This window comes from Sulfitobacter sp. R18_1 (assembly GCF_017743915.1).
Classification (GTDB): Bacteria; Pseudomonadota; Alphaproteobacteria; order Rhodobacterales; family Rhodobacteraceae; genus Sulfitobacter; species Sulfitobacter faviae.
The window spans coordinates 1-57,671 of the sequence record NZ_JAGHRG010000016.1 but is presented as its reverse complement, the minus strand read 5'-3'; the positions used below and the strand labels follow the sequence as shown (position 1 = coordinate 57,671).

Genomic DNA, 57,671 nt, shown 5'->3' with positions numbered 1-57,671 from the left:
CGGCATCAACTGAAATCAGAATGGCGCGTGAGGTTCTTTCCCCACATTGTTCATCTCCAAAGAGCTTTATGCGCCACAGGTGGCCCAATGCCCGTATTGGGCCACCTCCCTCACCTCACGCTTTGATCTGGAGAACTGTCGTGAAATATATTCTCGTTGTTTGCCTTCTTTTGCCAGTTCCCAAAGAAGTTTGGGCTGGAGAAACGACCTTCGTCATTGGAAGTCGTCCTTGGAATTTCGCCAATCGAAGCCGCGAAAACCACCTAACTATGCAGATGCGCGGACCTGATAGCTTTGGCGGAGCCCCCAGCCCTCCTAACCTTACCGCAAGTGGACACCACGGCTATCCAGTCAGCTCAACCTCTTATGCGATCGGGAACTGGGTGCAGGTCGACATGCATTTGGGGGATGGCTCTGAAGGTCTGATTATGATCGAAAATCACCAGAACAATCAGGGTAATCAGCAATCTGTTTCAGACGCTCTGGGTGAAATTATTGACAGCTACCAAACGGATGCCTCCACCAACTCAAAAACGATCGTGGAATAGCGGTTTTGCGAGCATATTTGCTTCAGCAAAGAACCTCTGCAACCCAAATTCGGCTAGCCTATCAGCTAGAAAAGCTCTTGCCACCTTTTGAGATGGTAAGCCTCATTAGGCCTTGTGATGCACTGAGAAGCTCTTTTTTGGCCGCTAGTGGTGTAGAAAGGGTGTACAGACTTATCCAGAGGTGACGTTGCGAGGAAACGGCTCTGACCGAGCAGCCATTCCGATATGGTCTCCTCCATGCTTGATTTCTTGGAGAAGGGAAGTAATTGCCTTGCCCGCATCGAACCCAACAGCCCACCTAAAACCCCTCAAAATTCTTCTAGTAGAAGACAATGAAATCAACCGCAGCATCGCGGGTGAGATGATCAAAGTAGAAGGTCATCAGGTTATCTTCGCTCACGATGGACATGACGGGTTCCGTAAAGCGCAGGAAGACTTCTTTGATCTCATACTTATGGATATCAGTATGCCCGGTATGAACGGGGTCGAGGCTACTAAGAAAATCCGAAAAACAGCGGGTCCTTCACAGAACACACCCATTTTTGGCGTGACCGCACACGCACTTGCTGATGAGATAAAGAGCTTTTATTCATTCGGCATGCAACGCTGCCTAATTAAACCCCTGCGGATCAATGTATTGAGAGAAGCCTTGGCAACTATTGATGGCGACAGGCAACTGAAGCGAGAGGACTTCTATCTGATCAATAGCGATGTGCTGCTTGAATTGTGCGCGGCTATGGAGCGCCGGGCATTCCTAGCTCTCTTGGTGCAAGTTGTCGATGAAATCGAACAAGCACGTGTTCTTATATCTCAGCAGATGGCCGCTCGCTCTTATGTAAAGGTCGCTAGAGATGCGCATAGGATTGCGGGTTCCGCAGCCGTAGTTGGAGCTTCAGTGCTGCAAAAGTCAGCTGCGGCGCTTGAGGCAGCGGCTAAAGTGCGTGATGATGTCGGTATCTCCCAAAAATTCAACGATTTTGTTTCTAAGGCCGAAGAGACCGTCACGGTACTTAAAGAATATAGTCAGGGGCTTTAGCGTTCAATAATCCCTTTCTGCTTGCCTAGGAGCGCTGCGTGGGTTCTGTTTCTTGCGCCTAGTTTCTGCATCAAAGATTTCATGTAGAGTTTAATTGTAACTTCTTGCAACTCTAAGTCACGAGCGATTTCTTTGTTGGACTTTCCTTCGCGCAATCCCGCAAGGACTTGCATTTCTCGGGCGGTCAGTACGACATCAGGATCTGGGGTTACACCCGCAGACTGCGCTTCGCGCATCCATCTTATCGGAGCGAACTGTTCGCCCAAAAGCATAAGATTAATTGCGCCTACAATCGCGCGCACGCCCAACGTCTTAGGAATGAAGCCCGCCGCTCCATAATCCAAGGCTTGCTCTGCAATCTCAACAGAAGCGACACCTGACATCAATGCTATGGGGGTTGAACCAGCACTTTCTAGCGTCTTCTTAAAACCTTGGAGGCCCTGCATCCCTGGCATATCGTAGTCCAAGAGAACTATATCGGGGGAAAGCTCTTCTAGCTTTAACAGCACTTCTGCAACTGTAGAAGCTTGGGTAACAGTAATATCCCCCGTGTTTTCAAGAACATGAGTAAAAGCCTCCCTAACTAAATCATGATCATCAGCAACAAGAACATGCATGCAAAGATAGACCTTTCTCTAGTTCTCAAGGATTCGGGCGCGACCAGATGCTTTTACGCACGCGCTACGATTGTATTAGGGAGCAAACTTTTTGCCCAATTGGTTCTTCCGATACCTATCAATAATACTTACAGCTCCCGGAATTTTCCGCGCGCAGTATTTTGGATAAAAAATATACCTTTTAGTATAGCATCTTAGCCATTGGGATATGCCCTCCCTCATTCCCCATCCAATAACACGTGGAAAGATGAGAAGCTTGAAGCTGCGCGTCAAAGCCGGCCAAGAAGTTAAGTTTATACTACCTGAGCCAAAAAATTTCGTTTTGATCTACGTCAAACCTCAGCCTGTTGTCCCTTGCTAAGCTGAGCATAGACGCACTAAATTTGCCAACAGGAGGCGTATTATGTCAACCAAGACAATTCTGACCTGCCTTACCGATACGCAAACCGCTGAAGCGGTATTGCGCGCCTCAGCTTTGCTGGCCCGCCAACATAATGCCCATGTCATCGGGTTGCATACAATAGAAGCTTTGGTGGTTTATCCTGGCATTGCCATGCATGTCCCAGACAGTGTGTTTGCAGCATATGGTCAGTCCCAAAAAGAACAATCGGCCGAGCTGAAGACCCTGTTCGAGACCCATCTTCACACTGAAGATTTCGTCTCCGAGTGGCGTCTCGTCAAAAGCCAGTCAGAGACTGCCTCAGAGCGGATCGTTGAAAGTGCGCAATGTGCAGACCTTGTGGTGATGCCGGCTGTAGGTTCCGACGCACAGAACAATGCGCATGCCCGTCTTTTAGAAGCGGTTATCCGGGATGCGGGGAGGCCAGTCCTTGTGGTGCCTAAAGACTTCAAGGCTGACACGCTTGGGCAAGACATTTTGATTGGGTGGAACGGTACACGCGAGGCGGTGCGAGCTGCGCATGATGCCCGCGCCTTACTCAGCGAAGGCGATAATGCCCATATTGTGCGGATCAATGAACATCATCATGACGTCAGCCGTGATGTAACCTCAAGCGACCTGGCTGCTGCCTTTGCTCGACATGGAATTAAGACCACCTTGGTCGAGCGCTTTTGGGGGCGCCCCGGTGTGGCGGCTGCATTGAACAAAGAAGCGTTTGAAAGAGGCGCAGATATGATTGCTGTCGGCGCCTTTGGGCATTCACGAACATACGATCTCGTCATCGGAGCGGCCACCCGCGAGTTGCTGCGGAGCGCTGACTTCCCAGTGTTGTTTTCTCGCTAAGCACCCACCAAGACGAGGTGCCCGCCAAGAACCTAGAGGCTGAAAGCAGCCACTGCTTTCCTCCCAGAATTGGAGAACCCTATGTACACAAAAATCATGATCCCCATTGATTTGCGTCATGTTGACCAAATGGGGAAGGCTCTTCAGGTCACCGCTGATGTCGGAAGACTTTATGGCGCGGAAGCCCATATTCTAGGGGTAGGGCAAACGGCGCCCAGCCAAGTTGCACGTACGCCCGAAAGTTTTACCGATAAACTGACGGCTTTCGCATCTAAAAGCTCCGAGATTTATGGCATAGCTTTCGAGGCACATAGTGAGATCAGCCACGATCCTTCGGTTGATCTCAATAATGTCTTAACGCGCGCCGCGAAATCTATTGGAGCCGACCTTGTCGTTATGGCAAGCCACACGCCTGGATTTGCCGAACATATATTCTCGTCGAACGCAGGCTACTTTGCTTCGCATGCCGATATATCAGTGCTGGTCGTGCGCTAGTTTCACATATCTTGAGGGGGGGCAGCCCAAAGCAGTATATTCACGTCTGCCTGCAAACAAACCAGAGGCAGACCCTCAGCCACTTTCGGCGTTATCTGCCAAATCATAATCCTTCCAACCAAAGAAGCCGGAGAGCGTGCCCAAGACAAGAGAAGCTGACCCCCAGAAAGCCATATCGGGAAAGTCATTTGAGATAGAAAAGGCCAAGAAGGCAGCAACCACAAAAACACCCCCCCCGAGGCGGGGGAGCTTGAAGGTAAGGGCTCCGGCGCCAAACACTAGGACGGCAAAAGTAATGCCGAAAGAGCTTGCTTGGGTAAGCTCTCCTCCGGTTTGCTTATTGAAAACCATGAACTGAAGCATCACCAGGATACTTAAGCCAATCCCAATCGCGCCTAATGAAAGCTTCATAAAGTGCCTCTTCGACAATTCTGAACAAACCCGGAACTTAGGGGAAAGACATCAGGTTACATGCATAGTCTTTTGTGGCCGATAGAATGCCTTTTCACGCGGGAATTTACAACCTAGGCCTTAAGGGCTGGTAGGTAGCGCACACCACAAAGCGCGCAGCATGAGGCGCTTCGCTTAGCGATATGCCACATACTCCTTTTGTCCGTACGCAGGCCCCGCCGGGGGCCTTCGCGATCAATCTGCCCTGCAAGGAAAGGATACGGCGACCTATGTGTCGGGATATGTGGAAGACGGGCCACCGTAGCCTACCCCAACCATCGGGAAGATGGCTGGGACAAGAGAGCATAGTTTCTCTTTATTCAGATAATTTAGTGGGAAGAGCCAGCCAGGCAGCTCTTGACCGCATCCCAGTTGCGGTTTGCGGCGCTAGGGCATGATGAGGCTGCTAGCAAGTTTGAGACCTGCAACGATCCAGAGGACGACAACAATAGAGATCGAAATTTTAAGGTTACGAACTTTGGTCGTTTTGAAGCGCGCAGGTCGTTCATCCTTAGTTTTTCCATGTTGCGGTATATACATGTGGTTCAGCTATTGGTGGGCAATTTTACAGAGGATGTTTCTAAGACAGTTGGTCTGTTGGTAATACGGCATATCCCAGCTGGGTCAAAATTTACTTTCTACTGCTTCTTCATCTTTCTGGACGTAGAATTACGTTTCTGTAGCATCTCACACGACAGTGTGAGCCCATGTGAAGTTCTGGTTGCTTCCAGTTAATTACCTAAAAAGTATGAGTTTTATCATATGTGTTATCGTAGAAAGAGTGCTTGAGGTGGCGGCTACGACCTTCTTGGAGTACGCTGTCGAAACTTTGTCAGGCTAAGCCTCGTTCCTTCACCATAAACAACGCCATTGCGATGATGGTGATTGAGAGAAAGCCAAAGGAACGCAAAATGAAACTTATCCTCACAACTGCCGCCGCTGCACTGATTTCCACTGCTGCTGTTGCCGAAAACTCAACCCGTTACAACGACATCTTCCTTGACACTTCGATCAATGCGCAAACGGTGTACGGCGATAGTGAACGCAATTGGAAGCCGGGTGCGTCTACGAAAGTCAATGATATCTTCTTGAACACCAGCGATCGCGCTAAGAATGATGACACTGTCATGTCGACGCGCAGCAGCCTGCGTAGCCCCGGCGAGGGATATGTCTATGGCGGGCATGGGCAAGGTAACGACAGCCGCTAACGCATTCATAGGTGCAATGGCATTTCGACAGTGTCGGCTCTAGGAGCCACGCTAAGACTTAGATTTCCACATCCTGCCAATGACAAGGCGGGGTGTGAAAATGCTTGAGACGAGTCAAGCCGTACTACAAGCCAAAGAACCTGTAGCAGCCGCTCGACTGGCTTCGCAGAACCTCTAGCTAATCAGCAGTGAGCGTTGGCCTCAAATATGAGACCATGCTCCGACACTATGCAGCCTGAGAGACCAATAAGACTACGGATATAAGAACTGCGACAAAAGCAAAATAAAAGCGAAGGTTCTGCATTGCGGCGTCCCGGATTGGATTGATGGGCTGGTAGCCAAAAGACAAAAGGCTGTCACTTTGGCGCGCGTTCTCTGAAGTCGGTCTTAGCTGGAGCGCGGGCTCATAGGGGAGGGGCATACTGATCACAAGAGCTTTCTGCGCCGCGCAGAAACCTTCAACAAATTTTGATCTGTTTATGTCGTGCCCTGAGATTGAGCGACGTAGCGCCGCTACCTCCTAAGCCTTTTACTCCTTACTTCGGGGTATGCGGGGCAAAATTGCAAACTAGCGATGAGGGGAGCGATTACATCCGATCAATTTTCGAAAGTTTTGCATCCAGATTCTACGATAGGTCCGGGTGAGATTAAGCGCCCTCTTCTTGGGTGCAAGATAACTGATTGAACACCAGTGATTTTTTTCATGCACCTATTGCTGTCCTCGGGACCTTGAGATCTGCCATCGACGTAGATATCGATCCAAGGATATCCCTTCCAGCCAATATGGCATGGTCCGTCTTGAGGGGTCGCACCATCTCCACACAGGTCTTCAACGATCGCATACTTACGCAATCGCGGGATGTAAAATCGTGTACCAGGCTGAAAATCTTCTGATACTCCACTTCCGTCTGCCCGCCACCCTACCGCCAAGGTTACGGGATCGTCATAGGTCCCTATCCCCGCTGCCATCTCATGAATAACAGGACGCCCGATGATAGCAGAAGCCGGGGGAGTATTGTCCCAGTAACTGTAGCCGGTCAAAAAAACAGTCATTCGTCTCTCTGCGAAGAGCCCGATGATCGCCAAGAGTATCAGAACCAGAATTGCACATATGAGGCTTATAAACCTTCGGTTGGCCATGGTCTTCCTTGGTCGCGTTAGACAAAAGGTTCCGGGTCAGTCGTTCCAGCCCATTCTCGGGCGGCAGCAAGGGAGATAGCTATTCAAAAGAGTAGTTCTAGCGGACAATTGGTCACCCACCTTCGACGCGATTGCTTTCCTATACTTTTGATCGTTCGACTATAGATGTCGTCTTTGGCATTATCCTGAACTGAACGGTTTTTTGTGGCTATGTAATGGCCCGTATTGGATTAAAGAGCTTTATGACGGCGCATTACAAAAACAAGTTGACCTCTCCTCACGAGACTGCAGATGCGAAAGCAATGCGGGACAAGGCCCGAGTTACATTTGTTCGCTTGATTGCTCTGATGGAAGCGGAATTCTTAGCGCCTCGTAAATTAAAGCATCTACCTGACAGCGCACGCAGTCATCTCACCCTCCCAGAACTTCCCGCCGCATGGTTCTCTAAGCCAGTAGATGGGTGGAACTGGGTTACGCTCAACGCAGAAGCACAGGCCACATTCGACGACTATTACGACCTCTTGTTCTGCTTACACGCAGTGCGACAATTCAAGATCAATATGGCGGCGCTTCAAGGAGCAGAAAACACACGAAATGAAGACGCTAGAGCCTTTTCAGACCCGGTGCAGCAGGAAGTACATAAGTTGCAGTCATCTATAGTGACGCTTGCACTTCAGCAAAGCCATCAACCTTTGGCTGGTACAATTGGCATATTGTCGACCGAGAGCAAAGTTACGCCAAAGTACGCCCAGCAACCATATGCTTATCAAGTTAAGGGGCGCGCCACCGATATCTCTCTTGATTGCTGGGATGCGGCTGATGACCTAGAGAAAGTAAAACAATACCACGCCTCAGGGTATATCCCCCGATTGGTCGTTTTCGATGACACACCTTCTCCTCGCTTAACCGCCTATATAGAAGCTTACCAAAAGTATGGCGGTGAGATTTTTCTTGGCGACCTTGCGTGGGAGCATGTTCACCAGCATGCGAACAAAAACCTTTGGATCTGCATAGATCGCTACTGCCGCAACCCGTTGAGGCTTGTATCTTCGGCGACAGACCTCGATCCCAAACCGCATGGCATAAACGCCATAGGCGAGCGTGGGGTACCTTCTTGGGCGAATAGCGTTCTCGGGCGTTGTTAAACCAAAGGAATTCGGAGACGGAAGCTCGCCCTCCACAGCAAGCTTAAATGTTGCCAACGGTCGCGATAGAGCCCGATGTTATCGGAGTGCCTGCATAAATTCTTCAGCGACATCATCCCATGTCCGAAGGCTTGCTTGCGCGATCCGCTCCTCGAGAGCCTTCCGGTGGGCTGCATCACCAATTAACATCTTGCAGGCCCCAGTAATACTCTCCACGTCCAGAGGGTCACAATACTCTACTAGGTTTCCGCCCACTTCAGGCATCGAAGTAGACCTCGCCACAACTGCAGTTTTTCCCATAGAAAGGCTCTCCCCAATAGGGAGCCCCCACCCCTCGTAAAGGCTAACCATGACGGTGAAGAGGCAGTTACTATAGAGCGCTGCAAGCTCTACATCAGATGGCCGGTTAACAATCTCGATCATGCCATTGAGGCTTTTCGTTTGCCTCATGAAATCAGTGAAATCCGGGCTTTGCCAGTTTTGCTTTCCTGCAAAGACCAACTTTGGTGTCGCAATGTCTTCATCCGCGCACAGATGCTCCCAAGATAGGGCCAATCTCAGCAGGTTCTTGCGATCTTCCAAGGTACCGACAACTAATACATAGGGATGATCAAGTATTTGGTTAACCTGCTCGCTGCAGGCACCCCTTTCGACGGCAACGGGCCGATGGAACTGCTGGGCTAGAGGTACCACTTTCACCGGCCGCAGGGTGCCTTCCTTTTCCAAATAGCTCAGGAGGTCTTTGGAGGTATGGCATGAATTGGCTAGGTAGCTGCTGCAGTAGTTCGTGGAAGTTCTCAGCCAATTGTCGAACTTATGGGAGAAGCCCCCGTTCAGATGCTCTTTAGCGAGAATAGGAATGAGATCGTGCACAAAGATGGTAATATCAATCTGCTTGTCGTTTTTTAGGCGTTCTAGTTCTTTCGCCAGCTTACTTAGACCGAAGACGGCCCCCAAAATAACCACCCGGTCACCAGGCTTTGCCAGATCACGCACCAACTGCCCCTTTGGCTTTGGTGGGAAGGGAGCAACCTCACGCTTGCGCTTGCTCGCATGATAGCTTTTCCATTCGGCAATTGAGCTCCCTTTGCTAACGAAATGACCCTCATCGCCGATCGCCGCCCTAAAGTGTCGAACAATTGAGTAAATCCAATACTTTAGGGGCCGCAAACGATACCGTCCAAGGGTCGGGGCTGTCTGCTCCATGCGGCGCGCCTTAGAGCCAAAGAACATATGGCTAAGCCGGTCAGTATCGAACTCAGGCATATCTGTAATGTAGGAAGCTGGCAGAGCGATGTACCGGTCATCAAGCGTCCAGAACGAGATCATGACATTCGCGGGCCCTGACTGCGCCGAGAACCGCTTAATCAATTCGAGAGACACCCGCTGGATCCCCGAAATAGAAGACTCCGTGCGCACATAACTTAAGATGTCAGAAATGTCGAAGAAGTAAGTCGGGGCCACCACTGTTCGCCTTTGTGATCTAAATACTATTTTTCATGTATAGTTGAAGTCGGGCTCTACTGAGGTATGTGAAGCCTCTAGGGGCGACCTCAGCCATAACTGTTGCGTTGAGCGGTGAACATGGCTGCGTAAAGTCCATCAAGCGCCATCAGCTCACTATGAGACCCTTTTTCTACAACCGCCCCCTCATCTAGCACATAGATCATGTCCGCATGCGTGACGGTAGAGAGCCGGTGCGCAACAATGATGGTTGTCTTATCTACAGCCAAAGTATCGATAGCGCCGCGCACCTTTTCTTCGGTCCGCTGATCGAGAGCTGAAGTGGCTTCATCTAGCAGCAAGATGGGTGCGGAGCGCAGAAAAGCGCGCGCGAGTGCAATACGTTGCTTCTGGCCACCAGAAAGCTGTGAACCTTTCGGTCCTAGAGGAGCGTCTCCGCGGCTTCGCATCAATGTATCGATCCCTACCAGCTCAGCAGCCCGCCAGATTTCAGCCTCGCTTGCTTCGGGACGCACATAACGAATATTTTCATAGATCGAGTTGTTGAAGATTACGATATCCTGAGCAACGACAGAAAACGATTGCCGCAACTTGTCGATACGTAATTGGTCGACGCGATCTTCGCCAATTTTAACCGCCCCTTTGCTAACGTCATAGAGCCGTGCAATCAAGCTTAGTACGGTGGTTTTGCCCGACCCTGTGGCGCCGACGATCGCTGTAATCTTCCCCCCCTCAAACGTCATGTTCACCCCTTCGAAAAGAGGCTGATCTTCTTTGTAGGAGAAGAACACATCTTCCAGAACGATATCCGCATGAGGGTCAAAATCTTCTTTGGCGTTAGGCGCATTCGTGATGGTCGGACGCTCACGATAAAGCGATTGCAGGCTATCTAAGATGATTAAGCTTGCCTGCAGGCTAACAAAGAAGGTGGTCATGCGGCGCGCAGGGTCGAATATCAGCGCCATACCGACCATGAAGGCAATAATTGAGGCCCCATCCATATCAAAGCCAGGATTGAGCGCCATGTAGCCCCCAACCCCGATGATCAGAACATAAATGATGGCAGCCAAGATATCGACCGAAGGGCTCATCAATGCTTGCACTGCCTGTAGACGAATTGTCAGGCGCCTGATTTCTGTTGTGGCCCTGTTGAGACGCATCTGCTCCACGGGCTCTTGATTGGAGATCTTGACCGTGCGCATGCCATTGCTCATCTCTTCGATGCCAGACATGTAATCGCCCATGGCATTCTCTGCGCTGGCCTGCACCTCTTTAACGCCATGAGAGATGTGTCGGACAAGAATGGTCACCGTTGGCATGACAAGAATGACCAAAAGAAACAGCAAAGGGTTCTTCCAAGTCAGATAGCCTGAGACGATAACCACCGTAACGGCATCGCGTGCAGCATTCACTGTGGTTTGCCCGATAAAGCCACTGAGATCCTGGGCCTGATTGACCAAGCGCAGAATGATCTCACCAGATTTGGTGCGCTCAAAGTATGCCAAATCAAGGGTCATCATGTGATCAATCAGATCACGACGCACCTTGTAGACTGCGTCGCTCGCCAGCCAAGTCGACAAACGGGGTACAGCATATGACATGAGCGCTCGTATGGAGAAAATCCCCATAACCATGGCGCAAACACCAACCAGACCTCCAACCGAACCATTGTCGAAGATGACCCGCAAGCCATCCTCGGTTAGTCGGATAAACTGCTGATAAGCCACCCCTTGTATCAGGATCATCCCCATTACGAGGCCAAGCCAAGGTGCCTTCTGCTTGAAGTATCCATGCCAGAACCATGCGATATTTTTCTTATCCTGATCTGTGAACAAAGGGCGTTGGCCATTCTTCCGGAACATTTTGGATAACCTGATCATGGGCATAAAAGTCGCGTTCTCTGACAAGTACGCGCGCTCTCTATAAGAGAGTAGGGGTAAAGTGTATCCCTCAACTGCTACTCCTCCGCCGGAGCGCTGGCCAATGTCACACAATCATTAGGGCTTTTAGGACAGCAACAAAGACACCTTAAACCCCCTCTGCAGCCGGTAACTGTCCTCGTGTTGCGTTAAGCAACCAGCTTCAGAAGGTCGCGGCCCACATCGTCCCAGCTTCTCATGGTCGCCTTGGCAATCTTTGCCTCCAAAAGACCACGGTGCTCTGAATCCGAAATGAGTTTGAGGCAAGCCGCTTTGATGGATGAGAGGTCATGTGGATCAAAATATTCCACCAGATTACCGCCCACTTCTGGCATTGATGACGTTTGCGAGACGACCCCGGTTTTGCCGTAGCTGAGCCCTTCACCGATCGGCAGCCCCCACCCCTCGTAGAAGCTAGGTGTGGCCGTGAACAAGCAGTGACGATAAAGGAAATCCAGCTCTTGATCGGTAGGGCTCTCGCAAACCTCGATCCACCCCCCCAAACGACCCGTAGCTTGCATGAATGCCTCAAAATCAGCGTTGAGCCAGCCTTTACGGCCCGCGAAAACCAATTTGGGAAGCTGAACACCTGGCTCAGCGCGCAGTTGGTCCCATACCTGTGCTAGCGCCCAAAGATTTTTACGTGCCTCCATCGTGCCCACGCAAAGAACGTAGGGCCATTTGAGCAAAGCACGAATGTTTTCATTCAGATCCCAACTGGCAGCCAAGGCGGCATAGGGCGCAGGTATATCCGTCTTCGTATGCACTCGGGGAGCAGATACTCGGGGCAGGGCCTCTTGCGCCAACGGCAGAACAGCGACGTCCCGCTCGGCTTCGTGGCTGGCCAAAAATACATGCAGATCTTTTGCAGTCGCCTGAGAGTTGGCCAGGTACAGATCTGTACTTTGTAAAGTACTCAAAAGCCACTTATAAAACCGCATCGGATCGGTGCCTGAGATGTACTCAGGATTTTGCATCTGGATCAGATCATGTACCATTAAGGCGATTTTGACGCCCTTCTCACGCAGGTCGTCGCGCCAATTTTTCGCAACATTCCAGCTTGGATCAAGCCAGCCGGCATCCAAAAGGATCACCCAGTCACCCGGCTCACATACCTTTGAAGCCGCTTGGGTTTCAAAAATTGGCTTGTGACGCGCATGACACGGGTTTGAAGCCCGCCATTCTTCTATTGTCAGGTTCCGTTTACGGAAGTGATCTTCATTCCCTATTTTGGCATTAAGATCGCGCAAAACCGTATGAATAATGCGTTTGGCAGGCTTTTTCGCGTAGCCTTCCAATGACGGCCGAGGCGCACTCGTCGGAGCGGCATCAAGCACGTGAGCGAGTTTTTGTAGGTCTGCGGCACCCTGCGGGGCCAAGAAGGAATAGGGTAACATGCGATAGTCGCTCGCATCATCCCCGCAATACCCCAGCCAAAGCTTATCCTTAGGATAGTGAGCTGCGAGCGCCTCTATGAGCATCACCATAACCCGTTGGATGCCGCTCAGTTGCGCGTGTTTAGAAATATAGTTACGCAGTTCAGTTACATCGACAATTATCTTTGTCATATGTGAAAATGCCATATCTAGGATAGAATGGTGGTTCTATTGGCAGACTGCCTGCTTCTTAGCAAGCAGCGCCTAAGCCCCTTGTCCGGATGGGGGCACAGTAAAGCCAGAGTTGAGGGCAAGCATGAACAGGGACCTTTTCTACCGTGATTTTGAAGCGGCCTTTCGAGGATCACGGGAAGAGATCATCACGCGCTTAGGCTTTTATGCCCCCTTTGTGCAGCCGTTACGGGGCATTTCCGAGATGCCACTGGCAACCTTCGATATGGGTTGTGGGCGCGGCGAATGGCTGGAAACTTTGGGACGCTGGGGATTTGCAGCACGAGGCGTTGATCTTGATGAAGGAATGTTACTGGAGGCGCGTGACCTTGGTCTCGACGTCACCTGTGCCGACGCGCTCGAAAGCCTATCCGCACTACCCGATAATAGCCAATCCGTTATATCGGCATTTCATCTCGCGGAACACATTCCTCAAGATATGCTACTTACTCTTTTGGAGGGAGCCGTGCGAGCGCTCGCTCCGGGCGGTGTTTTGATCATTGAAACCCCCAACCCAGAAGCCATTGGCGTAGCAACTCTGACGTTTTACAATGACGCAACGCATCAAAGCCCCATCCCGCCTGAGGTTCTGAAGTTCCTCTTCGGCTACCATGGGTTTAATCCAGTCGGACGTTTCAGACTCAATGGGCCGAAAGACCATGGCACCCCAGGGTTGAAGGATGTGCTTTATAGCGCTTCTCCTGATTACGCTGTGATCGGTCAAAAGCCGGGGAACGAGGCCGCAGAACAAGCTCTTGGGCGAGCGTTTTCTTTGGATATTGGAACTTCCAGTGAAGACCTTGCAGGAGCGTTCGATGCCGCACAGCAACAGCAGATCAGGATATTGAATGATCAGTTGCTCCAACTGCGGAACCAAACAAACGCAATGCAAGCCGACATTGCCCTTCTGCACCGCCTCAAAAAGACCAAGTTCATGCAAAGGTCCCGCAAGCTGCGCAGCCTTGCTGATTGGATCAAAAAGCCCAAACGCCTGCGTCCAGTGCGATTGAAGCCCCGACCGGCTTCTGCGCCCCTAATGGCACCTGTTGTCCTTCCTCAAGGCCCACTCAGTTGGCAATTAGAAGGCCCTTTCGATAGCTCTTACTCCTTAGCTTTGGTCAATCGGGAGCTTGCCCGGGCATTGGATAGAGCCGGGCAAAAGGTGACTTTGATCTCGGCCGAAGGGCCGGGCAACTTTGAGCCAGATCCAAAGTTCCTTGAAGCCGAACCCGATCTCGCAAAGATGTTTGGACGCTCCGAGGATGCGAGGATCGTCACTCGCAATATGTACCCTCCTCGCGTTAAAGATCTGCCTAAAGGCTCCGAGAAAACCCCGATTATCGGCGGCCTGCATTGTTACGCGTGGGAAGAAACAGGGCTCCCCGTAGAATACGTCGAGCACTTCAACAAACATTTGCGGTTCATGACTGTAACCTCGCCACATGTGCAGAGGGTGATGATTGATAACGGTGTACGGGTACCAGCATATATCGTTGGGAATGGTGTAGATCACTTGGCGCTTGATATAGATCCTAAGCCTACGCCTATTTTACCTCAGCGGATTAAACGCGCCGAACGGGTGTTCCTTCATGTCTCCTCTTGCTTCCCACGCAAAGGCGCTGATGCTCTCCTTAAAGCTTGGTCAAAAGCCTTCGGGCATCGGGATGATGTGGCCCTGATCATCAAGACCTTTGAGAACCCACATAACGATATTGCATCACAGATTGCAAAGGAGCCGGGCCTATCACAAGTTCATCTGATCTCAGACGACATGTCAGCCTCCGAGCTCTTTGCGCTTATGGCCTTGGCCCATGTTGCTGTGTTGCCGAGCCGCGCAGAGGGCTTTGGTCTGCCCGTTGCAGAGGCCTTGATGTCCGGATGCAGAGTAATCACCACCGGCTGGAGCGGCCAAACAGTCTTTGAAGGATGCCCACTCCTGCGCTTTGTCGATTATGATCTAGTGCAAGCAGATAGTCACTTAGGGGCCGGGAACAGCCTGTGGGCAGAGCCAGATCTCAATGATCTCGTTAATGCACTCAACGAAGCAACCGAGATGGCCTTGCCGACCGCCGCGGAACAAAAGGCAGCGCGCGATTGGTTGCTAAGCCAGTTTACTTGGGATGCTGTTGCACAACGTAGCATTGCAGCTGTTAGACATGCTGCCGCCACCCCCACAACACCTCCCCGCATTGGCTGGATCAGCACGTTCAACACCCGCTGTGGAATTGCGACGTATTCCGAGCATCTGATTGATCACATGCCCAATGACGATATTGTCGTCTTAGCTTCTGATAGTGACGACACCCCCCAGCAAGATGAGAGCTTACCGCGTCCAATAGTGCGATGTTGGCGTGAAGGGCAGGGGGATTTGAGCCGCCTTACGGCACAAATTGACGCAACAAACCTCGATGTTCTGGTCGTACAATTTAACTACGCGTTTTTTGATATGTCTCAGTTAGGCACCTTTCTGACTGAGCAGCACGCGGCCGGTCGCCGAGTGGTGATGATGCTACATGGCACCAATGATGCGCGCGCACCTGCAGATCGCCAATTACGTCAAATCGCTCCAGCGCTTCAAAGCTGTGATCGCCTCGTGGTACATACATTGGCGGATATGTCTCGACTTCGAGACATGGGAATTACAGATAACGTAACCTTGGTTCCCCATGGGATCCTAGCCCCCACAGAAAGCAAAGCTTTGCCACCCCGTAAGGGTCCAATTGTTCTGGGGAGCTATGGGTTCTTTTTGCCTGGAAAGGGTTTGGTTGATCTGATCGATGCCGTCGCTCTGCTGCGCAGACAGGGTCATGATGTCGTATTGCGTATGATCAATGCTGAATACCCTCAGCCAGTCTCACGCGCGGAAATTGAACTCGCACAAGATCGCGTAGCCTATCACCAGATAGAGGACGTCGTTCAAATCAATACAGAATTCACAAGCGATGCAGTGGCCATGGCAGCCTTGCAAGACTGTGACCTTATCGTATTCCCCTATCAATCAAGCGCAGAGTCAGCCTCAGGTGCAGTGCGCTATGGATTGGCAAGCGGTCGTCCAGTAGCGGTCACACCTTTAGAGATCTTCTCAGATGTCGCAGACATCACTCTGACCTTGCCCGGTTGTTCCGTCACCGACATGGCAAAAGGAATAGAAGGTTGGCTCAAGGGCTTACGTTCAGGCTCTCATGGCGCGTCGAACAGCGTGATCGAGGACGTACTAAGACGAAGCGCTGAATGGTGTGCCGCACGATCCTACACCCGCACGGGTGCCCGCCTTTCAGGAATGTTAACTGCATTGCACAACGCACCACCTGCCACTTTCTTTGACATGGACGATTAAGAACACCTAGGGGCTGCATGACAGCAACGCCTAGGATCCATCATTGATGCCATCGCGCTTTGGCTCGCACAAAGCCACGCCCGCGTCTCAAAAATGCGCTCTTCGCCGGTCACGATGCTGGCGCAAACTGGGCTAGCACCATCTCTGATTGAGGCCTGCAAACTCAAGAAGATTGGGCCCAACGGCTATCTGCCAGCTATTGCACAAGGGCATAAATAGACCGCCAACAACGAACTGCTACTTTGGACCCGTGGGATCAGCGCACCGCTTCGTAAGCGTTGCCTAGACCGCACCTTCCCAGTTTTCGCCTGAGCTGCGACTCCGTTTCTGATGGATATTGGGCGAGAGTTTCACGATGGCGACTACGGTAGAGTTTCTCAGGGACCACGGGGTGGAGTTATCTGGTGCTTAGACGTCTAAATATCAGGTACCAACACCTAGAAGGCCATTCTTTAATCATGCCTTAACTAGTTGTGTGTATGGTTATCGAGGTAAGGCAGCCGAATAGGCAGCCAAGTTTCCCGCCGAATAGGCGGCTTAACTCACTATGTCGACCGCCGAACAGGCGGAAGAAGCCTGGCCCCTGACGGGGCCGGGTTTTTTGATTTTAGAGACATGGCGGGACGCATGTAGGCGCTCCTAGGAGGGCACTGTCGGGTCAGCTTGACGGCTGGAAATTCCACGGAAGAAGATCGTCGATGCGATTGGCAGAATGACCTGACGCAATCGCTTCAAGGGTGGCCTTAAGGTATGCGAACGGTTCGACATCATTGACTTTCGCGGTGGCGATGAGAGATGCGATGCGGCCCCAGGCGTGGCCGGCAAAAAGCGCATGCCATATCGCTCAGCGACAGCGTTCACCGTTGCACCGACCTCCAGCGTGTCCGCCACCGCCTGTGCCTTTGCGCATCCGACCAACGGCGGTGGCCGGACGCATAAATCTCAACGCCAAGCGATCTGAGAAACGAATTTGTAGCGCACATTGCGAAACGCACTCCCCATCATAAGATGAGTTCGTTCTCGCAGCGCGGATCACACCCTACAACGTGACACCGGGCCACCGCTTACAGTCGTTTGCCGCACTACCGCGGAGCGCAAAGAGCTTTTGTGATATGTTGCGCCAACTCTTCGACGTGAGGGGGGTACAGCATCGTAATATGGCCGCCCTTCACTTGGATCATATCAAAGCCGGCTTTTGCGACGCTTTTCCACCCAAGTCCATTTGCGAAGACGGCCTTAGCATCAAAAGGATCATCGGCTTTGAAGATGGTGATCCTGCGCGGGTAGGGAGACGGTAAGTAGTTTGAAATAGCGAGTTCGCTCAATGCGACAAACTGGGCAACAGAACGCGCTTCATCGCATGCAGGGGCTACTTCTGGGCCAGATTCTTTTAGCCGGGCCATCTCTTCTGCATGGAGCCTTTCGCCGCGCCGTTCTTGCTTAAGCTTGTCGAGATAGGGTTTGCCCTGTTTGAGAAGGTTTTTGAAATGTACCCATCTATGTCCGAGGCGGCCTTTACGGATGCGCCCATCAGGTCCGCTAGCATCGAGGAATATTAGAGCCTGAACATCGCGGCCTGCCGCAAGAAGTTGCTGAGCTACTTCAAATGTAATGAAGCTGCTGACCGACACCGCAACGAGTGAGACTGGCCCTGCAGGCCGATGGTGTTTGATCTGCTCTACGTAGAATGCAGCTAAGGCTTCAACCGTTGATGGCATCCCTTCTTTGCGTATGCCGATTGTGATGCCGAACAAAGGTTGATTGGGGTTCAGTGCGCCGGCCAGCGGCAGGAAAAAGGAGTTGTTCTCTCCTAAGGCATGTATCGCATAAAGCGGCGTGCGTCCTCCTTTAGGCTGTAAGGGGATGACGCAGGACCGATCCTCGGTTTTGGTGGTGATCAGCTTTGCGATGCCGGCAGGGCTTGGATCTTGATAGAACAGGCTTGGGTCAATGCGCGTGTCAAAGGTCTTCTCCAAAAGGGTGTTAAGGCGCAGAATAGAAAGAGAGTTGCCGCCAAGATTAAAAAATGAACTGTCTGCGGCAACCGGGCTGGTTTCCAGAACGGCTTCAAAAAGTTCCGCTATGCGACGGGTATGCGAACTGTCGGTTTTAAACTGTGGCTCGAGGCTCTGGACCACATCTTGTGGGAATGGAAGAGCCGCAACATCAATCTTGCCTCCGGGGGTGCGCGGCCAAGCCTCTACATAAGAAAGCTCTGGCATCATATAGGGGGGAAGTTTTTGAGAGAGATCGGCCTGGATGTCTTGCAACAAGGGTGGGGCCGTCGCGCGGGCTGCAGAGTACCAAGCCACCAATCTTCCATTCTTGTTATCTGCTACAGCAACATAAGCACGTGCCACGTCGTGCCGCTCTTCTAGCAAGCTTTCGATTTGATTGGGATCGATCCGGAAGCCCCGAACCTTGAGTTGCCGGTCCATCCGCCCAATAAAGTTCAAAAGCCCGTCTTGCCAGTACACCCGATCCCCGGTGCGATAACTGCGGCCAGCCGAAGTGTCTTTGTGGAAGCCTATGCGCTTTGCACCCTCATCAATCACATAGCCCTCGGCGACAGCCGGGCCGGCAATGCAAAGCTCTCCTGGAGCCCCTATAGGAGCAAAAGACCCATCGGCGGCCAGAACCCAAGCGCGGGCGTGGGCAAGCGGGCGGCCGATTGGAACAGAATGCCGCAAAGGGCGATCATCTGTTAGTTCATAAGCCGTACACGTGATAGTGGTTTCCGTGGGGCCATATCCGTTGATCCATCGGACCTTAGGCGCGATATCGCGCCATCTGCGCAAAATCGATAAGGGGACACGCTCACCTCCTACGATGACCATGCGCAGATCAGGTGGCACAAGGCTATTATGAGTTTCTAAAAAAAGGGTAAGCTCCACCCAGAAGCCCGTTGGTAGGTTGAGCAAAGTTATGCGATGTGCCTCGCAGGCTTGCAGGAATGCCGAGACAGATTGTGACATTTTGGGGCTGCGGAGCAGCAAAGTAGCCCCAGACAGAAGGGTCGGGATAATCTCTTCGATCGCCACGTCAAAACTGAGACTTGCAAACTGCAAGACCTGATCTTCGGATGACAGGTCGAACAGTTTGGTAACGGCTGCGGCATGAGCGGCGAGAGATGTCTGTGATACCACGACACCTTTAGGGCGCCCGGTGCTCCCAGAGGTAAATATAATATAGGCGTTCCGGTTTTCGCTCATATGGTTGCGATCCGGAGCGCGCGCTTGGCGCTCTTGCAGCTGGTCGTAGCTCAATGCCAACGTAGCTAGATTGAAAAGTGGGGCATCGGCATCTGTTAGAATGATTTTGGCGCCGCTGTCTTGCGCCATAATGTTCAGAGTTGTTTTCGGATAGGTTGGGTCCATCGGCACAAAGGCCGCACCTGCCTTCCAAATCGCGAGAATGGCCACCACGAAGGCCGGGCTGCGGGAGGCGCAGATGCCAACAACATCGCCCTGCGTGACCCCCCGATCTATAAGACGTTGGGCGAGGGCATTAGCTGCTGCGTCAAGTTCGCCATAGGTTAGTTTGCCGCCCCCAATCCGCTTTAGAGCCGTGCGGCGGGGCCAGCGGGCTGCTTGCCGTTCAAAGGCGGTGATACAACAAGGCTCAGATGGTGCTGTATCTGTTACGCTGGACAGTAATTCGAGACGCTGCCTTTCATCATCATCGAGCATGGAGAGCTGTGCCAGTTGCGTTGTTGGAGCAGAGGCAGCCAACTCGCAAAGCAGGTTCTTTAAGTAGTGTGCCAGGCGAGATGCTTGGGGTACCTGCTTATCGTCATATTCCACCTCGATCCGCAGCGCCTCATCTTGATAGGCTGCAACAGTAAGGGGGAAGTCGTCCTCTTCATACAACTCCACACGGCGGTGTTGCCATTTGGCGCCATATCCTTGCATGCGCACATCAAGAGAGGCTCTCTCGAACATCAGCGAGGATTCGAGCAATGGTTTGTCCAGAGGGACATTCGTAAAACGCCGCAAACCTGCGAGCGGTGTATGTTCAAAAGGACGCAAATCAAGCTGCCCTTTACGGACGCTCCGCAAAAGCGCGCCAATGGATAGCTCTTGGCCCAGTTGAACGCGAAAAGGGACCGTAACAATGAAGCACCCCAAGGCAGACTCGGTCTTCTCAAGTAGGTGCCTGCCACTGAGGGTCATGCCAAAAACAGCATCGGCACGACCTGTGAACCGCGCCAGCACAACGCCCCAAGCTGCTGAAACCACTGTGCTAAGATTCACATCCGTAGCATTTGCCAAAGAAACCAAGGCTTTCGTTTCGCGCATGCTCAGCTGCTGCGTCAGTGTCTCTTTACGACTTGGCTCTTGACGAGGAACAATGAGTCCGGTGTCACCCTCCCACCCCTCAAGGGTTTGGGCAAAATAGGTTTCTCCCGATACGTGGTTCAGAGCCTCTACTGCAGTGCAGTGCTGCAGGAAGATGCTGTCTGCAACCTCGGGCGTAACAGGAGAAGGGCGCCCAGCCTCTATGGCCTCATAGTTGATAAAGGCTTGAGCCAGTAAAGGAGCGAAGCTGCGTCCGTCGAGCAAAGCGTGTGGAAAAGACCAAACCAAGATACTGGAAGTCGGCCCAGTCCGTATTAGAGTGAGCCGAAAGCAAGGGGCTGCGTCGAGCGGGCAACCTTTAGCGCGGTCAGCTTTTAGAAATGCTCGAAACTGTTGGTGTATCTCATTGGGGGAAACATGAGCCCAATCAAGCGTTTCCACGGCCACATCATGAGACATCGCGATACGCTGCGTTGAACGTGCTGCTCCATTTGATTGTATCTCCAAACGGAGAATAGGAGACTGTTCGACAAGCTTCTGGAAAGCAGCTGCAAGGATGCCGGGGCTTAAGCACTCATGATCCAGATGGCAGACAATCTGCTCAAGATATAACCATGGCCGCTTTGAAGATGCAGCCACCATAGCCTCTTGAACCGGCGTCAAAGGCACAGACTGGGTTTGAAAACTCACTCGTAAAATCTCAACGCTTAATATTGGCGAGCATAAGCCGATTTCGCCTAAGAAAAAACAAAATTTCTATGCGATGAATGGATCTCGTCGTGCGGACGAAAGCCGAAACGGCCGTCGAAGGTGTTGATCGACGGCGAGACGGTCAAGGCTGTGACGAAGCAATACGAACTGCTGCCTTGGCAGTTACGCCAAACCCGTGTGACCAGCGTACCGCTTACGTGGAATCGATGGCACTCTTAGCTTGGCTTATGGCTTCTAAAGAGTCAGGCTGCTACTGCTTTTAGCAGTATTTGACGAGGTAACTAGATGACCCACATTGTGCACCCCATTTTGCTGTGCGGCGGTTCTGGCACACGGCTGTGGCCGCTGTCGCGCAAGAGCTACCCCAAACAGTTTGCGAAGCTAATGGGGGCATACAGCTTATTCCAAAGCTCTGCACAACGCATGATCGGAGAGGGGTTCGCCCCGCCCATTCTCCTGACAGGATCAGATTTTCGTTTTGTCGTAACTGAACAGCTTGCAGCGGTGGAGATTTCCCCCGCAGAGATCCTAATTGAACCTGAAGGTAAAAACACTGCTCCAGCAATTTTGGCGGCGGCTCTGAACCTGGCTGAGCGCGCTCCAGAGGCACTCATGCTGGTCGCGCCTTCCGACCATGTCATACCGGATGCGGACGCATTCCGTAGTGCGGTACAAGCCGCTACACCTGCAGCACTAGAAGGTCAGCTGGTGACCTTCGGGATACACCCTGATCGCGCAGAGACAGGCTATGGTTGGCTCGAGATCGAGGGGGCATTGGCAAAAGATCTGAATGCCGCACCACAACCTCTAAAGCGTTTCGTCGAAAAGCCGGACAAACCTTCCGCAGAAGCTATGCTGGCCGATGGTCAGCATTTGTGGAATGCGGGGATTTTCCTCTTTTCTGTGCAAACCATCATTACGGCTTTCGAAACACATGCACCCGAGATGCTGATGCAAGTGCGTACAGCCGTGGAAGAGGCCGAGAAAGACCTCGGTTTTACACGACTGGCCCCAGATGCTTGGGCGCAAGTTGATAACATTTCCATTGACTACGCAGTAATGGAGAAGGCCGGCAATCTCAGCGTTATGCCCTATTCCGGCGTTTGGTCAGATTTGGGGGGATGGGATGCTGTCTGGCGCGAGTCCGGGCCAGATGAAGAGGGCGTAGTGACGTCCAATTCTGCAACGGCAATTGATTGCCATGATACATTGCTGCGGGCCGAGGATCCTCGCCAGCATCTTGTAGGCATTGGCTTGCAGGACATCATCGCAGTTGCCATGCCCGATGCTGTGCTGGTCGCCCACAAAGATCGCGCGCAGGACGTTAAAGAAGCCGTAGCGGCCCTCAAGAAGAAAGGTGCCGCCCAAGCCGAAACTCTGCCTCGCGACTATCGACCATGGGGGTGGTTCGAAAGCTTGGTCTCAGGTTCGCGTTTTCAAGTTAAACGTATTGTCGTGCATCCAGGCGCGGCTCTCTCACTGCAAAGCCATCATCATCGCTCTGAGCATTGGATCGTTGTGGAAGGTACCGCGAGAGTAACGATCGGAGAAGATGTGCAGCTCGTGAGTGAAAACCAGTCAGTCTACATTCCCCTCGGCACGGTCCACCGAATGGAGAACCCCGGTAAAATTCCCATGGTTCTCATTGAAGTGCAGACAGGAAGCTATGTGGGTGAAGACGATATCATCCGCTACGAAGACGTTTATGCCCGCGGCCAGGGAGCTAAGGGCTAGCGGCGCACCCGCTAAGTGACCACGTTATAATCAAAAACAGCCCAAGGCGACCCTATGAAGCTACTGATTTGCATGCCTTTTTTGCTTCTCTCGGCTTGCAGCCCAGCACCGCGCAAAGAGCTTCCAATGCACTATGACCCCACCACTGGTGAGATGCGGCCTTGTGCTCATATTGGCATGCTAGGAGACTGCAAACACTTCATGTGAGGCTGGCTTAGGTGCGTGCGAAAGGGGGCGCCCTTCGAACTCATCTTTGCCTACCGAGACAACAATTTTCCCACAAGCCAAAGCGCGTACAAACTGCCCTTGGATCTGAATATACTTGCTGACAAGGATGGTGCGGATCATCGCAGGCCTCAAACTTTAAAAGGATGAGCTTCAAGTATAGAAGATAGCCCGGCATGCGTAAAGCTTCTACGACTGGATAGCTGCACAACGCCATGCTGCCTGCCTAGATCATTGCAGCAGCAGCAGCAGGGCGCGTACTTACTGCTTAGTGCAGCTAGGGCAGGGACACTCCTCGGCGGCACATTAAGGCCCCGGAAACGGCCACTTGTCGCCCCATTCCTGGTCAACAATCGAAGGCATAGAACAGGGATTGGAGCGACAAATGACACATCATTCAAAAATCGATCTTTTTCACATGATTGGGTACAGTTTGATCGCCGTAGTGGTTGTTGGCGTGGCGCTATATACCTGAGAACCCGTTCTTGGCCGAAAAGCAAAGAGTATGGTAGGGACCAAGGTGGGGCACATCTTTACCGCTTTGAAAGCGCAACTGAAAGTCAGGCTGTCCCGTCTTTGAGAGGGAGTGTTCCGGCAGGGTGGGCAACGAAGTCAAAATACGTGGCCGTAGGGTATTCAGAACGCAAGCCTTCGAGGAACTCGCGTGCCGCAGAGATACTGCTAAAGGGGCGTTCTAAGAGCGGAACATAAACGCCTTCGTGAACATCTCCTTGCGAGATAGAGACTATAAAACTACCCCGCGCAGCTGCAGAGCAATACGCTTCATTCTGCGGGCACAGATCAGCCAGCATGCTGGCTGGGGCAAGATCGACCCGAATATCTTGAGAGTAAAAATCTTTGATCTTCTCAAACATCAGGCGACACGTCATTGTTGGAGATACACAGTGACGTTAGGCAGATAGTGCCCTAGGAGCAAGGGGCGCCAGCGCCCAGCAACGTCGCCCCAAGCGGATCTGATCCAAGGTCTAACTTGACTCCTAAGCCGGAACAAATCACTTCTTACCAAGGCAGTCTGAACCGGCTCACCGCCTATAGGTTTGGATTGTACAGAGAAGGCGCCAACAAGATCTCGTCAAAAAAAATGTTGTTCGCGCCTTCTCGCTTTTCGCTCTAGCGCAACAAAGCGCGCTGCCCTTGGGCGTTAACATAATCTTGAGCTGCTCCGATCGGCGACCCGCCGCAAGATAGCTGTATAGCTTATCGCGTCAAAAAGGAGAGCCGTTACCGGCGTTTCTAGGCTCAGGACTCATAGCCAGTAGATGACAGTGGCGGCGAGAGCGATGGCTGAGAGGAAGACCTTTGGGCATCGGTCGTAGCGAGTGGCAACGCGCCGCCAGTCCTTGAGTCTGCCGAACATGATCTCGATCCGATTGCGGCGTTTGTATCTGCGCTTGTCATACTTCACCGTCGCCTTCCGCTGTTTTCGTCCGGGGATGCAGGCGTGTATCCCCTTGTCTTTTAATGCTTCTCTGAACCAGTCGGCGTCGTAGCCGCGATCGCCGAGCAGCCAATCGACATCCGGAAGACTATCGCAAAGCGCTCGCGCACCTATGTAGTCGCTCACCTGTCCTGCCGTTACGAACAGGTTGAGTGGGCGCCCCCGGCTATCGCAGATTGCATGAAGTTTGGTGTTCATGCCGCCTTTGGTTCGTCCAATAAGACGTCCACGCCCCCCTTTTTGACGCCCAAACTGGACGCTGTGCGATGAGCCTTCAGGTAGGTAGCATCGATAATCACGGTATTCTTCTCGCTGTGCTCGGCAGCCAGTCCCACCATCATCTGTGCGAAAATGCCTTTGTCGCTCCAACGCTTCCAACGGTTATAGAGCGTCTTGTGGGGGCCATACTCCTTAGGCGCATCTCGCCATCGCAAACCATTGCGATTGATGAAAATAATCCCGCTTAAAACCCGCCGATCATCGACACGTGGTTTACCATGGGATTTCGGAAAGTAGGGCTCCAGCCGCGCCATCTGCGCATCGTTCAGCCAGAAAAGATCAGACATATCACCGCTCCGTTTTCGGACGGTGAATCATGCGGCTCCGCGATAATCAATGGGTCCTGAGCCTAATCCTCGCTACCGTATGCAAGGAGAGTGACACTTCTGCTTTGCCGATGGGTGACATTACTGCTTTGCGGTGTGAACTCACGGTGAAGTGCAGTTCTTGATATGTCGTTTTACTCCAACCGGTTCTGTATTTCCATCAGGTTGCTTTCAAAGACCTCAGCGGGCGTCCGGTAGCCAAGGCACTTGCGCGGCGTTGCGTTGAGGCGGTGGCAAATCGACCTCAAATATCGATTTGTCAGCGCCGTCGGTGCGGTTGATCTTGGAAGGTATCGACGCAACCTGTTGTTCGTATTCTCAACAGTGCCTTTCTGATAGGGCGCTTGCGGGTCACAGAACCAGGCATCCGCTCCGATCCCGGCCTTGAGATATTTCCAGGCCGAGAACTCGGTGCCGCGGTCGAAGGTAATCGACTGGCGCGCATCGGCGGGCAGGGGAGCCAACCCGTTGATCAGAGACTCCATGATCGGTTTGGATTGGCGATCTTCATTACGCATCACGACGGCATAGCGGCTGACGCGCTCCACCAGTGACGTCACGTTTACCTTCCCATGCTCCTTGCGGAACATCATCAAGTCGCACTCCCAATGGCCGAATTCTAAGCGTTTTGAGACACGCTCAGGCCTGTGTGACAGGCTTTGACTGTCAAATATGTGGTTTCTGTTGTGCCTGCGGTAACCACGCGGCCGACGGCGGCGACGATGCTCAGGGAGATGGCGGTAGAACTGTTCCTCGCGACCGTCTTTGGAATAGGCAAAGCGATAGATCGTCTCGTGACTCACGCGGATCGGGTGCCGTTCGAGCCGCATCCTGCCGGCTATCTGTTCGGGCGACCAGCCAGCCTTCAGGCGGTTTTCGATAGCGGCTTTCAAATCAGGGTGGATGATCATCTTGCGATGGATCGCACGGCGCTGCTCATATTTGGCCTGAGCGACGAGCGCGTGATACCCATTTAGCTCAAGCAGTTCGTTGTCCGTGTACCGATTACGCTTAATGTCTCGGTAGATCGTGGACGGGTCGCGACCCAGTCGATCCGCGATCTCTGAAATCGGCATTTTGGCCTCAAGCCACTTTGCAAGCTTGCGACGTTCGTCCAGCTTCAGGTGACAGTAGTGGGTTCCCATTCTTCATACTCCATGCAACTCTCTGTATTCGTACATATTTTGCACTTCGTTTGTGAATCCACCCGGCTACATTAGAAACCCCGATAAGGTTAATTATGATAAAAATCAATAACAGCGAGCTCAGGTAACCCATCTTATTTCTAGATAATCAAAACATCACCAAAACCAGTTCGATAAGCGACTAGATAGAAAACACAGAGAACTTTAATCATCTTTTAACGGGTTCATGGTATATCGCCACCAAGCTGCTCAACAGTCCTTACGGGCACCACAGCAGCCTCAATAAGTAATTACCAAAGGAGTTTCATATTATGACCATTAAAATCTCGAGCGCAAAACAAGATAAAGAAGCTGCACCCATCAAAGCTGACATTGAAAAAATCAAACTAAAGATCTCTTTGTTAGAACTACAACCGGCGGAACTACGTATTCGATCCCCAAAGCGCATCATACCTACTCATTGGAGCGCCCCAAGCAAAGAGATCGATGACCTCAAGGTCGCACTAAACGACAAAATAGAACTGCTGAAACAACTCGAGGAAAGTTTCCGCGCGCCGCTGGAGGCATATCTCAAGAAAATCAACGGCAAGGCTAATACATACACGATGGACGCTGAGGATGTCATCTCCTATGCCTTAGAAACAGAAGAAGACCTGAGAGAACGAGGCGCAACCCTAAAAAGCCTTATCGGAGCAACAGCGTCCTACCGCCCTGCAGGCAAGTCGCGGAGCAATGCCTATGCAAGAAAATCAAGCCCGAGTATCACTACCCGCATCAACATACGCCGCGTGGCCGACGGCTGGCGATTGGTTCACGCTAGTCGCGACGAGTGCTACGTAAACGAAACCGCCAGCGAAGACATTACGGTTTCACAAGCCGCAGTTGATAGCATCATCGCGACCGCTACAAGAGGACTGGTCGTGCGCGCGCCATGACGCTGCAAGGACGCCCTGCCGCGGAGAGCTGTCATTGCGCAGCGGCACCAAGTTGCGGCAGGTCCATCTCTGAACAGATCGATAATCGCGCAACCTGGACCGCGCTACACGATGGGCATCCAGGCGATGGGCATCCAGGACGCCCCCTAGTCTTCTCGAATGTGGCAGAACAGGTCGATGAGGCACATTCTTGTTTGAGCTCTTTTAGTCAGCCACCAAGCATACAGAAGACCTCGACCGCATTGTAGGCAGCACCTATTAGTGCGTTTCTTACCCTGGGATTAGCCGCTCGATAATCAAATCCGCCGCTTCTTCTGCGCTCAGAGCCGTCGTATCGATGCGCAACTCCGGGGCTTGGGGCGCCTCATAGGGCGCGTCGATTCCGGTGAAGTTCTTCAACTCACCAGCGCGTGCCTTAGCATATAGCCCTTTCACGTCCCGGCTCTCAGCCACGTTGAGCGGTGTATCGACGAAAACTTCGATAAATTCACCAGGCTGCATCATGTTGCGCACCATGTCCCGTTCCGAACGGTAGGGCGAAATGAAGGCGGTAACGACGATCAACCCTGCATCCGTCATCAATTTTGCCACCTCGCCGACACGGCGGATGTTCTCGACCCGGTCAGTTTCGGTAAAGCCCAGATCCTTGTTCAGCCCATGGCGCACGTTGTCGCCGTCCAGAAGGAAGGTGTGGCGGTTCATTCGTGCGAGCTTTTTCTCGATGACATTGGCGATCGTGGACTTGCCGGACCCGGACAGGCCGGTAAGCCAAAGCACCGCAGGCTTTTGGTGTTTCATCGAAGCGTGATGGTCACGCCCGATATCCGTAGCCTGCCAGTGAATGTTCTGTGCCCGGCGCAGGGCGAAATTAATCATGCCGGCCGCCACAGTGCGATTTGTGATCCGGTCGATCAGGATGAAGCCGCCCAGATCTCGGTTCTCGCTATAGGGGGCAAAGGGGATTTCGCGGTCAGTCGTGAGGTTTGCGACGCCGATGGCGTTCAGCTCCAAGGTCTTGGCCGCGATATGTTCCTGAGTGTTGACGTTAACCTCATATTTAGGCTGCTGAACGGTCGCCGACACCGTTTGCGCCCCGATTTTAAGGGCATAGGCGCGCCCCGGAACCAGTTCGGCATCGTCCATCCAAACGAGCGTGGTTTCGAACTGGTCTGCCACCTCGAGCGGGGACTGTGCTGCCACGATCACCTGCCCCCGTGAACAGTCGATTTCATCCGCCAAGGTTACGGTCACCGACTCCCCCGCAACGGCGAGTTCCCGGTCACCATCCAGATTGACGATCCGCCCGATGGTCGAGGTCTTGCCCGAGGGCAAGACGCGGACCGGATCACCCGGACGCAGCTGTCCGCTGGCGATGAGGCCCGCGAAACCTCGGAAATCGAGATTGGGCCGGTTCACCCATTGTACTGGCATCCGGAAAGGCTCGGATTGCTCGACCGTGCTTTCAAGCGTCACCGCCTCCAAATGCGGCAGGAGCGCCGGGCCTTTGTACCAAGGGGTATTCTCACTCGGGCCCGTGATATTGTCGCCCTTATAGCCCGAAATCGGAATGGCCGTGAAATCGGTGAGCCCGATGCTTTCAGCGAATGTCCGGTAATCCTCGACAATCTGGTCATAGGTGGCTTGATCGTAATCCACGAGGTCCATCTTGTTGACGGCTAGCACGACATGTCGGATGCCCAACAGATGCACTAGATAGCTGTGGCGACGGGTTTGGGTCAGCACGCCTTTGCGCGCATCAATCAAGATCACTGCAAGGTCGGCAGTCGAGGCACCGGTGACCATATTGCGGGTATATTGTTCGTGGCCCGGCGTGTCGGCCACGATGAACTTGCGTTTCTCGGTCGAGAAGAAACGGTAGGCGACGTCGATGGTGATGCCCTGCTCACGCTCCGCCGCCAGACCATCGACCAGCAGGGCGAAATCGATATCCTGCCCTTGGGTGCCCACACGCTTGCTGTCAGCCTCAAGGGTCGCCAGTTGGTCCTCAAAGATCATCTTGCTGTCATAGAGCAGCCGCCCGATCAGGGTGGATTTGCCATCATCGACAGAGCCACAGGTGATAAAGCGCAGCATAGTCTTATGCTGATGCAATTCCAGATAGGCGTCGATGTCTTCGGCAATAAGGGCGTCGGTCTTGTAAGTCGGATTTTGGGCGGTCATGGGGGCAATATCTCTGCTTAAATGGAAGGGCCGGAAAAGAAAGGAAGCGTCAGAAATAACCTTCTTGCTTCTTTTTCTCCATCGAGGCCGCCTGATCATGGTCGATCGCACGCCCCTGCCGTTCGGACGTGGTGGTCAGCAGCATTTCCTGAATGACCTCGGGCAGCGTTTTTGCCCCGCTCTCCACCGCGCCGGTCAGGGGGTAGCAGCCCAGGGTGCGAAAGCGGATCGAGCGCATTTCAGGCGCCTCACCCGGCTCTAACGGGAAACGGTCGTCATCCACCATAAGGATCATCCCATCGCGCGTGACAGTGGGTCGCGGTGCCGAGAAATACAGGGGAACGATCTCAATCCCCTCAAGGTGGATGTACTGCCAGATATCCAATTCGGTCCAGTTCGAGATTGGGAATACTCGGACGCTTTCACCCTTGGCTTTGCGGGCATTGTAAAGCCGCCAGAGTTCCGGGCGCTGGTTCTTAGGATCCCACCGGTGGTTTGCCGAGCGGAAAGAGAAGACGCGTTCCTTAGCGCGGGATTTCTCCTCATCGCGACGCGCACCGCCGAAAGCCACATCAAAACCGTGCTTGTCGAGCGCTTGTTTCAGCCCTTCGGTTTTCCACATGTCAGTATGCAGCGCGCCGTGGTCGAATGGGTTGATCCCCTGCTCTGCCGCTTCGGGGTTCTGGTGCACGAGCAACTCCATCCCAGCCTCTTTCGCCGCACGATCCCGAAGCGCGTACATGTCCTGAAATTTCCACGTCGTATCGACATGCAGCAGAGGAAAGGGCGGCGGGGCCGGGTAGAAGGCTTTCTTTGCCAGATGCAGCATGACGGCGCTGTCCTTGCCGACACTGTAAAGCATCACGGGGTTCTCCGCTTCCGCGGCAACCTCCCGCAGAATGTGAATGCTCTCCGCCTCAAGGCGCTGCAGGTGGGTCAAGGCTGTCGTGGTCATAAAGGGCATTCTCTAAAAAGGCATTTTCTATGACAGACATGGCCAGCAAAAACTGGAGTCTTCAAAGCAAATTTCTGAAGAAAGGGGGGTTAATGTAAGCGTCACTGGCAGAAAGGGCTTGTTCTGCTGGTTTGTAAACGCGCCCTCTTATTCCATCCCATGACACCGACTCTATTGCTTGCTATGGAAAGTGTGAACCCCCTCAAGGAACCAACCGACATGCAAGTAACCCAAACCGCCCTACCGGGGGTCCTTTTGTTAAAGCCCACAAGGTTCGGCGATGCACGAGGGTTCTTTTCCGAAAGCTGGAACCGCAAGACGCTGGCGGAACATGGGATCACCCTTGATTTCGTGCAGGACAACCACTCGCTCTCTGCCGCCGTGGGGACCGTGCGCGGATTGCATTTTCAGGCCCCGCCCCACGCGCAGGACAAGCTGGTGCGCTGTGGGCGAGGCGCGCTGTTCGATGTGGCGGTGGATATCCGCAAGGGCAGTCCGACCTATGGTCAATGGGTCGGCTATGACTTGACCGCTGAGAACGGATTGCAACTGCTGATCCCCAAGGGTTTTTTGCATGGCTTTGCGACGCGCGCGCCTGACACAGAGATCATTTATAAATGCACCGATTACTATGCGCCCGAATGCGATGGGGCTGTGCGTTTTGACGACCCTGATATTGGCGTCGATTGGGGCATAGACGGGGAGGCAATCCTCTCTGACAAAGACGCCAAGGCCGCGCATTGGGCGGCTTTCGACAGCCCATTTACCTATGGGGAAGCGACATGAAGATTCTGGTGACGGGCGGCGCCGGCTTTATCGGCTCAGCAGTGGTGCGGCTGGCGGTGGCGCGGGGGCATGAGGTCGTCAACCTCGATGCGTTGACCTATGCGGGTTGTCTCGAGAACATCGCCAGCGTGGCGGATGATCCGCTCTACTCCTTTGAGCATGCCGACATTCGCGACCGTGCGGCGCTGGATCGTATTTTTGCAGCACACCAACCAGACGCGGTGATGCATCTGGCCGCGGAAAGCCATGTGGACCGCTCAATCGACGGACCCGGGGATTTCATTGAAACCAATATCACCGGCACCTACAACATGCTGGAAGCCGCGCGCCGCTATTGGGTGGCGCGCGGCAAGCCAGAAGCGTTCCGCTTTCACCACATCTCGACGGATGAGGCATATGGCTCGCTTGGTGCAGAGGGGATGTTCACCGAAGACACGCCTTATGACCCGCGCTCGCCCTACTCCGCCTCCAAAGCATCCAGCGACCATTTGGTCCGCGCATGGCATGAGACCTATGGCCTGCCGGTCGTGTTGACGAATTGCTCCAACAATTACGGGCCCTTCCACTTTCCCGAAAAACTGGTGCCGGTGGTGATCCTGAACGCTTTGGCGGGCAAACCGATCCCGGTTTACGGTCAAGGGCTGAACGTGCGCGACTGGCTCTATGTAGAAGACCACGCCGACGCGCTGTTGCTGGTGCTGGAAAAAGGCGCCTTGGGCCGCAGCTATAACATCGGCGGCGAGAACGAGGCGCGTAACATCGACCTTGTGAAGACCATATGCAGCATTCTTGATCAAAAGCGCCCCAAGGAAACGTCCTATGCCGATCAGATCACCTTTGTGCAGGACCGCGCTGGCCATGACCTGCGCTACGCCATTGATCCCAGCCGTATCCGTGATGAACTGGGCTGGCGCCCGTCGGTGACGGTCGAAGAAGGGTTGGAGCGGACCGTGCAATGGTATCTCGATAATGAGGACTGGTGGCGCGCGCTGCAGAACCGCGATGGCGTAGGCCAACGGCTTGGCACCAAGGGGTGAGCACATGACCATCCTCGTCTTCGGCAAAACGGGTCAGGTCGCGCGCGAACTCGCCGCCTTGGAGGGAACGGAATGTTACGGCCGTGACGCCGCCGATCTCGAAAACCCAGAGGCCTGCGCCGCCCTGATCCACAGCAAGCGTCCCGAGGCGGTGATCAATGCCGCGGCCTATACGGCTGTCGACAAGGCGGAAGAGGAAGAGCGGCGCGCCACCACGATCAACGGTGCGGCACCCGGTGCCATGGCCCGTGCCTGTGCGGCACTGGCCATCCCCTTCGTCCAGATTTCGACCGATTACGTCTTCGACGGCGGCGGCGACTTGCCATGGCAGCCAGAGGATCGAACCGCTCCTCTTGGCGCTTATGGCCGCAGCAAACTGGCCGGAGAGCAGGCGGTAAGAACGGCGGGTGGCACCCATGCCATCCTGCGCACCTCTTGGGTGGTTTCGGCCCATGGGTCGAACTTCGTCAAAACCATGCTGCGGCTCGGGGCAGAGCGTGACGCGCTCAACATTGTCGCCGACCAAATCGGCGGCCCCACCGGCGCTGCCGAGATCGCGGCGGCTTGTCATGCCATTGCGCGGCAGTTGATAGACGATCCGGCTAAAAGCGGCACATATCATTTCTCCGGCGCGCCGGATGTCAACTGGGCCGATTTCGCCCGTGAAATTTTCGCGCGGTCACAGCTTGATTGCACGGTAACGGACATCCCCTCTTCCGAGTATCCGACCCCGGCCCAAAGACCGCTGAATTCCCGTCTGGATTGTCGCGCCACTGAGACCGTTTTCGACATCCCGCGCCCCGACTGGCGTGAGACGCTCACAGATATACTCAAAGACCTTGGAGCCCGATCATGAGCAAACGCAAAGGCATCATTCTGGCCGGTGGCTCTGGCACGCGGCTCTACCCCATCACCATGGGGATTTCGAAGCAACTGCTGCCTATCTACGACAAGCCCATGGTTTACTACCCCATCTCAATTTTGATGCTGGGGGGCATCCGCGACATCGCCATGATCACCACCTTCCAAGATCAAGAACAATTCATCCGAACTCTCGGCGATGGCAGCCAATGGGGGATCAACCTGACCTACATTGTGCAGGAGAGCCCCGACGGTTTGGCGCAAGCCTATCTGCTGGCCAAAGACTTTCTTGCCGGTGCGCCTTCGGCCATGGTGCTCGGCGACAACATCTTTTTCGGCCACGGGCTGCCTGATATGCTGGCCGCCGCAGATGCGCGCATCGAAGGGGGCACGGTGTTTGGCTATCACGTCTCTGACCCAAAACGTTACGGGGTCGTCGGCTTTGATGCGGATGGCAAAGCCGAAGAGATCATCGAAAAACCCGATGTGCCGCCCTCGAACTACGCGGTAACGGGCCTCTATTTCCTCGACGGAGATGCGCCGAAACATGCCGCAGAAGTTCAGCCATCCGTGCGGGGTGAATTGGAGATCACCTCACTGCTTGAGATGTATCTACAAGCGGGCAAATTGCAGGTCGAACGCATGGGGCGCGGCTATGCTTGGCTGGACACCGGCACCCATGGCAGCCTGTTGGACGCGGGAAATTTTGTCCGCACGTTGACCGAACGGCAGGGTTTGCAAACCGGTTGTCTGGAAGAGATCGCCTTTAAAAATGGTTGGATCAGCGAAGAGGCCCTTGCGGAACGCGCGGAGATGTTCACCAAGAATGACTATGGCAGCTATCTTGCAACGTTGAAGTAAGCCTGATCTCCCCAATTGCTCGCTGTGATTGATATACAGGTGTGTTTCTTCGATGGTCCGCTTCGTTCAACATGACGGATGGCCGTCGGCCACAGAATGCATTCTACGGTACCCAAGGTAGACTTTTCGGTGTAGTCATCTCCTGAGTGTTAGACTTCATGGATGCCGAAGCTTTTGTAACAAAATGATTTATTATGACCATTCATCCCATCCTGCTTTGTGGCGGCTCCGACACACGCCTTTGGCCCTTGTCCCGCAAATCCTACCCCAAGCAGTTCGCCCACATCATGGGTGAGCAAAGCTTGTTTCAGGCCTCTGCCAAGCGGCTTTCCGGAGAAGGTTTCGCTGCTCCGGTCGTTCTGACAGGTGATCCCTTTCGTTTTAACGTAACAGAGCAGTTGGCCGCTGTGGAACTGGCCCCGCAGGGCATTCTGATCGAACCCGACGGGCGCAATACCGCCCCGGCGATCCTCGCCGCGGCGTTTTGGATGGCGCAGAAAGACCGAAAGGCATTGATGCTAGTGACGCCGTCTTACCACCTGATCCCGCAGGCCGACGCCTTTCGCGAAACTGTCCAGGCGGCTGTCCCCCGGGCGCAAGAGGGCGATTTGATTACCTTCGGCATCACCTCTACCCGGCCCGAAACCGGCTCTGGCTATCTGGAGCTTGCCGCAGGCAGTGATGCCCAAGCCGACACTCCCCAAGCACTGGCGCGTTTCATCGAAAAGCCCGAGGCGGCACGCGCCGCTGACATGGTGGCGGCGGGAAATTTCCTGTGGAACGCTGGCATTTTCCTCTTTACCGCAGAAACGCTGATCGCGGCAGATCGGGTGCATGCCCCCGATCTGCTCGCCGCCGTAGAGGCCGCATTGAAAGATGCAGATACCGACCTCGGATTTACCCGGATTGACCCCTGAGACTTAGAGCGACGCAGAAGACATTTCGATCGACTATGCGATCATGGGTAAGGCCGATAACCTAGCAGTCATGTCCTACCGCCATGAATAGTCCGATCTCGGGGGTTGGGACGCCGTTTGGATGGAAAGCCCGCAGGACATGGCGGGGAATGCCACCTCGGATCACGCCACGGCGATTGACTGTTCCAACTCGCTCTTGCGTTCGGAAACACCGGGGCAGGAAGTCGTGGGCATCGGCCTAGACGATATGATGGTCATTGCCATGTCCGATGCCGTTCTGGTGGCGCCGAAAGCCCAAGCGCAACGGGTCAAGGAAGCGGTCGCGGCGCTGAAGGCCGAGGGTGCCAGCCAAGCGGTGCAGTTGCCACGCGATTTCCGGCCTTGGGGCTGGTACGAGAGCCTGATTATCGGAGGCCGGTTTCAGGTAAAGCGCATCGTGGTCCAGCCTGGCGCCGCCCTGTCTTTGCAGAGCCACCATCACCGCTCGGAGCATTGGATCGTCGTCGAAGGCACGGCAAAGGTAACCGTTGATGACGATGTCCAACTGATAACCGAGAACCAATCGGTCTATATCCCGCTCGGCGCGGTCCACCGGATGGAGAACCCCGGTCGGGTCCCGATGGTTCTGATCGAAGTGCAGACCGGGTCCTACTTGGGTGAGGATGACATCATTCGCTACGAGGACGTTTACGCGCGCAAGTAGTGAGATGCTAACGGCGGCCTGTCTAGCGCGATGGCGTACCGCTGCACGCGCTAGACAGGTCCCGATCAAACCCCTTTGATCGCGCCGCCGTCAATGCGGATGCGCGACCCGGTGACGAAGCCTGCCCGCGCAGAGGCGAGGAAGGTCACCACGTCGGCGAATTCCTCAGGCTTCCCGTAGCGGCCCGCCGGGATCGTGGCGCGAGACTTGGCGGCTACCTCGGCCACGTCGCTGTCGGTGCGCTTTGCCGCGGCGGCGTCGAGCTCGTCCACCCGCTGCGTGTGGATGCGCCCAGGCATCACCACGTTGACGGTGATGCCGTCACCCGCGACCTCGTTTGCCAGCGTCTTCGACCAGCCGACCACCGCCGAGCGGATGCCGTTGCTGAGCGCGAGGTTCGGAATGGGCTGCTCCACGCCCGAGGAGGTGATCGAGATGATGCGGCCCCAGCCGCGTGCCTTCATTTCTGGCAGGAGACGCGTGTTGAGGTGGAACAGGTTCGCCGCCATCGCCTCGAAATGCGCCAGCCACTGGCCGCGCTCGGCCGCCTGAGCCGTGCCCGGGGGCGGGCCGCCGCCATTGTTGACGATGATGTCCGCGCCGCCGTCCGAGAGCAACTGATCGGCCAGCGCGTCGACTTGGGCGAGGTCCGACAGGTCGCATCGCACGGGGTGCACGTTCTCCATGCCTTTCGCCCAATCGGCGATCTTGTCGCGGCTGCGCGCGGCGGCAAAGACGGTGGCGCCCTCGGCGGCCAGGGATTTAGCGATCGCCATGCCAAGGCCCCGGCTGGCCCCCAGTACAAGCGCGCGTTTGCCGTTCAGTTCGAGATCCATCAGTTCAGTTCCTTCAGTCGTTTTTCCTGTCGCGCGATCAGCCGGTCGACCTCGGCGCGGGCGGCTTCGCTCAGCGCGGCCCCGGGGCGGCGCTGTGCGTCATGGGCGATGATGCCGCGTTTCGCGAGCGTGTATTTGCGGATCGCCAGACCCAGCCCCGGCTGCTGCTCGAAGCGCGCCAGCGGCAGGTAGGCGTCGAAGATGTCCTGCGCGCGGCTCAGCTCGCCGCGGCTGCACAGATCGACCACCTGCACCATCATTTCCGGGTAGGCGAAGCCGGTCATGGCGCCATCGGCGCCGCGGCCCATCTCCTCGGGCAGGAACAGCCCGCCGTTGCCGCAGAGGATCGAAAGAGGGCGCTCCAACATGCCCTCGGCGCGCAGGGCGGAGATCTTCTCAAGCCCCGGCCAATCCTCGTGTTTCAGGCAAACGCAGGTGGGCAGTTCATTGACGATCCGGGCGATTACCTTGGGCGCGATCTGCACGCCGGTGACCAGCGGGAAGTCCTGCAGCACGAAGGGCACGTCGCCCAGCACCTCGGCCACCTGTCGGTAGTAACTCACGATCTGGTCGTCGGTACGCAGGCTTCCGGACGGGGCCACCATGACACCGGCGGCGCCGAGATCCATCACCGCGCGCGTTAATGTGTCGATCTGTGCAAAACCGGGGGCGGAGACGCCCACGACCACCGGCACCCGACCATCGACTCGTTTCAGGATACGGGCGACGACCTCTTGCGATTCCTCGACCGTGAGCTTCGGGGCCTCGCCCATCATGCCCAAAACCGTCAGGCCCGTGGCCCCCACCTCGAGATAGAAGTCGACCATCCTGTCGCAGCTTTCCATGTCGATGCGGCCATCGGGGTGAAAGGGGGTCACGGCGATGACGAAGACGCCTTTCGCCTCTGCTGTGAGTGCGGACATGTTCTCTCCTATCTTGTCTGTTGCAGGGCGACCCGGCCGATCGCCATGGCGGTGGCCGCCTGACAGGGCTCGATGACGGGCACGCCGAGGGTTGTTTCAAGCTCACCGCGAAAGGCGGTCATCCCGGCGCAGCCGAGGATCAACACATCCGCCCCCGTGCCATCGCGCAGCGAGGTGCCGACGGTCTTCAGCCGCTCGAAGGTGCGAGTTTCGTCGGCCAGTTCCAGCACGCCAAGCTCCAGCGGTTCGTCCCCGGCGAGCCGGTCCATCACCCCCATGGCGCCGAGGTAGCGCATGTGCCGCGGGATCGAGCGGCGCAGGATTGAGATGATGCCGAAACGCTGGCCCAGCGTCATCGCCGTCAGCACCGCCGCCTCCGCTATGCCCAAGACGGGCCGCGCCGATTGTTCGCGCAGGGCGGCCAGCCCGGGGTCCGAGAAACAGGCGACGACGAAGGCGCTGGCCTGATCTTCAAGCGCCGCGCAATGCGACAGCATCGCACCGACGACACCGTCGACATGGGCCTGCGTCTCGATCCCCGGGGGGCCTTCGGCCAGCGTCCGCGCCACGATCGGCACCGGGGAGGCCGCGCGCATCGGGTCGGCCGCGCGGTCGATGCCGTCGGTCACATGCTGGCTGCTGTTGGGATTGACGATGTAGATGGTCATGGCTGGCCTTCCGTGCCGTGGGGGGCGCTGCCCCAAAAATTAGCGGGCAAATCGAGGTCCGGCGCGCCGCCCAAGCGGTCGATCATCAACTCGGCCTGCATAGCCGCTTCTCGCAGGGCCGCGCCCTCGTCGAGCCGTGTCGCACGGGCGTCGCGCAGCACCATCTCGCCGCCCACCATCACGTTGCTCACGTCGTTGCCGTTGGCAAAGCAGACCAGCCGGTGCACCGCCATGTTGCCCGGCTGCAGATGCGGGCGGGCGAGGTCCATGGTTACGATGTCGGCCTGTTTGCCGACCTCCAAAGATCCGATGCGGTCTTCCATCCCGAGCGCGCGCGCCCCGTCGATAGTGCACATCGCCAGCGCCTTGCCGATCGGCAGCACGTCGGCGTCACGGAAATGGCGGCGGTGGTAGTGCATCGCCTGTTGCATATGCCGGAACATGTCGCCCGAGCGGTCCGGCGCGGTGGCGTCCGACCCGAGGCCGACGCAAACGCCCATGTCCATCATCTCGACCGCCGGGCAACGGCCCGAGATCGAGGCATTGGCCGAGGGGTTATGCGCGATCTTGGTACTTGTTTCGGCCACGGCGATCATCTCGTCGTCGTGCAGGTCGATACAATGCGACAGCAGCGCGTTCGGCCCCAGAGTCCCGAGTTCCTTGGCCCGTCGGATCGAGCCTCGCCAGTGGCCGTCTTGGGTGAAGACCAGCCCCTTGTCGCGGGCATGGGCCTGCACGGCTTGGGTCTGCGCGCAGGCGGCGGCGTAATCTTGCGCAGCCATGTCGCGTTCGTGCTCGTCGCGCAGGACGGGGTAGAGCATGGCGATGTTGATCCGACCCGCGTGTGTGTCGTGCCAGTCTTCTGCAACGGCTTTCGCGGTGTCGAACTGCTGCTCGAAGCTCACCGGATAGGGCCGCCGTTCGCCGGTCTCCCAATCAGCATAGGTCAGCGGATGTGGCGCGCGGGTGGGACCGACGGCCACGACGCTGCGGGTGCCGACCTCCAGCACGCCCTCGCAATGCGCCGCGGCATAGGCCGGATCGTCGCTACGCATGATCGTGTCTCCGCCGCCCAAGAGCGACACGCCGGTGGTCACGCCGAAGCGCAGCCGCTCGAGGGCGGCAATCCGCGCTTCCGCGCGCCAGAAATCGGGGGGGGAGATCTGTGTATAGACCTCGCCGCAGATCGCCTCCCAACGATCTCCCCCGTGCATGCCCATGGTCTTGATCAGACCATGGCCGGCGTGGGCATGCACATCCACGAGCCCCGGAAAGACGACATGGCCGGTGCAGTCGATGACCTCGGCGGCTTCGAGCTGTTCGGTCAGCTCCGAAGCACTGCCGATGGCCACGATTTTGCCGTCTTGGACCGCCACGGCGCCCGCCTCGATCACCCGGCGGGCGGGGTCCATGGTGATGACGGTGCCGCCGGTCAGAAGCGTGTCAGCCTGCATGGGCCACCTCCGGCAGATGCGGCAAGGCGGACACGTCGATCACCCCGTCGGCGGGCATATTGAAGTCGGGATGCTCCCCCGCGATGCCGATCACCCGCAGCGGGTTGTAGAGCGTGAGCCACGCAGGGTCCTCCTGCAGCAGCGCGTAGGCTTCCTGCCAGACCCGCGCTCGCGCATCGCGGTCGGGCATCACGCGGCCGCGGTCGATCAGCGCCTCGATCTTGGGGTTGGCATAGCCCTGCCACCACGAGCCTGCCACGCGGCTGTCGATCTTCTCGTAAAGCACGCGGTAGGTGCTCATCGGGCTTGAATCGAAGACGCAAAGGTCGCAGATTTCCTTGCGGCGTACCATGTGGGCGTAGTCTTCGCGTTCGGGGTGGATATGCACGTTTAGCGTGATCCCCACCTCCTTGAGCTGCTCGCCAAGCGCGGCGGTCAGCCGCTCGGCCTCGTCCGGCAGGCGCGTCGGGCAATCGACGTCGAGCGTCAGACCGTCGCCGTGCCCCGCCCCCGCCAGCAGGGCGCGGGCGGTGTCGCGGTCCATCTGCGCGCCCTGCCCCGTGCCGGCCCCGAAATGGTTCGGACTGACAAAGCCGCGCAGCGGGCGGGCCGCACCCTGCATCACGGTCTTGACGATGGCCTCGCGGTCGACCGCAAGGCTCAGCGCTCGGCGGACACGGGCATCCGCCAGCGGGCCGCGCGCGGCATTCAGCAGATAGATGATCGCGACGGGTGAAAGGAACTCGTGCCGCATCGCACCGAGGCTGCGCGAGGCCGCGAAATTGAGGCCATTGGCGACCTGGACCTTACCCTCCGCCAGCATCGCCTGACGCTTGGCGGTGTCGGGTTCCAGCAGCCATGTCACGGTCTCATTCGCCGGGTTGCCGGAGAAATGCCCCGCCACCCGCGCGGCACTGATCCGCTCTGGCGTGATCTCTGTAATCCGGTAAGGCCCGCTCCCAATCTGAACACTGTAATCCCCCGCATCGAGCGCCGCGAAAGCCGAAGGTGCGACGATGAAGCCCTGCTCCAACACGTCGAGCAAATCCGCCATCGGCGCGGTCAGGGTAACGCGCATCCGCGTCGGTGCCAGAACCTCTAGCTTGGCTCCGCCCAGAAACTGCCGCCAGACTGCAGGCGCGCCCAGGGTATAGCCCTTGTCCTCCCGCGCCATGCGATTGAGCGAGGCGGCCACCGCCTTCGCGTCGCAGGGGGTGCCGTCGTGGAAAGTCACGTCTGGCTGAAGCGTGAAGGTCCAGACGCGCGCGTCCTCCGACACCTCCCAATTCTGGGCCAGTGCAGGGACGAACCCCTGGCCGTCGCGTTTCACCAGCCTGTCGTAGATGGCGTGAAACACCGTCAACTCGTCACTGGCGTCGGTGCAGTCATGCGGGTCGTGAAGGCCCAGCCGAGTCTGTGCGATCAGGGTCATGCGACATCCCTTTCCGGCTCATCGATCAGGTGGCAGGCGACGCTCTGCCCGTCGCCCACGTCGCGCAAGGCGGGGCGTTCCGCGGCGCAGCGGTCCCAGGCGAAGGGGCAGCGGGTGCGGAAACAGCAGCCCGAGGGTAATGAAAGCGCCGAAGGCACCTCGCCCGAAAGCTCGATCTCCTCTTTATCCCGCTTTTCCTTGATGCTGGGTGCGGCCGAGAGAAGGGCGCGTGTGTAGGGATGACGCGGGCGCGAAAATAGCACGTCGCGCGGGGCATTCTCGACCATGAAACCGAGGTACATCACGCCGATCTTGTCGGCGATGTGATGCACGACCGAGAGATCGTGGCTGATGAAAAGATAGGCGAGACCGAACTCGTCGCGCAGGTCCTTCATCAGGTTCAGAATCTGCGCCTGGATTGAGACGTCGAGCGCCGAGACCGGCTCGTCCGCGACGATCAGCCCCGGCGTGACCGACAGCGCCCGTGCGATGCCGATGCGCTGACGCTGGCCGCCGGAGAACTGGTGCGGATAGCGCCCGGCGTGTTCGGCATTGAGCCCGACCTTCGCCAGCAGCGCCTCGATCTTTTCGGGCACCTCGCGCCGTTCGGCGGCGGTCTTGGTCTGCTGCAGCAGCGGCTCCGCCACGATGTCGCGCACCTTCTGACGCGGATTGAGCGAGGCGTAGGGGTCCTGAAAAATCATCTGCATCTTGGCGCGGACGGGCAACATCTGCGCAAAGTCATGCTCGGCCACATCCTCGCCGTCGATGCGCAATTCGCCGCCCGTGGGTTTGTAGATGCGCGCGATGGTCTTGGCGACGGTGGACTTGCCACAGCCGCTTTCGCCCACCAGCGCCATGATTTCACCGCGTTCGATGCTGAAGTTCACCCCGTTGACCGCGCGGACCACAGGCTTGTCGATCCGAGGGCCCTTCTTGCCAAAACGCAGTCGGTCGAGGACGGAACCGCCCAAGGAAAAATGCATCTCAAGGTCGCGCACATTGAGCATTGGTGCAGGGGCATCGGTCATGCGGTGTCTCCGGGGCTGAGAGGAAAGTGACAGGCCGCCGATAACGAGCCGCGCTGTGGCATCAGATCGGGTTCGATCTCCGCACAAAGGGCCTGCGCGCGCGGGCAGCGGTCGCGGAAGTTGCAGCCCTGGGGCAGGTTGCGAATATCCGGTACGGTGCCGGGGATCTGTTTGAGCCGTTCGTGCCGGTTGCCGAGGTCGGGGATGCTGTCGATCAGCCCGCGGGTATAGGGATGCGCCGGCGCCTCAATCAACTCGCGGGTGCGGCCACGCTCCACCACGTTGCCGCAATAGAGCACGGTGATGTGGTCGGCCATCTCGGAAACCACGGCGAGGTCGTGGGTGACGAGGATCATCGAGGCGCCCTTTTCGGCGATCTGGCGGCGCATCAGTTTCAGGATCTGGCTCTGGATTGTCACGTCGAGCGCCGTCGTCGGCTCATCCGCGATGATTAACCGCGGCCGCGCCAGAAGCGCGATGGCGATCACCACGCGCTGGCGCATCCCGCCCGAGAACTGGTGGGGATAGGCCTTGAGGCGCTCGGCCGCGCGGCTGATGCCGACGCTTTCCAACATCTCGACACAGGCCGTATGACGCGCCTCGGCGTCCAAATCGCTGTGCAGGCTCAGGACCTCGTCCATCTGCCGGCCCACCGTATGCAACGGGTTGAGCGAGGTCATCGGGTCTTGGAACACCATCGAGATGTCGCGCCCCCGGATCTCGCGCAGCCGCGCCTCCCCGGCCTTCACGAGGTCTTCGCCGTCGAGCAGGATCTCCCCGCCCTCGATCTTGCCGGGGCTGTCGATCAGCCCGAGGATCGAGAAGCCGACGACCGACTTGCCGCCGCCGCTTTCGCCCACGAGGCCCATGACCTCGCCCGCCGCGATGTCGAAGCTGACGCCGTTCACGGCTTTCACCGTACCCGCGAAAGTGTGGAAATGGGTTCTGAGGTCGCGGACCTCGAGCAGTTTCTGCTGTACCGTATCGCGCATCATTTCAGCCTCGGGTTCAGTTCGTCGCGCAGGAAATCGCCAAAGAGGTTGATGCCGAAGACCAGCATCATGATTGCCACGCCGGGAAAGACGCTGGTCCACCAGAGCCCGGAGAACAGCACGTCGAAACCGTTCTTGATCAAGAGCCCCAGCGACGGCTGGGTGATCGGCACGCCGACCCCGAGGAACGACAACGACGCCTCGATCAGCACGAAGGTGCCCACTTGGATCGTCGCGATGACGATGAGTGGCGTCAGCACGTTGGGCAGCACATGTTTGCGGATGATCTTGTGGTTCGGCAGGCCGGCGACCTTGGCCGCCTGCACGTATTCCTTCTCGATCTCCGACAGGGTCGAGCCGCGCACGGTCCGGGCATAGACCACCCAGCCCACCGCCGTCAGCGCGATCAGCACCTTGTCGATGCCTGTGCCCACGGCGGACATCAGAAACAGCGCGATCAGGATCGAGGGGAAGGAAAGCTGGATGTCGGCGATGCGCATGATGACGCTGTCGACAATGCCGCCGTAGAACCCGGCGATCAGGCCCAGAAGCGTGCCGATGAAACAGGAGGCCGCCATCGCCACCAGCCCGATGAAGAGCGAGATCCGCGCGCCATAGACGATCGAGGCCCAGACGTCACGCCCCTGCCCGTCGGTGCCGAGCCAGAACTGCGGGTCACCCCCTTCCAGCCAGAACGGCGGCTTGTAGCTGTCCATCAGGTTCAGCGCCGCGATGTCATAAGGGTCTTGCGCCACGAGGAAGGGGCCAAGCAGCACCGCGAGGGCAAAGAATGCCATCAGCGCGCTGCCGATCATCGCCGAGGAACTGCGACGGTAGTTGTAGAAGAATTCGGATTGGAAGAATGCCGTCATGTCACCGCCCTCATTTCAACGTGATGCGCGGGTCGATCAGCGTGTAGACGATGTCGACGAGGAAATTGATCACCACGAAGATCAGCGCCACCAGCATCAGGTAGACGACGATCACCGGGCGGTCGGCGCGGTAGATGCTGTCAATCAAGAGCTTGCCCATGCCGGGCCAGGAAAAGATCGTCTCGGTAATCGTGGCAAAGGCGATGAGATCGCCCAGTTGCAGACCGAAGATGGTGATGACCGGAATAAGCGCGTTTTTCAGCCCGTGTTTATAGAGCACGTCGCGGCGCGTGGCGCCCTTGGCGCGGGCGAATTTCATGAAATCTTGCCGCCCGACCTCCATCATGCCCGCGCGGGTCATGCGCAGCAGGATCGCCATGGTGGCGAGCGAAAGGGTCACCGCCGGGAGAATGATGTGATGCCAGCCGTCGGCGGTCAGCAAGCTGATGCGTAGCCCGAAGATCTCGGCCGTGTCGCCCCGGCCCGAGGAGGGAAAAATCCCCCAATGCACGGCGAAGAGGAAGATCAGCACCATGCCGACCCAGAAGCCCGGCAGCGAGATGCCCAGAAGGGAGCCCGCCATGATCGTGCGGCTGATGCGAGAGTTCGGGTTGGCCCCGGCGTAGACGCCAAGCGGAATGGCTACCGCGAGCGCCAGCGCCATGGCGACCAGCACCATCTCGACGGTGGCGGGGAGACGCTCCAAAATCAGCGTCATCGCGGGCTGGCGGAAGACGTAGGAATTGCCGAAATCGCCCTGCACGAGGCTCGTGATGAAGCGCCCGTATTGCACCAGCAGCGACTGGTCGAGCCCGAGGATGCGGCGCGCCTGCGCGATCTCGGCATCGGTGGCGTCGATCGGCACGACCATGAACACCGGATCGCCGGTGAAACTCATCATCAAGAAGACGATCACGGAGACGATCCAGAGGACAAGCGTCATCTGGATCAGACGTTTGAGCAGATATCCGAACATCAGCGGCTACAGTCTTTCGGCAAGGAGGAGAAAGACCCCGGCAGCGCAGGCCGCCGGGGTCGGAGGCTGCGGCTTACTCGGCCACGTCCATGTCATAGGCCCAGATGAACTTGTCCACGCGCGGCTCAAGCATCACGCCGTCACGCTTGGCGTAGATGTCCTGCTCGTAATGCACGGGGATCATCGGGATGTCGTTCAACAAGAGCTTGGAAGCTTCCTGCAGGTACTGGTCGCGCTCCTCGATGCTGGGAGTGGCGTCGGCCTTGTCGACCAGCGCGTCGAGCTCCGGGTTGGAGTAGGAGCCGCGGTTGACCTGCCCGTAGCCTTCCTTCTTGTCGCGGGTGTAGAACAGCGCGCCATACATGGAGCCCGCATCCCCCGCCGGCACGTCCCAGCCCGACATGATGAAGCTGGAGTTCTCTGTGGGCACGCGGATGTAGCCCCAGAAGTTCGACTTCGGCATGATGTTCAGCTGCAGGTCGATGTTGATCTTGGCCAGCATCGACGCCAGCGCCTGCGCGATCTGCGCGTCGTTGACGTAGCGGTTGTTGGTGGCATCCAGCGTCATGGTGAAGCCGTCGGCATAGCCTGCCTCGGCCATCAGCTCTTTCGCCTTCTCGATGTCCACCGGGTACATCTCTCGGAAGCTCATGCCGTCGGCATAGCCGATGTGGCTTTCCGGCACGAATTGGTCACTCGGGGTGGCCAAACCGTTCATGACGATCTTATTGATCGCATCGGTGTCGATGGCCCGCGCGATGGCTTCGCGCACTCGCTGGTCGGTCATCGGGTTGTCGCCTTCGATGGTCGGGGATTTCTCCCGGGTATCCATGGCCAGCACGACGTTCAGAAGGCTCGGGCGGGTGACGACCTCAAAACCCTCTTCGCGTTTTACCCGGTCCACGTCACGCACCGCGAGGTCCTGGATCACATCCACCTCCCCGGTCAGCAGCGCCGCGGTGCGTGTCGCGGGATTGGTGATCGGGCGGAAGGTGACAGTGTCGATCTTGGGCTCGCCGGCCCAGTAGTCGTCATTGGCCGAAAGGGTTAGCTTCTCTTCCTTGATCCAGCTTTCCAGCTTGTAGGGGCCGGTGCCCATAGGCTCGAGGTCCATCTTCTCGTCGCCAGTGGCTTGGGTGTATTCGCTGTCGAGGATCAGCAGTTCAGCCAGATCATTGGGCAGCACCGCGTAGGGCTTGGGCGTCTTGATCTCGACGGTGTAATCGTCGACCGCGGTGATCGAGGCGATGTTGGCCACGAGGTCCGGGCGGATCGACTCGCGCGCCTTCTCGACGGTGAAGACCACGTCCTCGGCGGTGAAGTCGTTGCCGTTGTGGAAGGTCACGCCCTCGCGCAGCTTGAAGCGCCATGTGGTGTCATCGACATTCTCCCAGCTTTCGGCGAGGCCCGGCCCGAAGGACAGATCGGCGCTGCGCTTCACCAGCGGATCGTAGAGGTGGTAATACATGATGTTGGACGACAACTCCTCGCCCGCCAGCGGGTAGAGGTGGCTGGGGTCCGCGGTGAGGCCGATGGTGACAGATTTCTCGGCCAATGCCGCGCCCGCCGTCGTGGCCATCAAGGCCAGACCGAGGGCACTGGCACGCAGCGCGGTTTCACTGAGATATTTCATGGGTAGCTTCTCCACTGTTGGATGGGTGACGGGGCCACTTGGCGGGCCCTCATTCATTATGGTGACGGATCGGCGTCAGTTGCCCGGGCGGGCAGTCTGCACCTCGATCTGATAGCCCTCGGGATCGTTCATGGCGAAGGCGCGGATGCCCAGCTCATCACTGTCGAACATCTTGGTCAGCCCGGCGACCTTGTTGGCCTCAGCCCAAGCATACCAAGCGTCGACATCTGGCACGCGCAGGCAAAGCTGAACGGTCTTCTTCTCCTGCCATTTCTGCATGCCGCGGGTTTCATCCACGAGGCCGACATGGGCTTGGCCGTCGATCCGGTAGATCTTGGACCACCCCTGATCAATGGCGAGCGTCAGGCCCAGCACGTCCTCGTAGAAGCGCATCGCTGTCGGCAAATCGCGGTAATACTGAAAGGTGATCGCGAGAACGATACCGCCCTCGGGTCGTTGCGCTTGCATGGAATCCCCACTGCGTTCCCAATTGGTATTCCTACGGTATACAACCGGAATGCTGAGTCAACCACCTTTGCGTCGGCGCTGCCCCACGGGGATTAGAATGGATGATAAATGTGCGAAATGATCGATTCTCGAACATTGCTGAGATGCAGCTTCATCGCAGCGCTGGCGGCGTCGGGCTCCTTGGCGATGACCGCGTCGATCAAAGCGATATGCTCCTCGCACCCCGGCACTAGACGATCAGGGATCGAACCTTGATCGTACATGCCGGTTTTGACCTTAAGGCTTTCGATCAGCTCGAGCAGAAGATTTGAGCCTGCCATCTCGGCAAGGATGAAATGCAGCCGCATATCCAGAGCCGAATGCTCTGCCGCTGTAGGGCGCGGGCCATCTATAAACCCTTGCATTTTATTGCGAATATCGCTTAGCTCCGCGGTTTTCTTGCCCGAAGATGCAGCTTTGCGTGCCGCCTCACATTCCAGCAAGCTACGGACATGGAGGATCTCCATGATCTCGTTCAAGGACACGCTTGAGACTACCGGCGCGCTACCCGCACTGCGCTTGGCAAGGCCTTCGCTGACCAGCTGACCGATTGCCTCTCGCACCGGTGTGCGCGATACGCCCAAATGGTCGGCGAACTTCTTTTCGCTTAGTCGCGTGCCCGGCTCAAGCGTGCCGTCCATGATCATCGCCTTCAGCCGCTTGAAGGTGGCATCCCCGAGCGTTTCGATTTTATCGGTCATGTTACCTCCTCTCGGGGCCAAGAGCCCGCCTCCGCCGCGATATATCTTTTATCGGTATACCATATGGTATACGCATGGTATGATTATTTTTACCATCCCAGATACTGCATATCGTCGAGGTTGCCATGCAAAGCAAACAGATTGACACCGTCATTCGTGGCGGGACCGTTGTAACGCCCATAGGCGCTGCGGTTCAGGACATCGCCATCGCGGAGGGTAAAATTAGTGAGTTGAGCAATACCATCACATCCTCTGCCCCGACAGAAATCGACGCGCGCGGCCTGTTGGTATTGCCCGGTGGTGTAGATACCCATTGCCATATCGAACAGATGTCCGGCGCAGGGTTGATGAATGCCGATACGTTCCGCACCGCCACACGCTCTGCCGCGATGGGCGGGACCACGACCACCGTTTCATTCGCCGCGCAGCACGCGGGCCAGAAGATGCGGAAGGTCGTGGGGAACTATGCCGCGCTTGCCAAGAAGGGCGCGGTGATCGATCACGCATTTCACATGATCGTCGCCGACACGGGCAATGGCAATCTGGCCGAAGACATCCCGGCGCTGATCGCCGAAGGACACCGTTCGATCAAGATATTCACCACCTACGCCAAGGTTCGTCAGGACGACAAATCCATTCTCGATATCCTTGCGCTGGCGCGGGATGCGGGCGCGCTCGTCTGCTTTCACGCCGAGAATGACGGGCTGATCGGTCATATGACCGAAAAGCTGCTGGCCGAGGGCAAGACCGCCCCGAAATACCACGCCGCCTCCCACCCACGCGAGGCAGAGATCGAGGCGATCGACCGGATGTGCCGTTTCGCCGAATTCACCGGGGCGCGGGTGATGATCTTTCACGTCTCGACCCGCGAAGGAGCTGAGATCATCAGGCAGGCCCGCGCGCGTGGGGTGATGGTGCAGGCGGAGACCTGTCCGCATTACCTTTTCATGACCGAGGATATTCTGGACAGCGAGAATCCGGCCCGCTTTATGTGCTCCCCTCCGCAGCGCAGCACTGAGGATCAGGCCGCTCTTTGGGAGGCAATGGCCGATGGCACGATTGAGCTGATCACCTCAGACCACGCGCCCTACCGGATGGACGCAAGCGGCAAGTTCGCCCATGGGGAAAACGCGCCATTCAATCAAATCGCCAATGGGATGCCGGGGCTGGAGACGCGCTTGCCGCTGATGTTCAGCGCGATGGTGAGCGAGGGACGCATGGATGTCGAAGCATTCGCGAAGGTGACGGCCACCTCGCCCGCGCGGGCCTTTGGTCTGGATAGCAAAGGCGCGATTGCCGAAGGTTTCGATGCTGATCTGGCGATTTGGGATCCTGAAGCTATTTACACCTACGGCGCCGATGATCTGCATGACAACACCGGGTACAATCCCTTCGAAGGCACAACCGTCAAAGGTATGCCGCGCCATGTGCTCTCTCGGGGTGAGCTATTGGTCAGGGACCGGGCGCTGGTCACCGAAGCGCCGCGCGGTCGCTGGTTGCCAATGCGGGCGGGCTAAGGGGCGCAATTGCGGCGCCCCTACCCTTCTGCGCTCTAAAGCTTAGTTCATGCCGTAGTTTGCACGGTCCAGCTTGTCATAGATCTCGCTTTTTGCCAGAGCCGCGAGCGCGTCGGTATCGGTGTGATCCACATCGGCCAGCAGTTCGGCCCAGCGGTCCACAATGCGCTTATAGTCTTCCAGCAAAGCCTCGGGGTTCTCGATCCCGCGGCTTTTGGCGTTTTCGATCAGCACGGCTTCGTCCGCTTTGACGAATTCCGCCAGCGCGTCTTTAAGGGCCTGATCGGGCTCGAAGACTTCCATGCCGCCTTTTTTTGCAGCAGAGACCGCTTTGTCGACGTCCTGGTCGAATTCAACCCGGTGCTGCGCGAGGTAATAGGCCATCTGGTCAAACAGAACGTCGCGCGACTCTTGCGACAGCCCCTGCCAGAACGTCGGGTTATAGCCCCACTCGAAACCGGCGTAGTAGTTGCCGACGGCCAGCATGTTCAGATGGGTCACCACATCGGAAAGCGAAAAGGAATCGAGCGCATCGGCTGCCGCCACGGCACAGTCGAGCGAGCCTGTGTCGAGGCCGGTGTACATCTCGCTTGAGGGGATCGACACGGGCACGGCGCCCACATGTTCGGCAAAACGCGACCAGGCGCCCCCGGCCATGCGTAGGCGTTTACCTTGAATGTCCTCATAGGTGGCGACAGGCGTGTTGCACATCATATAGTATTCAGAGGTCGAGTAGCCGCCACCGAAGACCACGCCATTCTCTTTCCACTCGGCCAAGGCGGCTTCGTTGGTGAGGCCAAACTCGGTCGAGGCGAAGGCCATGACCATCGGATCAGTATTGTAAAAGGCGAAGTTGCCGATCAGGTTCGCGACCGGCAGTTCGGACGGTGTATAAGTGCCCGCGTGATATGTCACCTGTGCCACGCCATCGCGCACGCCTTGCAGTGAAGCCGCAGGTGGCAGCAGGGAGCCGCCTGCGAAGACGGTGAAATTCACCTCCCCATTGGTTTCTTCGGCCACACGTTCGGCAAATTCCACGTACGGACCGCGCACCATCGAATGGCGTTCCGCAAAGAAGTGGTTCGCGTTCTGGGCTGCGGCCGCAGTGCCGAGGCCACAGACCGCGAGGGCCAGTATGGATGTGTTGAGTTTCATGTTGTTGTCTCCTCCGGTTAAAAAAGCGTTACTGCGCCATGAGCGAGGGCAGGAACAGGCTGATCGCGGGAAAGGCGATCAGGATAAAAAGCGTCACGATGTCCATGGCGATGAACCATGTCGTGCCCGAGATGATATCGCGCAGCTTTACCTCGCCCGAGAGCGCGCTGTGCAGGACATAGAGGTTCAGGCCGACCGGCGGTGTCACAAGCCCGATCTCCAAAAGCTTGATGCAGATGATGCCGAACCAAATGAGGTTGATGTCTGCGGCCTCGAGCACCGGTAGCAGGATCGGTAGCGTCAGCAGAATCAGACCGATAGAGTCGATGACCATGCCCAAGATGACGAAGAGCGCAGCAATCATCAGGATGATCACGATCTGATTGTCCGACACCGACAGCATCATATCCGTCAGAGCGCGCGGCACGCCCGACAGCCCCATGAAGCGGGTGAACATCACTGCGCCGATGGAGAGGAAAAAGATCGAAGAGGTCGCGAGCGTCGTCTGGCGGATCGCCTCGGCCAGGGCTTTGCGGGTCAGCGAGCGGCGCAGCAATGCAACTGTCGCGGCGAGGAACGCACCCACGGCACCTGCTTCAGTCGGGGTGAAGAAACCGCCGAAGATGCCGCCCAAGACTCCGAGCACCAGCACAGGAAATGGCCAAACGGACCATAGCAGGCCCAGCACTTGCGCCCGGTCAATCCGCTCAACCACGGGCGGGGCAAGCTGCGGTGTGACTGTAGCGCGAACGGTGATCATCGCCATATATACGAAGGCAGAGAGCACACCGGGAATGACGCCCGCGATGAAGAGCTGGCCGATCGATTGCTCAGTGAAAATGCCGTAGAGCACCATAAGGATTGACGGCGGGATGAGGGAGCCAAGCGTGCCCGAAGCCGCGACGACACCGGTGGCCAGCGAAGGGTGATATCTCGCCTTCAGCATCTCCGGCACGGCGATCTTCGACATGGCGGCGGTGGTCGCGATGGAAGAGCCGGAAGCGGCCGCGAAAAGCCCGCAAGCGCCGACACTGGCCGAAGCCAGACCGCCAGGCACCCGCGCCAGCAACACACGTAAAAGGTCAAACGCACCCGCGGTGAGTCCGGTATTGGCGGCGATGAACCCCATGAAGAGGAACATCGGGATTGCCGTCAGCGACCAGTCTCCAATCAAGTTGAAGGGCATGGCGCTGACGATGCCAAACGCGGCTTGTAGATTGAACATCACGGTGATGCCGACGAAGGACACCGCCATAAGAGCCGTCCCGATGGACATCCGAAAGGCCAGCAGCCCGAACAGCGTGCCCACACCGATCCAGCCGATAACGAGATTACTCATGACATGCCCCCATCGAGGTCGGACTGGGTGACAGGCTGCCCGCGCAGCACCAGCAGACCCCGCAGCAACGCGGCGAGACTGGCAAGGCCGAAGCCAAGCGGCAGAACCATACGCGAAGGCCAGACTATGACCTCACGCCCGCCCATCACAACTTCGCCCACACGCAGGGCGCGCATGGCGTCCAGCCCGGTGCGCCATGTCATCACAGCCAAGATGGCGGCAGCGGCGAGGCAGCTAAAGAGCAACGCAAGTTTCTGAAGCCATGCGGGGAAGTGATTGAACAACAGATCGACCGAGATTTGCTGGTCCTGCATCTCGACAAAGGCCATCGGCAGCATGACCAGCGCGACCATATAGTAGTAGGACGACATCTCGACCGTGCCTTGGATCGGCGCGTTCCACACCAGTTTAGCGACGACATCCGCCACGATGTTCAGCATCATCGCGATGACGCCAAAGCCGCCGATAAACATCAGCCAAGAGCATAATCTGTTGAACAGCGTCAGCATCGGGCCTCCTCCCCATACCAAGACGGGAACCGGGCCCGTAATTCCGATTCAACCTCACCGCTGAAGGGTCAGTTGACAAATAGCGATGGTTGATCGAGTGATAACGAAACGCGATCAACACGGAAGCATTAATGAACGACGGCAGGAAACCCACAAGGCTCGACCTCCGACATCTGCGATACGCTTTGGCCGTGGCCGATGCCCAGGGCTTCCGCGCCGCAGCCGAGATGCTCAATATCGCGCAGCCGGCCATTTCGAAAGCCGTGAAAGACACGGAGGTGGATTTGGGGTTTCGGATATTCGATCGCAGCGGGCCGCGCGTGATCCCCACGCCAGAGGGCGTCGTTTTCCTCGACGATGCACGCCAGACGGTCGCGCAGTTCGAGCGGACAATCCGCGCTTCACGCCAGAATGCGGCCGGGGCCCGTGGGCATATCATCGTGGGCTATTCCGCCCTCGCCACCTCACGGCAAATCTCGGAAGCGCTGGATGCCTTCCACCGCAGCGTCCCCGGCGTGCAGGTCGAGATGCATGTCATGTCCACGGATAACATGCTGAAAAACCTAAAATCCGGTGCCATCGACCTTGGCTTTCTGCTCTCTCATCCCACCGTTGGTGCCCCGGGGATCGACCAGATGCCCGTCTGGAGTTCGCGCATCGGTGTGGTCGTCCCCGCAGGCGAAGCCCCCGCGCAGGTGGATGAGCTGGCTGAGATACCCTTCGTCATGGGACTGCGGGAAAATTGGCGCTCATGGCGCGCGCTGCTCGACAGCGCATGCGATCGCGCGGGTCTTACCCCCGTGGTGGTGGATGAGGCTTGGGACGTGCAGGTGATCTTACAGCGCGTGGCCGAACGCCGCGGCGTCACGCTTTTCCCCATGAGCATGGCCGACAGCCTGCCCGCAGCCCTGGAACTGGTGCCGATAGCAGGGCTGGATGCAGAGGCGACGATCTCGATGGCATGGAGCATCAAGGCAGATACAGGGCTGTTGCGTCAGTTCCGCAACCACTTCCCGCCGCTTGATTGATCGCGTTCGGTTATCGCACGATACCGCAAGTCTATTTGCGTAGCGCGGCGATAGCGCGATCTTATGCGCCTATGAAACAGACCCCGATCGCCCCCTTCGACCTGCCCGAGGCGCAGCCTTTTCTTCTCGAAGGCAGCGACACCGGATTTCTCTTTTTCCACGGCTTCACCAGCACGCCGCAGAGCGTGCGAGAGGTCGCGGAAAAAGTACATAAGATCAGCGGCGCGACGGTATACTGCCCGCGTCTTGCGGGACATGGCGAAACCCCTGCCGCCTTGGCAAAAACCGGTCAAGCGGATTGGGTCGCCTCTGCTGAAGACGCTCTTGCCAAACTTTCGGCACGCTGTGGCCGGGTTATCGTCGGCGGGCTATCCTTGGGCGCGACACTATCGCTTAACCTCGCCGCCAGAATGCCCGATAAGATACAGGGCGTGGTCAGCATCAACGGTTCAACAGGCCTCTACCGCCCCGAGGTTGTGGTGCCGCTTTACGACGCAGACGGGCCAGCGTTCATCGACGGCATCGGCTCCGACATCGCCGAACCGGGGATGACCGAAATCTGCTATGATCGGATTCCACGCGATACGCTAAAGGAACGCTTCCTGCTGACGAATGCGACCGGCGCCTTGCTGCCGCTGATACGGCAGCCGATCCAGATTATGCAGTCGCGAAGCGACAATGTCGTCGACCCACAAAACGCGCTACGTATCGCGACCTCAGTGGGGTCAAGTGAGATACGGCTGGCTTGGCTAGAGCGGTCTTACCATGTGGCAACGCTGGATTATGATCGAGGCGAGATTGCGCGGCGGATTGCTGGGTTCTTGGCATAACCGGATCCGATAGCGCGCGGAGGAGAAGGCTGGTCAAATTGGCCCGCTCAGAACCCCGAAAAGACCATGTCGAGGGCTCCGCGGATTTCATAGTCTGATGCGGAAAGGTCGGCGATGGGAGGACCTTTCAGCAACGCAGAGGGGATCGCCGCCATCTCTGCAGTATGCAGGACATATGCATCGCCGTTAATCTCGAACACTGGCTCGAGGCGTCCTATGACCCCCGGCCCGCCTGCAATTGGGATCAAAGGTGCGACGACGCGGGAGCCGGTGTCGATGAGATCCGTTTGGAGGTCGAGGACAAACCGCCCGCCAGATACTTGGTAGACGTGGAACTGCGCCATCAGCCGAGCCGCAGCACCTGCAAGTCTGCCAATGGCATCCGATGGGCGTCAATCCAAGCGCGGCGCTCTGAGATTGCCGCCGCGTTATCTGACGCCCAAGCTGCGGCCCGTGCTGCACGCACCGCTTCTCCGACAGCAGCATCGCTGATCGCGGAGACGTTCAGGCCCAACTCCCGGGCGGCCGTGAGGTTCTCTGCCGTCAGGGTGATATTGGTGCGCTGTTTTTCGGCTGTGGTCTGCATGCCATCCTCCTATATCACATAGTAAATACACATGAATGGTGTGTAATGCAATGGATCACAGATTGCTTCCCTAGTCGCGCGAATGCCCTGGCGGGTTGCAGGAGGCGCGTTTTTCACCCCATCTCCGAGCCTCGTTAGGCGGATCGACCCGCGCGCCGCTGGTGTTGCGCGTTATCGGAGCTTTGGTGGGGCAACTGCTTTGCCAACTGATCGAGCTGCGACCGGGCACACTGAAGCCAAGTAGGTTTTGTCACATCAAAGATCAGGGATGCCGACTAAACTGTCGCGACACAACCCAATGGCGAGCCCAATGCCGTTTCGGGAAATAGGTTCCCTAGGTGGGCATGAGCCACATATGGGACAAAAGCTTCTTACGACGCAGGCCTGGCAATCTTGATGAGTTCTGCCGTTCCTGCGATTGTAATGTCGCTCTCGCGGAACCAGCGGCAACGAGCTTCCAAGTCATCCTATTGAGTTCGCGCACCTGCGTCGCGGCCTGCAATCGAGGCTCACAGTTCAGCGCACTCACGGAGAGCTTCCTCATCGTCCGATCAATTAATAGGTTCCGGCGCCGCAGCCCGGCAAACTGCTGCAGGTACCAGACCTGTATGTAAGTTGTCCGCATTGCACACCGACAGTCCACCAGCGCCCTGCCCTACAGGCCCTTTTCGAGCATGGCGGGTTCTCTCCAACACCACCTAAAGGAGTAGAATAGTTCGTTTCGGGAAACAGCATTTAACGAGGACTACGCGAATTATTGAACCACAAGTGCGCCAGCTGAAAGCTATATATCCCTCAAGACAAGGCGATCCCTCGAAAACCGTAGATTTCGAGCGGCCCGCGCGCTAACGGCTGGAACACGGTCGCCGCCTGGCCCAGGCAAACACTCGGGATGGGAAACGATCGAGATATGACCCCGCCCCCTCGCCCAGATGGGACGGAACGTCAGCTTACAGCAAAGGATGCGGTTCCAGTTGATGCCGACAAACGGTGTGTGGCAAAGAGCATTTCGGGGCGAAGACCGGCTTCGCCCCGAAAATGAATGATCCAAAATGTCAAATAGCGTGCCGCGAAAAGCGTTGACCGCTTTGTGACGGCAAATCCGTTACTTCCTTATGCCCGCCTCAAAGCGCGATCCGCGCTACTTGCCGGGTAGAGAAGGATCGTCTTTGACAAGCGCCTTGATATAGGCAGCTTGCGCTTTCTTTCTGCTGGTCTCAGCCTCGCGGCGATAGCGCTTCAGGAGATCAGCCTTTTTCCAGTAGGCTTTCCAGAATGCTGCCTCCTGCGCAGCTGCGACTGCCGTAGCGACATCCACAGTTTGCGATAAGACGATTTCCCGCATTGCTGGGACGTCAAGCACCACTTGCCGAAAGTCGTCAATCGTAACAGCATCCGCTCTCGCACCGCCAAAAAGGTGCTCGCGCTCGGCTGCGCTGGCGCGCTCAACTCGCGCCTCAGCTTCCGCCAACGCCCATGCTAAGCGCGTCACTTCATGAGTCACGTAGCTTGCCGCACATTGTTCGGGGTTGTTTAGGATTTCCCGGTAAATTTTGAGCGTTTGCTCGCTCGGCACGGGAGCAGTTAGCCCGTGCCGTCTGGCATTTTGCGATGGGTCAGAGCGCGCACCGCCGGTTTCATCGCGCTTATCCATTTTGCCGCATCCTTGGGGCAATGACACGAAGAGCGTCGAAATCATCCAGAAGGTCGCGGCGACGCTTTTCCAAGCTTTCGATGCGCTTTTCATGATGGCTCAATCCCTCCGCGAGTGTTTGATAGGCACGCGCGTAAAGCTCATCGAGCGTTGTGCCCGCGGCCTGCAACTTTTCCTCCGCTTTCACCTGACGCGTCGGGTCCTCCCCCACCAGATCTCGCGCGAGTTTCAAATGTCTTTGTTCAACATCTGGCCGAATCACAAAACGGCCAGATGAGAAATAGCCTGCCGCGAAATCGCGAACAGCTACCATAAGACGCGTATCGCGCAGCCTTCGATGCTGCTCCAACTCCATCTCCAGAATAGCGATTTCACTGGCACGGCGGCGCTCCAGCGCGCTGCGGGCTTGGAGGGTGTCATGAACCTCACCAACAATCTTTTGATGGTTTTCTCGACTTCCTCCGAGAGCGACAGGGAGGCGTTTGTGTTGCACAGCAACGGGATCTTTGGGCTTTTTTGTCATTTCTGGGTTCCTTGCGGCGGGATAAATTTTCTCAGACGTTGCCTTTGCCGGTAGCGGCAAAGAGCCAAATCGAGCCGCAAGGAGGCGCACGCGCAGGTGCTATGCCGCCAAAAATTGATGTGGGAAAACCGGAATTGCGCATTGGTGCGTCCCTGCAAACAGCAGAGGGATTGGCATCATGCACATCACCCCTACTGAGCGGAAATCGAACCTAGCACATCATGCGCACGGTATATGTCTCACACACTACATATGGAGACTGCAGCGCGCAAGCTCTGAAACGCGTGCCATGATGCCGTATTCAAGGCGGCTTCAGGAAACAGTTGTGTAAAACCGCAGGCCGGGCGCGTCGTCAGGGGCGCCGATAAACTCGATCCCGGCAGCCTCAAAACAGGTACGGAGTATCTCGAGGTTATTTTTGCGCGATTTGGGCACGGTAGCTTCGGCCATTTCATAGCGCACAATCGTCGCAGTACCGATACCTGTGGCATCGGAGAGGTCCTGAACTGACCAATTCAGCGCGGCGCGCGCTGTCCGTATTTGCTGACCCGTGATTGACATAGCGCTACTTATGATATATTTTTTATCATAACTGCACTATTCTTACCGGAGATCTGGCATGTTGGATTGGAGCAAAGCATTAGAAACTCTCGATGGGGCATATTCCGATGCAACGATGCGCGCATATCATTGTGATGTGCAAGCCTATGTCACTTGGTGTGCGCAAGAGCGGCTTGATCCCTTTCCTGCAAGTGTGATCATGCCCCATAGCGTGGTGTAACTCGCGGCTGGCCGGGCGCTTTCGACGGCCGAGCTGATCAGTCCGTCTGAGTTGCAGGCAGGCTGATGATGGGATCATCGCAGACCGGTGCCAAGGTTTCCA

Annotated in this window: 48 protein-coding genes and 2 pseudogenes (1 of these 50 running past the window's edge); 18 read left to right on the top strand and 32 right to left on the bottom strand. The window is 56.7% G+C overall.

Going from position 1 to position 57,671, the window contains the following annotated elements:
- From J7392_RS22815 to J7392_RS22805, 3 genes are all read left to right on the top strand, one after another.
- A protein-coding gene (locus tag J7392_RS22815) for a hypothetical protein (protein ID WP_209219565.1) crosses the window boundary here: on the top strand, positions 1 to 13 show its 3' portion. Its footprint begins 704 nt before the window's first position; the window shows 13 of its 717 coding nt (coding positions 705–717); its start codon lies off the left edge, out of view; it ends in the stop codon at positions 11 to 13.
- Positions 14 to 140: 127 nt separating this feature from the next.
- On the top strand, positions 141 to 548 hold the full coding sequence (locus J7392_RS22810) for a hypothetical protein (protein WP_209219564.1): 408 nt from the start codon (positions 141 to 143) through the stop codon (positions 546 to 548).
- A 271-nt stretch (positions 549 to 819) separates the two neighbouring features.
- On the top strand, positions 820 to 1,584 hold the full coding sequence (locus J7392_RS22805) for a response regulator (protein ID WP_209219562.1): 765 nt from the start codon (positions 820 to 822) through the stop codon (positions 1,582 to 1,584).
- Here the strand turns inward: J7392_RS22805 and J7392_RS22800 are convergent.
- Positions 1,581 to 2,201: a response regulator transcription factor gene (locus J7392_RS22800; RefSeq protein ID WP_209219560.1), complete on the bottom strand. Its 621-nt coding sequence runs from the start codon at positions 2,199 to 2,201 to the stop codon at positions 1,581 to 1,583. The two genes, J7392_RS22805 and J7392_RS22800, sit on opposite strands and share 4 nt — an antisense overlap.
- 403 nt (positions 2,202 to 2,604) lie before the next feature.
- Here J7392_RS22800 and J7392_RS22795 point away from each other — a divergent pair, with 403 nt between their 5' ends.
- Complete coding sequence (locus J7392_RS22795; RefSeq protein ID WP_209219558.1) at positions 2,605 to 3,444, top strand: universal stress protein; 840 nt, start codon at positions 2,605 to 2,607, stop codon at positions 3,442 to 3,444.
- Positions 3,445 to 3,525: 81 nt separating this feature from the next.
- Positions 3,526 to 3,939: a universal stress protein gene (locus J7392_RS22790; RefSeq protein ID WP_209219556.1), complete on the top strand. Its 414-nt coding sequence runs from the start codon at positions 3,526 to 3,528 to the stop codon at positions 3,937 to 3,939.
- Between the two features lie 75 nt (positions 3,940 to 4,014).
- Here the strand turns inward: J7392_RS22790 and J7392_RS22785 are convergent, their stop codons facing one another.
- Positions 4,015 to 4,350, bottom strand: a complete 336-nt coding sequence (locus J7392_RS22785; protein ID WP_209219554.1) for a hypothetical protein — start codon at positions 4,348 to 4,350, stop codon at positions 4,015 to 4,017.
- A 950-nt stretch (positions 4,351 to 5,300) separates the two neighbouring features.
- On the opposite strand from J7392_RS22785, the gene J7392_RS22780 reads away from it, so the two are divergent.
- Together J7392_RS22780 and J7392_RS22775 are read left to right on the top strand one after the other, a co-directional pair.
- A complete protein-coding gene (locus tag J7392_RS22780) occupies positions 5,301 to 5,597 on the top strand; it encodes a hypothetical protein (protein WP_209219552.1) in 297 nt (98 codons plus the stop codon).
- A gap of 1,355 nt (positions 5,598 to 6,952) precedes the next feature.
- Positions 6,953 to 7,882: a hypothetical protein gene (locus J7392_RS22775; protein ID WP_209219551.1), complete on the top strand. Its 930-nt coding sequence runs from the start codon at positions 6,953 to 6,955 to the stop codon at positions 7,880 to 7,882.
- Positions 7,883 to 7,960: 78 nt separating this feature from the next.
- Here the strand turns inward: J7392_RS22775 and J7392_RS22770 are convergent, their stop codons facing one another.
- From J7392_RS22770 to J7392_RS22760, 3 genes are all read right to left on the bottom strand, one after another.
- Positions 7,961 to 9,346 carry a glycosyltransferase family 1 protein gene (locus J7392_RS22770; protein ID WP_209219549.1) on the bottom strand — a complete coding sequence of 462 codons (1,386 nt, stop codon included), beginning with the start codon at positions 9,344 to 9,346 and terminating at the stop codon, positions 7,961 to 7,963.
- Between the two features lie 89 nt (positions 9,347 to 9,435).
- A complete protein-coding gene (locus J7392_RS22765) occupies positions 9,436 to 11,208 on the bottom strand; it encodes an ABC transporter ATP-binding protein (RefSeq protein ID WP_168612186.1) in 1,773 nt (590 codons plus the stop codon).
- Positions 11,209 to 11,414: 206 nt separating this feature from the next.
- Positions 11,415 to 12,833, bottom strand: coding sequence for a glycosyltransferase family 1 protein (locus J7392_RS22760; RefSeq protein WP_209219548.1), 1,419 nt, complete (start codon positions 12,831 to 12,833; stop codon positions 11,415 to 11,417).
- A 124-nt stretch (positions 12,834 to 12,957) separates the two neighbouring features.
- Between J7392_RS22760 and J7392_RS22755 the strand changes: the two genes are divergently transcribed.
- Positions 12,958 to 16,209, top strand: coding sequence for a glycosyltransferase (locus J7392_RS22755; RefSeq protein WP_209219547.1), 3,252 nt, complete (start codon positions 12,958 to 12,960; stop codon positions 16,207 to 16,209).
- Positions 16,210 to 16,867: 658 nt separating this feature from the next.
- Here the strand turns inward: J7392_RS22755 and J7392_RS22750 are convergent.
- Positions 16,868 to 17,044: pseudogene (locus J7392_RS22750) on the bottom strand (transposase domain-containing protein); the annotation flags it as partial.
- A 247-nt stretch (positions 17,045 to 17,291) separates the two neighbouring features.
- On the bottom strand, positions 17,292 to 21,197 hold the full coding sequence (locus J7392_RS22745) for a non-ribosomal peptide synthetase (protein WP_209219546.1): 3,906 nt from the start codon (positions 21,195 to 21,197) through the stop codon (positions 17,292 to 17,294).
- 306 nt (positions 21,198 to 21,503) lie between these two features.
- On the opposite strand from J7392_RS22745, the gene J7392_RS22740 reads away from it, so the two are divergent.
- The gene (locus J7392_RS22740; RefSeq protein ID WP_209219545.1) at positions 21,504 to 22,952 is read left to right on the top strand and encodes a mannose-1-phosphate guanylyltransferase/mannose-6-phosphate isomerase; all 1,449 of its coding nucleotides are present in this window, start codon (positions 21,504 to 21,506) and stop codon (positions 22,950 to 22,952) included.
- A gap of 785 nt (positions 22,953 to 23,737) precedes the next feature.
- Here the strand turns inward: J7392_RS22740 and J7392_RS22735 are convergent.
- The 3 genes from J7392_RS22735 to J7392_RS22725 all read right to left on the bottom strand — a co-directional run bounded on the left by J7392_RS22735 (position 23,738) and on the right by J7392_RS22725 (position 26,386).
- Positions 23,738 to 24,052, bottom strand: coding sequence for a hypothetical protein (locus tag J7392_RS22735; RefSeq protein WP_209219544.1), 315 nt, complete (start codon positions 24,050 to 24,052; stop codon positions 23,738 to 23,740).
- A 392-nt stretch (positions 24,053 to 24,444) separates the two neighbouring features.
- Positions 24,445 to 25,202 (bottom strand): IS5 family transposase gene (locus J7392_RS22730; protein WP_209219543.1). Its coding sequence is split into 2 segments (ribosomal slippage): positions 24,445 to 24,881 and positions 24,881 to 25,202, totalling 759 coding nucleotides; the frame shifts between segments, so codons are not numbered across the junction.
- 173 nt (positions 25,203 to 25,375) lie between these two features.
- Positions 25,376 to 26,386 carry an IS30 family transposase gene (locus tag J7392_RS22725; protein ID WP_209219542.1) on the bottom strand — a complete coding sequence of 337 codons (1,011 nt, stop codon included), beginning with the start codon at positions 26,384 to 26,386 and terminating at the stop codon, positions 25,376 to 25,378.
- A gap of 311 nt (positions 26,387 to 26,697) precedes the next feature.
- Here J7392_RS22725 and J7392_RS22720 point away from each other — a divergent pair, with 311 nt between their 5' ends.
- Positions 26,698 to 27,321, top strand: coding sequence for a hypothetical protein (locus tag J7392_RS22720; RefSeq protein WP_209219541.1), 624 nt, complete (start codon positions 26,698 to 26,700; stop codon positions 27,319 to 27,321).
- 270 nt (positions 27,322 to 27,591) lie between these two features.
- Here J7392_RS22720 and cysN read toward each other — a convergent pair whose 3' ends face one another.
- Positions 27,592 to 29,502, bottom strand: a complete 1,911-nt coding sequence (gene cysN, locus J7392_RS22715; RefSeq protein ID WP_209219540.1) for a sulfate adenylyltransferase subunit CysN — start codon at positions 29,500 to 29,502, stop codon at positions 27,592 to 27,594.
- A 49-nt stretch (positions 29,503 to 29,551) separates the two neighbouring features.
- The gene (gene cysD, locus J7392_RS22710; protein ID WP_209219539.1) at positions 29,552 to 30,457 is read right to left on the bottom strand and encodes a sulfate adenylyltransferase subunit CysD; all 906 of its coding nucleotides are present in this window, start codon (positions 30,455 to 30,457) and stop codon (positions 29,552 to 29,554) included.
- Between the two features lie 219 nt (positions 30,458 to 30,676).
- On the opposite strand from cysD, the gene rfbC reads away from it, so the two are divergent.
- The 5 genes and pseudogenes from rfbC (at position 30,677) to J7392_RS22685 (ending at position 35,622) form a co-directional block, all read left to right on the top strand.
- A complete protein-coding gene (gene rfbC / locus J7392_RS22705) occupies positions 30,677 to 31,243 on the top strand; it encodes a dTDP-4-dehydrorhamnose 3,5-epimerase (protein WP_209219538.1) in 567 nt (188 codons plus the stop codon).
- Entirely contained in the window at positions 31,240 to 32,280 is a 1,041-nt protein-coding gene (gene rfbB / locus J7392_RS22700; protein WP_209219537.1) for a dTDP-glucose 4,6-dehydratase, read from the top strand. The genes rfbC and rfbB overlap by 4 nt, the downstream gene beginning before the upstream one ends.
- 4 nt (positions 32,281 to 32,284) lie before the next feature.
- Positions 32,285 to 33,136, top strand: coding sequence for a dTDP-4-dehydrorhamnose reductase (gene rfbD / locus J7392_RS22695; RefSeq protein ID WP_209219536.1), 852 nt, complete (start codon positions 32,285 to 32,287; stop codon positions 33,134 to 33,136).
- Positions 33,133 to 34,002, top strand: coding sequence for a glucose-1-phosphate thymidylyltransferase RfbA (gene rfbA / locus J7392_RS22690; RefSeq protein ID WP_209219535.1), 870 nt, complete (start codon positions 33,133 to 33,135; stop codon positions 34,000 to 34,002). Before rfbD ends, rfbA begins: the two co-directional genes overlap by 4 nt.
- 194 nt (positions 34,003 to 34,196) lie before the next feature.
- Positions 34,197 to 35,622, top strand: a pseudogene (locus tag J7392_RS22685) (mannose-1-phosphate guanylyltransferase/mannose-6-phosphate isomerase).
- 65 nt (positions 35,623 to 35,687) lie between these two features.
- Here J7392_RS22685 and J7392_RS22680 read toward each other — a convergent pair.
- The 12 genes from J7392_RS22680 to J7392_RS22625 all read right to left on the bottom strand — a co-directional run bounded on the left by J7392_RS22680 (position 35,688) and on the right by J7392_RS22625 (position 47,647).
- Entirely contained in the window at positions 35,688 to 36,458 is a 771-nt protein-coding gene (locus tag J7392_RS22680) for an SDR family oxidoreductase (protein ID WP_209219534.1), read from the bottom strand.
- Positions 36,458 to 37,381: a dihydrodipicolinate synthase family protein gene (locus tag J7392_RS22675; protein WP_209219533.1), complete on the bottom strand. Its 924-nt coding sequence runs from the start codon at positions 37,379 to 37,381 to the stop codon at positions 36,458 to 36,460. The genes J7392_RS22680 and J7392_RS22675 overlap by 1 nt, the downstream gene beginning before the upstream one ends.
- Before the next feature lie 8 nt (positions 37,382 to 37,389).
- Entirely contained in the window at positions 37,390 to 38,049 is a 660-nt protein-coding gene (locus J7392_RS22670; RefSeq protein WP_209219532.1) for an aspartate/glutamate racemase family protein, read from the bottom strand.
- Positions 38,046 to 39,503 (bottom strand): amidohydrolase family protein, encoded by a 1,458-nt coding sequence (locus J7392_RS22665; RefSeq protein ID WP_209219531.1) that lies wholly within the window; start codon positions 39,501 to 39,503, stop codon positions 38,046 to 38,048. Before J7392_RS22665 ends, J7392_RS22670 begins: the two co-directional genes overlap by 4 nt.
- Positions 39,493 to 40,935, bottom strand: a complete 1,443-nt coding sequence (locus J7392_RS22660) for an ABC transporter substrate-binding protein (RefSeq protein ID WP_209219530.1) — start codon at positions 40,933 to 40,935, stop codon at positions 39,493 to 39,495. The genes J7392_RS22665 and J7392_RS22660 overlap by 11 nt, the downstream gene beginning before the upstream one ends.
- The gene (locus tag J7392_RS22655) at positions 40,932 to 41,966 is read right to left on the bottom strand and encodes a dipeptide ABC transporter ATP-binding protein (RefSeq protein ID WP_209219529.1); all 1,035 of its coding nucleotides are present in this window, start codon (positions 41,964 to 41,966) and stop codon (positions 40,932 to 40,934) included. The genes J7392_RS22660 and J7392_RS22655 overlap by 4 nt, the downstream gene beginning before the upstream one ends.
- On the bottom strand, positions 41,963 to 42,958 hold the full coding sequence (locus J7392_RS22650; RefSeq protein WP_209219528.1) for an ABC transporter ATP-binding protein: 996 nt from the start codon (positions 42,956 to 42,958) through the stop codon (positions 41,963 to 41,965). The genes J7392_RS22655 and J7392_RS22650 overlap by 4 nt, the downstream gene beginning before the upstream one ends.
- Entirely contained in the window at positions 42,958 to 43,830 is an 873-nt protein-coding gene (locus J7392_RS22645) for an ABC transporter permease (protein ID WP_209219527.1), read from the bottom strand. The genes J7392_RS22650 and J7392_RS22645 overlap by 1 nt, the downstream gene beginning before the upstream one ends.
- A 10-nt stretch (positions 43,831 to 43,840) precedes the next feature.
- A complete protein-coding gene (locus J7392_RS22640) occupies positions 43,841 to 44,806 on the bottom strand; it encodes an ABC transporter permease (RefSeq protein ID WP_209219526.1) in 966 nt (321 codons plus the stop codon).
- A 73-nt stretch (positions 44,807 to 44,879) separates the two neighbouring features.
- Positions 44,880 to 46,439, bottom strand: coding sequence for an ABC transporter substrate-binding protein (locus J7392_RS22635; protein ID WP_209219525.1), 1,560 nt, complete (start codon positions 46,437 to 46,439; stop codon positions 44,880 to 44,882).
- Between the two features lie 75 nt (positions 46,440 to 46,514).
- Positions 46,515 to 46,907 (bottom strand): VOC family protein, encoded by a 393-nt coding sequence (locus J7392_RS22630; RefSeq protein ID WP_209219524.1) that lies wholly within the window; start codon positions 46,905 to 46,907, stop codon positions 46,515 to 46,517.
- Between the two features lie 92 nt (positions 46,908 to 46,999).
- Positions 47,000 to 47,647 (bottom strand): GntR family transcriptional regulator, encoded by a 648-nt coding sequence (locus J7392_RS22625; RefSeq protein WP_209219523.1) that lies wholly within the window; start codon positions 47,645 to 47,647, stop codon positions 47,000 to 47,002.
- Positions 47,648 to 47,772: 125 nt separating this feature from the next.
- Between J7392_RS22625 and hydA the strand changes: the two genes are divergently transcribed.
- Positions 47,773 to 49,164, top strand: coding sequence for a dihydropyrimidinase (gene hydA, locus J7392_RS22620; protein ID WP_209219522.1), 1,392 nt, complete (start codon positions 47,773 to 47,775; stop codon positions 49,162 to 49,164).
- Positions 49,165 to 49,206: 42 nt separating this feature from the next.
- Here hydA and J7392_RS22615 read toward each other — a convergent pair whose 3' ends face one another.
- From J7392_RS22615 to J7392_RS22605, 3 genes are read right to left on the bottom strand one after another with little or no spacing between them, the layout of a single operon-like run.
- Positions 49,207 to 50,319, bottom strand: a complete 1,113-nt coding sequence (locus J7392_RS22615; RefSeq protein ID WP_209219521.1) for a C4-dicarboxylate TRAP transporter substrate-binding protein — start codon at positions 50,317 to 50,319, stop codon at positions 49,207 to 49,209.
- A 28-nt stretch (positions 50,320 to 50,347) separates the two neighbouring features.
- Positions 50,348 to 51,658, bottom strand: a complete 1,311-nt coding sequence (locus J7392_RS22610) for a TRAP transporter large permease (RefSeq protein WP_209219520.1) — start codon at positions 51,656 to 51,658, stop codon at positions 50,348 to 50,350.
- Complete coding sequence (locus J7392_RS22605; protein ID WP_209219519.1) at positions 51,655 to 52,167, bottom strand: TRAP transporter small permease subunit; 513 nt, start codon at positions 52,165 to 52,167, stop codon at positions 51,655 to 51,657. The genes J7392_RS22610 and J7392_RS22605 overlap by 4 nt, the downstream gene beginning before the upstream one ends.
- A 131-nt stretch (positions 52,168 to 52,298) precedes the next feature.
- On the opposite strand from J7392_RS22605, the gene J7392_RS22600 reads away from it, so the two are divergent.
- On the top strand, positions 52,299 to 53,195 hold the full coding sequence (locus J7392_RS22600) for a LysR family transcriptional regulator (RefSeq protein ID WP_209219518.1): 897 nt from the start codon (positions 52,299 to 52,301) through the stop codon (positions 53,193 to 53,195).
- A gap of 71 nt (positions 53,196 to 53,266) precedes the next feature.
- Entirely contained in the window at positions 53,267 to 54,025 is a 759-nt protein-coding gene (locus tag J7392_RS22595) for an alpha/beta fold hydrolase (protein WP_209219517.1), read from the top strand.
- Positions 54,026 to 54,072: 47 nt separating this feature from the next.
- On the opposite strand, the gene J7392_RS22590 is transcribed toward J7392_RS22595, so the two are convergent.
- From J7392_RS22590 to J7392_RS22570, 5 genes are all read right to left on the bottom strand, one after another.
- A complete protein-coding gene (locus J7392_RS22590; protein ID WP_209219516.1) occupies positions 54,073 to 54,369 on the bottom strand; it encodes a CcdB family protein in 297 nt (98 codons plus the stop codon).
- Positions 54,369 to 54,611 carry a type II toxin-antitoxin system CcdA family antitoxin gene (locus J7392_RS22585; protein WP_209219515.1) on the bottom strand — a complete coding sequence of 81 codons (243 nt, stop codon included), beginning with the start codon at positions 54,609 to 54,611 and terminating at the stop codon, positions 54,369 to 54,371. The genes J7392_RS22590 and J7392_RS22585 overlap by 1 nt, the downstream gene beginning before the upstream one ends.
- Positions 54,612 to 55,752: 1,141 nt before the next feature.
- A complete protein-coding gene (locus J7392_RS22580) occupies positions 55,753 to 56,265 on the bottom strand; it encodes a hypothetical protein (protein WP_209219514.1) in 513 nt (170 codons plus the stop codon).
- The gene (locus J7392_RS22575; protein WP_209219513.1) at positions 56,258 to 56,788 is read right to left on the bottom strand and encodes a hypothetical protein; all 531 of its coding nucleotides are present in this window, start codon (positions 56,786 to 56,788) and stop codon (positions 56,258 to 56,260) included. Before J7392_RS22575 ends, J7392_RS22580 begins: the two co-directional genes overlap by 8 nt.
- Before the next feature lie 312 nt (positions 56,789 to 57,100).
- Positions 57,101 to 57,349, bottom strand: a complete 249-nt coding sequence (locus J7392_RS22570) for a helix-turn-helix domain-containing protein (RefSeq protein WP_209219512.1) — start codon at positions 57,347 to 57,349, stop codon at positions 57,101 to 57,103.
- Between the last annotated feature and the right edge of the window lie 322 nt (positions 57,350 to 57,671).

Bases quoted from the DNA above. Each gene is read 5' to 3' on its own strand.
- J7392_RS22640 (WP_209219526.1), bottom strand. From the start codon at position 44,806: ATGTTCGGATATCTGCTCAAACGTCTGATCCAGATGACGCTTGTCCTC.
- J7392_RS22800 (WP_209219560.1), bottom strand. From the start codon at position 2,201: ATGCATGTTCTTGTTGCTGATGATCATGATTTAGTTAGGGAGGCTTTT.
- J7392_RS22645 (WP_209219527.1), bottom strand. From the start codon at position 43,830: ATGACGGCATTCTTCCAATCCGAATTCTTCTACAACTACCGTCGCAGT.
- J7392_RS22595 (WP_209219517.1), top strand. From the start codon at position 53,267: ATGAAACAGACCCCGATCGCCCCCTTCGACCTGCCCGAGGCGCAGCCT.
- J7392_RS22660 (WP_209219530.1), bottom strand. From the start codon at position 40,935: ATGACCCTGATCGCACAGACTCGGCTGGGCCTTCACGACCCGCATGAC.
- J7392_RS22575 (WP_209219513.1), bottom strand. From the start codon at position 56,788: ATGACAAAAAAGCCCAAAGATCCCGTTGCTGTGCAACACAAACGCCTC.
- J7392_RS22570 (WP_209219512.1), bottom strand. From the start codon at position 57,349: ATGTCAATCACGGGTCAGCAAATACGGACAGCGCGCGCCGCGCTGAAT.
- J7392_RS22765 (WP_168612186.1), bottom strand. From the start codon at position 11,208: ATGTTCCGGAAGAATGGCCAACGCCCTTTGTTCACAGATCAGGATAAG.
- rfbA (WP_209219535.1), top strand. From the start codon at position 33,133: ATGAGCAAACGCAAAGGCATCATTCTGGCCGGTGGCTCTGGCACGCGG.
- cysD (WP_209219539.1), bottom strand. From the start codon at position 30,457: ATGACCACGACAGCCTTGACCCACCTGCAGCGCCTTGAGGCGGAGAGC.
- J7392_RS22760 (WP_209219548.1), bottom strand. From the start codon at position 12,833: ATGACAAAGATAATTGTCGATGTAACTGAACTGCGTAACTATATTTCT.
- J7392_RS22580 (WP_209219514.1), bottom strand. From the start codon at position 56,265: ATGGATAAGCGCGATGAAACCGGCGGTGCGCGCTCTGACCCATCGCAA.
- J7392_RS22735 (WP_209219544.1), bottom strand. From the start codon at position 24,052: ATGTTTGAGAAGATCAAAGATTTTTACTCTCAAGATATTCGGGTCGAT.
- J7392_RS22790 (WP_209219556.1), top strand. From the start codon at position 3,526: ATGTACACAAAAATCATGATCCCCATTGATTTGCGTCATGTTGACCAA.
- hydA (WP_209219522.1), top strand. From the start codon at position 47,773: ATGCAAAGCAAACAGATTGACACCGTCATTCGTGGCGGGACCGTTGTA.
- J7392_RS22605 (WP_209219519.1), bottom strand. From the start codon at position 52,167: ATGCTGACGCTGTTCAACAGATTATGCTCTTGGCTGATGTTTATCGGC.
- J7392_RS22610 (WP_209219520.1), bottom strand. From the start codon at position 51,658: ATGAGTAATCTCGTTATCGGCTGGATCGGTGTGGGCACGCTGTTCGGG.
- rfbD (WP_209219536.1), top strand. From the start codon at position 32,285: ATGACCATCCTCGTCTTCGGCAAAACGGGTCAGGTCGCGCGCGAACTC.
- J7392_RS22725 (WP_209219542.1), bottom strand. From the start codon at position 26,386: ATGGGAACCCACTACTGTCACCTGAAGCTGGACGAACGTCGCAAGCTT.
- J7392_RS22755 (WP_209219547.1), top strand. From the start codon at position 12,958: ATGAACAGGGACCTTTTCTACCGTGATTTTGAAGCGGCCTTTCGAGGA.
- J7392_RS22650 (WP_209219528.1), bottom strand. From the start codon at position 42,958: ATGCGCGATACGGTACAGCAGAAACTGCTCGAGGTCCGCGACCTCAGA.
- J7392_RS22670 (WP_209219532.1), bottom strand. From the start codon at position 38,049: ATGACCATCTACATCGTCAATCCCAACAGCAGCCAGCATGTGACCGAC.
- cysN (WP_209219540.1), bottom strand. From the start codon at position 29,502: ATGACCGCCCAAAATCCGACTTACAAGACCGACGCCCTTATTGCCGAA.
- J7392_RS22630 (WP_209219524.1), bottom strand. From the start codon at position 46,907: ATGCAAGCGCAACGACCCGAGGGCGGTATCGTTCTCGCGATCACCTTT.
- rfbB (WP_209219537.1), top strand. From the start codon at position 31,240: ATGAAGATTCTGGTGACGGGCGGCGCCGGCTTTATCGGCTCAGCAGTG.
- J7392_RS22785 (WP_209219554.1), bottom strand. From the start codon at position 4,350: ATGAAGCTTTCATTAGGCGCGATTGGGATTGGCTTAAGTATCCTGGTG.
- J7392_RS22775 (WP_209219551.1), top strand. From the start codon at position 6,953: ATGGCCCGTATTGGATTAAAGAGCTTTATGACGGCGCATTACAAAAAC.
- J7392_RS22675 (WP_209219533.1), bottom strand. From the start codon at position 37,381: ATGTCCGCACTCACAGCAGAGGCGAAAGGCGTCTTCGTCATCGCCGTG.
- J7392_RS22635 (WP_209219525.1), bottom strand. From the start codon at position 46,439: ATGAAATATCTCAGTGAAACCGCGCTGCGTGCCAGTGCCCTCGGTCTG.
- J7392_RS22600 (WP_209219518.1), top strand. From the start codon at position 52,299: ATGAACGACGGCAGGAAACCCACAAGGCTCGACCTCCGACATCTGCGA.
- J7392_RS22740 (WP_209219545.1), top strand. From the start codon at position 21,504: ATGACCCACATTGTGCACCCCATTTTGCTGTGCGGCGGTTCTGGCACA.
- J7392_RS22625 (WP_209219523.1), bottom strand. From the start codon at position 47,647: ATGACCGATAAAATCGAAACGCTCGGGGATGCCACCTTCAAGCGGCTG.
- J7392_RS22665 (WP_209219531.1), bottom strand. From the start codon at position 39,503: ATGCAGGCTGACACGCTTCTGACCGGCGGCACCGTCATCACCATGGAC.
- J7392_RS22615 (WP_209219521.1), bottom strand. From the start codon at position 50,319: ATGAAACTCAACACATCCATACTGGCCCTCGCGGTCTGTGGCCTCGGC.
- rfbC (WP_209219538.1), top strand. From the start codon at position 30,677: ATGCAAGTAACCCAAACCGCCCTACCGGGGGTCCTTTTGTTAAAGCCC.
- J7392_RS22655 (WP_209219529.1), bottom strand. From the start codon at position 41,966: ATGACCGATGCCCCTGCACCAATGCTCAATGTGCGCGACCTTGAGATG.
- J7392_RS22680 (WP_209219534.1), bottom strand. From the start codon at position 36,458: ATGGATCTCGAACTGAACGGCAAACGCGCGCTTGTACTGGGGGCCAGC.
- J7392_RS22780 (WP_209219552.1), top strand. From the start codon at position 5,301: ATGAAACTTATCCTCACAACTGCCGCCGCTGCACTGATTTCCACTGCT.
- J7392_RS22720 (WP_209219541.1), top strand. From the start codon at position 26,698: ATGACCATTAAAATCTCGAGCGCAAAACAAGATAAAGAAGCTGCACCC.
- J7392_RS22795 (WP_209219558.1), top strand. From the start codon at position 2,605: ATGTCAACCAAGACAATTCTGACCTGCCTTACCGATACGCAAACCGCT.
- J7392_RS22585 (WP_209219515.1), bottom strand. From the start codon at position 54,611: ATGCAGACCACAGCCGAAAAACAGCGCACCAATATCACCCTGACGGCA.
- J7392_RS22590 (WP_209219516.1), bottom strand. From the start codon at position 54,369: ATGGCGCAGTTCCACGTCTACCAAGTATCTGGCGGGCGGTTTGTCCTC.